This window comes from Pseudomonas sp. 1L-B-1-E-C1 (genome assembly GCF_057291835.1).
The window spans coordinates 223,926-278,176 of sequence record NZ_JBXAWN010000005.1 but is presented as its reverse complement, the minus strand read 5'-3'; the positions used below and the strand labels follow the sequence as shown (position 1 = coordinate 278,176).

The following is a 54,251-nucleotide window of genomic DNA, read 5'->3' as shown; positions in this document are numbered from 1 at the left end:
GCGCCGGTCCCCTTATCGATGTTCTCGACCAGCCAGCCGACGCTGGCAAATCGGATAAACCGGATGAACCGGATAAACCGAAGAAACCCGAAAAAGGCCGCAAGCAAGCTAACCGCAAGGCCCCGGTCAAGCGCTCATCTGTCGCGCCACGGACATCTGCGCAACCACCGCCGACATTGGGCAGCCGTTTCACAGACGCCAAAGCCTTGGCCAGGGGGTTCAGCAAAACCAACGCATTGCTGACCGTGGCCACCGCTGCTCCCGACGTGATCAAGGGGCTGCAGGAAGGTGATAACAAACTGGTCGGCGGTGCGTTGGGTTCAGCTGGGGGCAGCCTGGCAGGTGGTTATGCCGGTGCTTTGGCTGGCGCGATGATCGGCAGTGTCATCCCGGTCATCGGCACAGCCATCGGTGGTGTGGTCGGCGGTATCGTTGGCAGCACGATGGGCAGTATGGGCGGCTCGTGGCTCGGTGAAAAACTGGCTCCAGCGTCCGACAAGCTTGCCCCTCCAGCAGACATCGCCAAAGGATTGCCAAGTGCTCAGACGCAAAATCAACAAGTCACTTTTTCGCCGTTGATCCAAGTGACTTGTCCGGCACCGGACACGGCCGAACAAATTCGCACGATCATCGGCCAGCAACTGAACGGCCAGTTCCACGGGCAATTCCTGCCGCTATTGACCAACAACCCCCTCGCCACCCGCCGCGACGCAGCCCTGACCGATGGAGTCGCCTGATGAAACAACAAATGGCACTGGGCAGTTTCATCTTTGGCCTGTCGCGCAATTTTGCGTACCACTCGCTGCTGCGCAAATCCGATGGCGGCTGGACGGAAATACAGATCCTCACCAGCAAACCCAAGTCCAGCCAGACCGGCCAGAAGCCCGAAACCCTGACCATCAGCGGCAAGTCGATGTACGCCGTGGCCATGGATCGGCTCGATGAATTGCGCGCGCTCCAGGCACTGCGTACTCCGCTGCCGTTGATCGACGGCATCGGTCGCAACTGGGGTTTGTGGCGGATCAACTCAGTTCAGGAAACCCAAGGCCAGATCATCGATGACGGTACGGCGATGGTGGTCGATTGGGTCATCGAGTTAGCGGAGTTCAACAATGCGTAAAGCACGAAGCGTGGCCGGTGATTCGGTGAATCTGCTGCTCTACCGTGAAACCGGACGCAGTGATGACGCCGCCGAAGAAGCACTGTGGAAGCTCAACCCGAACCTGGCCGAACACGGGCCGGTTCTGCCTGCTGGCGTCTGGGTCGTGCTGCCCGAACTGGATGTGAAATCCGCCGTGATCAAGGCGGCGACGGCCTGGGATTAAGGAGGCGGCATGGCACTGGGATTCACGCCCGCAGTAAATATCTACGGGGCCAACGCGGCCCTGCTCAATCAGCGCCTGATCAGTTGGGAGCACATCGACGCCGCCGGTTTTGAATCCGATCAACTGACGTTGACCATCGATCTTGAGGGCCTTGAAGGGTTGCCGAGTCTGGGCGGAAAAATTGGGCTGGAAGTCGGTTATCGGGAAACCGCAATGGTCGATAAAGGCCTGTTCAAAGTGACGCGTCTGACGCCGACACTGTTTCCGTTTCGCCTGACCCTGGTGGCCACGGCGGCGCCGTTCAGCCCAGACGACGACACCGGTTTCAAACAGCGGCGCACGGCCAGTCACGGCCCGACTACTTTGGGTGGCCTGTTTCGTAAGCTGGTCTCGGCGCACGGTTTTTCGCCACGGGTCGCGCCTGAAATTTCGTTGATCCGGATCGAGCACATCGACCAGTCCAACGAGACTGACATGGGCTTCATCACGCGTCTGGCGAAAAATTACAACGTCGTCGCCAAGCCTTACGGCGATCTGTATGTGCTGGCGCGGCCTGGGCAGACCAAATCCTTGTCGGGGCAAATTCTGCCGGACGTGACACTGTCGGTCACCCACAACAACCGCCCCGGCGATCACGCCTTCATCAGCGCCACGCTGGAAGAATCTGCCCGCGAGCAGGCCAAGGGCTGCAAGACCTGTTTCTGGGATGCGGCGGCCGGGGTGTTGCGTTGGGTCGAAACGGGCGTAGCACCGTTCAAGACCTTGCGCCAGAAGCAGCCCAGCGAAGCCGATGCGATCGCAGTAGGCGAGGGCGAAGTGCGCAAGATGTTGCGGCAGAAGTACAAGGTGAAAATCACCTGCCCGGGTGATCCACGCCTGGCCGCCGAAGGTCTGGTGTTGCTCGATGAGAGCTGGCCGGACTTCATGCGCGGGCGCTGGTCGATCGACAAGGTCACCGCCAGTGGCAGTCGCGAGAACAGCTATCGCTGCCTGATTGATGCATCGGGCCTGGACCCGAAAGCTGAACAGTAATCCTGAACCGAGTGCATATTCCTGTGGGAGCGAGCCTGCTCGCGAAAGGGACGTCAGCTTCAGCATAGATGTGACTGATCGACCGCTTTCGCGAGCAGGCTCGCTCCCACAGGGACTGCGGCGTCCTCTGTAATTTCTCTTACTTCGGAAAACCCCCATGAAGATCACCCCGATCCTCACGCAACTGCGTGGGCAATGCCCTGGGCTTGCCAATCACATTTCGGTGGGCGTCGACCTGGCTCTGCTGCAAGGCAACCCGAGTCTGCCGACGCCCTCGGCCCACATGCTGCCTGTGGCCGATCTGGCCAACAGCAGCACCACTCAAAACCTCATCACCCAACCGATCCGCGAGCGCTTCGAAATCGTCCTCGCGCTTGACGCCACCGACGCTACAAAAGCGCTGGATCTGTTGCACGACCTGCGCGCCGAACTGTGGCGCGCGCTGGTGGGTTTCAAGCCTGACGCCGACTACAGCGCCATCGTTTACGACGGCGGCGAACTGGTGTCGATCAACAGCAGCCGCGTGTTTTATCGGCTGCGTTTTTATGCCGAGTTCCAGCTTGGCCGCAATCTGCCCGGTCAGCCTGCGGAGAGTTGGCACGAACGCGAACTGGACGGTTTGTCGTCCTTTACCGGGGCCACGGTGCGGGTCGATGCGATCGACCCGGCCGACCCCAACCTGCAACGCCCGGGCCCCGATGGCCGGGTGGAAATGACTTTCTCTGGAGACGTAACCCCATGAGCAACCGCATCACCGTACTGCCGGCCGCCGGCCGTGTCGTACCTGACCCGGAGGCGGGCGATCTGCTGCCGGCCGAAGGCCGTGAAGTGCTGGACAGCGCCTGGTGGCGCCGGCGTCTGGCCGACGGCGACATCACACTCAAAACCGCAAAAGCGGCTAAACCACAGGGAGCCAAATAATGGCGATCGGATTCAGCAACATCCCGGCGGACATTCGTGTGCCGCTGTTCTATGCCGAAATGGACAACTCGGCCGCCAACAGCGCGACCTCGGCCATGCGCCGTTTGATTGTCGCGCAGGTCAACGACAATATTGCCCCGACTGAAGTCGGCAAACTGGTGCTGGTCTCCAGCGTGGCGCTGGCGAAAAGCATCGGCGGCCAGGGCTCGATGCTCGCTTCGATGTACGAGACCTTCCGCAAGGCCGACCCGATCGGCGAAATCTGGTGCCTGCCGCTGCACAACACTGAAGGCGCCATCGCCAAAGGTGTTCTGACCCTGACTGGCACCGCAACTCAGGCGGGCATGCTCAACCTGTATGTCGGCGGCGTGCGTGTGCAGGCCACCGTGGTCAATGGCGCCACCGCCGCGCAAGCGGCCACCGCACTGGCGCAGAAAATCAACGCCACTGCCGACTTGCCGGTGAGCGCTGCCGCTGCCGAAGCTGTCGTCACCCTGACTGCCAAGTGGACGGGTGACAGCGGCAACGACATCAGCCTGCAATTCAATCGCCTGGGCAAGAGCAATGGCGAAGAAACCCCGGCTGGCCTGACCACCGCAATCACCACCATGACCGGTGGCGCCGGTGTGCCGGATCAGATCGCCGCCGTCGCGGCACTGGGCGATGAGCCGTTCGAATTCATCGCTTTGTCGTGGTCCGATCTGGCCACTCTGAACACCTGGCAAGCGGTCATGGATGACAGCACCGGGCGCTGGTCGTGGGCCAAGCAACTGTTCGGTCACGTCTACAGCGCCAAGCGCGGTACCGTCGGCACGCTGGTCGCTGCAGGCCAGGCGCGCAATGATCAGCACATGACCATTCAGGCGCTGGAACCGGGCGTACCGCAACCGTTCTGGGTACAAGCGGCGGCACTGGCTGCGCGCACGGCGGTGTTCATCTCTGCCGACGCCAGCCGTCCGACGCAAAGCGGCAGCCTGCCGGGCGTTGACCCGGCGCCGGCGAGCGAGCGTTTCACCCTGACCGAGCGTCAGTCGCTGCTCAACTACGGCATCGCCACCGCTTACTACGAAGGCGGTTATGTGCGCATCCAGCGCTCGATCACCACCTATCAGAAGAACGCCTACGGTCAGGCCGACAACTCCTATCTGGACAGCGAAACCATGCACCAGTCGGCGTTCATCGTGCGTCGTCTGCAAAGCGTGATCACCAGCAAATACGGCCGCCACAAACTGGCCTCTGACGGCACCCGTTTCGGCGCCGGCCAGCCGATCGTGACCCCGGCGACCATTCGCGGTGAGCTGATCGCGCAGTACGCCAAGCTGGAACTGGAAGGCCACGTCGAGAATGCCGAACTGTTCGCCGAACACCTGATCGTCGAGCGCGACGTGCAGGACCCGAGCCGCGTGAACGTGCTGTTCCCGCCGGATTACATCAACGGTCTGCGCGTGTTCGCACTGCTCAACCAGTTCCGTCTGCAGTACGACGACGCGGCCTGATTTGCGCAGTCGACGTCAGCATTCAGCCCACCTCGCGTGGGCTTTTTATTTGAAGGGAGAAACACCATGGGTCAACTGATTGCAGGCACCTGCTACGTCAAGGTCGACGGCGCACAACTGACCATCAATGGCGGCTGCGAAGCCCCGCTGATGGCCGTCAAACGTGAAACCGTCGTGCCCGGTTTCTACAAGGAAACCGACATCGCGCCGTCGTTCAAAGTGACCGCGCTGCACACCGCCGACTTCCCGCTGAAGAAGCTGATCGAAGGCACCGATATCACCGTCACCTGCGAATTCAGCAATGGCAAAGTCTACGTGCTGGCCGGCGCCTACCTGGTCGAAGAGCCAGTTTCCAAGGGCGACGACGCCACCATCGAACTGAAATTCGAAGGCATCAAGGGGACCTGGCAATGAGCGGCGCCGTGAAGCTTCAGGTTGCGATCGAAGCCCACGGCGAGCCCCTGACCGAACTCGTTCTGCGCCGTCCGACGGTGCAGGAAGTGCGAGCGATCAAGGCGCTGCCGTACAAGATCGACAAGAGCGAAGAAGTCAGCCTCGACATGGACGTGGCGGCCAAATACATCGCCGTGTGCGCCGGCATTCCGCCGTCGTCGGTCAACCAGTTGGATCTGGCTGACCTCAACGCACTGAGCTGGGCCGTTGCGAGTTTTTTCATGAGTGCGGCGTCGGCGCCATCACCGACCTGATCGCCGTCGCCTATGACCTGGCCTGGTTCTGGAAGGTTGACCCCGAACAGATGATGGCCAGGCCACTGGATGTGCTCCGCGAATCGCTGGAGCACGCGCAACGGATCAACGCGATGCAGCAGGTGCAGTGATGGCAGACGAAGAGAAGAAAACCCCGAAACCGGTGCTGATCACCGGCATCGATGAACTCTCGCCCAAACTGGGCGCCCTGCGCGTGAAGGTCGAGAGTTTCAAAAACAATCTTGAGCAGACCGGCCTCGGCAAACTGGACATCAGTGGTCTGTTCAAGGGCGGCAGTGTCATCACGCCGTTTGTGGAAGGGATCAAATCGGCAGCGGCGTTTCAGGGCAAACTGAGCGAGGTCAGTGACACGGCGAAAACCGTCGATCTGCCCGCCGCGCCGAAAATCGCGACGCAGAACATGAACGTGTTCAGTGCGTCGATGGAAAAGGTTTCGGCCTCGGTCGACGCCGCGCTGGTGCCAGCCGTCGGGGCGCTGGTGGTTGGCCTGGAGCCGGTGCTGACTCAGGTCGGCAGCCTGCTCGCCGACAATCCGCAACTGGTCGAAGGCCTGGCGGCGGGTGCCATTGCCTTCTCCGCCATGCAAACCGCCGTCACCGGTATGACCCAGGTGATGGACGTCATGAGCATGGTGCTCAAGACCAACCCGATCATGCTGATCGCCATGGGCATTGCCGTGGCCGCCGGTCTGATCGTAGCCAACTGGACACCGATCAGCGCGTTCTTCACAGGGATGTGGGAAAGCGTGAAAAACGCCGGGGCGAGTGCGATGGCGACGTTGCGCTCGATACTCGACTGGCGACCGCTGGCGGCCCTGGCGGCGTTGTGGGAACCGCTCGGCGGGTTCTTTTCGGGCGTCTGGGACAAAGTCAAAGCAGTCACCGCGCCGGTGACTGACTTTTTGCAATCGGTGTTTTCCTGGTCCCCGGCCGGAATGATCATGAACAACTGGGGGCCGCTGACCGGCCTGTTCTCGGCGATCTGGGAATTGCTCGAGGCCTTGAGTGTGCCGGTGATGGCGTTTCTCAGAAACCTGTTCGATTTCTCGCCGATGCAGATGATTACCGATGCGTGGGGTGGTGTCGTGACGTTCTTCGAACCGATGTTCACGACCCTGCGATCGGCCGTACAAAGCACCCGGGATATCCTGCGGACGCTGTTCGATTTTTTCCCGATGGAAATGCTCACCAGCGCCTGGGGTGGGATTGTCGGGTTCTTCGAACCGATCTGGATGACGCTGCAAACCTCTGTGCAGCGGGTCAGAGGCTTTTTCACCAGCCTGTTCGAATGGTCGCCGCTGGAGCAGATTGCCCAGTATTGGCAACCGATCGGGGAGGTCTTTTCGGCGATTTGGGGCGTTGTATTGGCACTGTCCGCGCCGGTCGTGGATTTTCTCCACAGCCTGTTCGAATGGAAGCCTCTGGATCAGATCATCGAGAGTTGGGGGCCGATCACCGAGTGGTTCGGCGAGTTGTGGCAAAAGCTGCAAACCGTCATCGCGCCGATCAAGGAATTGTTCGACGGCGGTTTTGCCGGATTGATAGCCAAGGTCACCGGCAAGGTCGAAACGCTGACCCAAGCGCAACGCCAGACCAATGCCGAAGGCAAGGGTGAGCTGGCGCCGGCGTTCTTCGGTGCCAGCCCGGCGCCTGCTGGCAACGGCACACTGCAAAGCGGTTCGTTGCCGCAAACCTCCAGCGCGCTGATTCAACAAAGCGCCGCCAACAACCGTACGCAACTCGAAGGCGGCCTGACCGTGCGCTTCGAAAATGCGCCGGCAGGCCTGCGCACCGAACAACCGCAAAGCAATCAACCGGGCCTCGCCGTGTCTTCGCGCATCGGCTATCGCTCACTGTCGATGGGAGGTTCCCAATGAACTGGCGTGACCGTTTGTTGCCGGCATCCTTTCGCGGTGTCGGCTTCTGGATCGACCAGGCGAAAACCCCGGTCGGTCGCAAAGGGCAGTTGCATGAATACCCGCAGCGCGACCTGCCGTTTTTCGAGGACCTCGGCCAGCAGGCCAAGACCCACGATCTGACCGCGTTCATCATCGGCCCCGATTGCCTGGAGCAGCGCGACAAGTTGCTCAAGGCGCTGGAGCAGGGCCGTGGCGAGCTGGTGCATCCGTGGCTCGGACGCCTGCAAGTCAAGGTCGGCGAATGCGACATGACCCACACCCGCCAGGACGGTGGGCTGGTGACGTTCGCATTGAAGTTCCATCCCGATCAGCCGCTGCCGTTTCCGACAGCCACGGTGAGCACGCAGAAAGTGCTGCTGGCCAAAGCCGACGGTCTACTGGGTTCGGCGGTGGCGCGTTTTGAACAGGCGATGACGTTGATCAAGGCTGCGCGGATCGGCATCACCAACCTGCGCAACAGCCTCACCGGCGTTTACGAGGTGATCAAGGAACAACTGAAACCGTTGATCGAGCAATACCGGCAGATCACCGAACTGGTCAAAGCCGTGAAGGAGCTGCCCAAGGAAGTGGCGGCAGAATTCAAGGGTTTGCTTGGCGATATCAAGGAGCTGAAAGCGTTCGCCAAGGAAGGCTACCGTGGCGTGATTGCCGACGTGTCGCAGCAACTCGAAGCGATTCGCAAGGCCGATGCGCCGAAGATCACCACCGGCAAGGACACCAACGCCGCAGCGCAAGCGATGGCCGATCTGGTGCAGGACACGATGCTGGTCAAAGTCGCGCAGTGGGTCGCGTCGATGCCGGTGGCGACCACGCCGGTGAAGCTGGCGTCGACACCGTCGGTGGCTCAACAGTCGACGTCGCCGGTCAGCCGTCAGGAAGTCCCCGTCAGCGATGACATGCAAGCCCTGCGCGCAGCGGTGACTGCCGCCATCGACCCGATGCTGGCGAAAGCCGGACCTGCGCACTTCCAGGCAATCAATGATGTCAAGGAAGCGCTGGTGGCTCATCTCAAAGCGGTGGCGTCCTCCGGCGTGCGGCAAGTCAGCAAATCGTTTCAGGAAAGCTTTCCGGCAGTGGTCGTGGCCTACAAGCAGTTCGGCGACGCCACGCGAGTCGAAGAAGTGACTCAGCGTAACGCGATTACCCATCCGGGTTTCTCGCCCAACGATGTGAAAGTCTCGCGGGAGTGACGCCATGAACGAGATGGACAATCACGTCACGCTGACGGTCAACGACATGGAATACGGCGGCTGGAAAAGCGTCGAAATCACTGCCGATCTGGAGCGTCAGTTCCGCACCTTCAAACTCGACATTACCTGGCAATGGCCGGGGCAGACCGTGGATCAAAGAATCAAACCGGGCGACCCCTGCGAAGTAAAAATCGGCAAAGATCTGGTGCTCACGGGCTACGTGTTCAAGGCGCCGATCCGTTATGACGGGCGGCAGATCAGTCTGACCATCGAAGGCAGTTCGAAAACCCAGGATCTGGTCGATTGCGCCGCGCGCAACCTGCCCAGCCAATGGCAGCAACAACCCTTGCTGAGCATCGTCCGCGATCTGGCGAGCGAATATGGACTGTGGGTCGTCAATGAAATCAGCGAAACCACTCGCCTGACCAAACACACGATCGTGCCGGGTGAAACGGTGTTTCAGTCGATCGACCGGCTGCTGTCGCTGCTGCGGGTGTTTTCTACCGACAACGAGCTGGGCCAGTTGGTGTTGGCCAAACCCGGTAGCGGCGGGCGCGCCAGCGATGCATTGGAGTTGGGAAAAAATATTCTGTCGGCCAATGCGCCGATGGATTTCAGCCAGGTGTTCTCCGAGTACCGGGTGATCGGCCAGCAGAAAGGCTCGGATGCGAAAAGCGGCGCGGCGGTCAGCGAAGTCGAATCGACGGCGGCGGATCTGAGCTTCAAACGCCGCCGCACCACGGTGATCAATGAAGGCACGCAACTGACCTTTGAGTTGGCGCAGCAGCGTGCCCAATGGGAAAGCGCCACCCGCATGGGCCGGGCGCAGACCACCACCTATCAGGTGCAGGGCTGGCGGCAGAGCAATGGTGATTTGTGGCGCCACAACACGCTGGTGAAGGTCAAGGATCCGGTGCTTGATTTCGATGGCGACATGCTGATCTCCAAAGTCACTTATTCGTTGTCGGCGCAGGGTTCGGTAACCACGTTGCAAGTGGCGCCGCCGCATAGCTTTGATGCCAATCCCACACCTCCAAAAACATCCTCATAGGCCCGGAAAAGATCGCAGCCTTCGGCAGCTCCTACAGGTGTACGCCGATCTTATGTAGGAGCTGCCGAAGGCTGCGATCTTTTGACCTCGGCCCGTTTCTTACGAGAACCAAGAATGAGCCTACTGACACGCCTGCTGGCGCGCGGCACTGTCGTGCTCGCCAATTCGGCTTCGAAACTGCAATCGCTGCAAATGCGCCTCACCGCCGGTGAAGTCAACGACGACCTCGAACACTTCGAACCCTACGGTTTTACCAGCCATCCGCTGGCTGGGGCCGAAGGGATCGTCACCTTCATCGGCGGTGACCGTTCCCACGCCATCGCTCTGGTCATTGCCGACCGCCGCTATCGCTTGCAAGCACTCGCTGCCGGTGAAGTGGCGATCTACACCGACGAGGGCGACAGGATTCATTTCAAGCGCGGGCGGATCATCGACATCGAAACCGCCACGCTGAATATCCGCGCCAGTAGCGCGGTGAACTTCGATACACCGGTCATCAACCAGACCGGCAAGATCGTTTCCACGGGTGATCAACTGGCCGGCGGTATCAGCCAGATCAAGCACGTCCATGTGGGCGTTCAGGCCGGTAATGGGCAGACCGGCGCGCCGGCAGGAGGCCAATGATGCTCATCAGCCAGAACCTACAAGCAGCACTGACCCGCGCCGTGCTCATCAGTCTGTTCACCTGGCGCCGCGCCGCCGATGACGACGCCCTCGATGACGAAGAGCGCTTCGGCTGGTGGGGCGACAGTTTTCCCACCGTGGCCGACGATCGCATCGGCTCGCGGCTGTGGCTTTTGCGCCGGGTCAAGCTGACCCGGCAGACGCAAATGGACGCCGAGTTCTATGCCCGAGAAGCCCTGCAGTGGCTGCTCGACGACGGCCACTGCAGCGCCATCGACATCATCAGCGAACGCCTCGACGCCCAGCGCCTGAACCTGCGCACGGTCCTGACCCTGGCCGACGGCGAACGTCTGGACATCAACCCCGATAACAGTTGGCAGGTGATCTATGCCGTTTGAAACCCCTTCGCTGCCGGTGCTGATCAAGCGCACCCAAAGCGACCTGGCCGGCGATTCGCTGCGCCAGTCCGATGCGCAAGTGCTCGCTCGTACTCTTGGCGGTGCTGCTTATGGCTTGTACGGTTATCTCGACTGGATCGCCGAGCAGATCCTGCCCGACAAGGCCGACGAGTCGACCCTTGAACGTATCGCCGCACTGCGCCTGAACCAGCCGCGCAAAGCCGCGCAAGTGGCTACCGGAAGCGTCAGTTTTACCGCCACTCCCGGCGCTGTGCTCGATATCGACACGCTGCTGCAAGCGAACGATGGCCGCACTTATAAAGTCACCACCGCGCGCACCACGGTCAATGGCAGCAACAGCACCACGATTGCGGCGCTGGAGGCCGGCAGCCTCGGCAACGCTGAGGGCGGTCTGACGCTGACCCCGGTACAACCGATTGCCGGGATTGTCGGCAATAGCTTCGTGGTGCTGGCGCCGGGCCTCAGCGGTGGCGTGGCCCGTGAAAGCCTCGAGTCACTGCGCTCGCGGGTCATCCGTTCCTACCGCGTGATTCCCCACGGCGGCGCGGCCAGCGATTACGAAACCTGGGCACTGGAAGTGCCGGGTGTGACGCGGGCGTGGTGTCGTGGCGGCTTGCTCGGTCCGGGCACGGTGACCGTGTTCATCATGCGCGACGACGATCCGCAACCGGTGCCCAACGATGAGCAACTGGCAGAGGTTCAGGATTACCTCGAACCGCTGCGCCCGGTCACCGCCCAGGTGCATGTGCAGCGACCGGTGCAAGTGCCGGTGGTGTATCGCTTCAAGAGCGTCAATCCGGACACCACCGCCGTGCGCGCCGCTGTCGAAGCGCAGTTGCGCGATCTGCACAACCGCGAGGCCGATCTGGGTGTGCCGTTGCTCATCAGCCATATCCGCGAAGCCATCAGCAGCGCTGGCGGTGAGTACGATCACACGCTGACCGCGCCAGCCGCTGACGTGCCGGCCGGGCAGAGCGAACTGCTCACCTTCGGAGGCTGCATATGGGGGGCATAAGAACCGCCGCGCAATACCAGGCGCAATTGCGCGCCTTGCTGCCCAGCGGCCCGGCGTGGGACCCGGAACGGGTACCGGAGCTCGAAGAAGTGCTCGAAGGTGTCGCCGTCGAACTGGCGCGCCTTGATGCCCGCGCCGCCGACCTGCTCAACGAAATGGACCCGGCCGGCGTCAGCGAACTGGTGCCCGACTGGGAACGCGTCATGCAACTACCCGACCCGTGTCTGGGCGCCACACCGCTGTTCGACGACCGCCGCCTGGCCGTACGCCGCCGTCTGCTCGCAGTCGGCAGCCAGGCCGTCGGCTACTACCTCGACATCGCCAAAAGCCAGGGTTACCCCAACGCCAGCATCACCGAACACGAAGCGCCGCGCATGGGCCGCGCCCGTTTCGGCTCAGCCCATTGGGGCACCTGGGAAGCGCAATTCATGTGGACGCTCAATACCGGCGGCCGCCTGCTGCTCGGCCGGCGTTACGGCGCAAGCTACTGGGGCGAGCGCTTCGGCGTCAACCCCGGCTCAGCACTGGAATGCCTGATCCACCGCAGTGCGCCAGCGCATACCAAGGTGCATATCAACTATGACTAGGGAGGAATGAGGGATGGATTATCCGAATAGTGTGCCCAGTGCCGGGTTGGTGAACGGCAAGTTTGTTGATGAGAACCCGATGACCGGAACGCCGGGATCGTTGATTCCGGCGGACTGGGGTAACGGTGTCACGTTGGAGATTCTCAACGTGATCAATGCGGCCGGGCTGACCCCGGACGAGAAGAAATACGATCAGTTGTTGCAGGCGATTCAATCGGTAACCGCCAAGGGCTGGAACCAGGATCTGGCGCTGCCGCTGGCGGCGCTGCCACTGCCTACAGTTGCCACCGCCGATGCACGTCTGCCGGTCAGTCCGGCTGCGGCCTCAACCAGTGGCGGCCGGGTTTCGATCGCAGCGGGAACCTTTATCAGTCTCGGTCAGGAAGTAGTGGCCGGCCAACTCGGACGTTCGCGCACCTTTGTGACGGCGGCGTGGAGCAGCGCGGACCTGCTGCCCAGCAGCCATTACTTTCTGCGAGCGCAAGTTGTCGCAGGCGTACTGACGCCCTACACGCAACGCGGTGGCATTCATGACGTGGTGCCTGACTCGCTGAAAGGTACGGTCAACGGCGCTGCCGGCGGCGGTTTTCAGTCCACGCCTCTGGACATGTGCCTTGCGTGGGTAATAACCGGAGCACCCGGTTCGGTGCCGGTTGTGCGGACCATATACAACCGCGCACGTTTGACCTGGACGCAAACGGTAAACGGTACCGGCGCAATATTTTTACCGCTCGACCCCCATGCACGTGCGGCACGACTGGTCGCCGGTAACCCGACGCCATCGTCGACGGCGGTCACCTCAGTCGCCTTTCCATCCACCGGTTGGGCAGGAGGCAACTACTGCTTCCTGTCGCCGATCCTGACGGGCAGTTCGAACAACCCGGGAGGATGGAACCCGGCAACGGTTTCACCGTGCGTATTGTTCACCAACAACATCGTCAATGACGTCACGGTTTCAACTCTGGCAGCCAGTTTCGACCATGCCAACTTGCGCTCGCTGTGGCAGTGCTATCAGGCCGAACACAACCTGGGCCAATCGAATGCCGACAGCGATGAGCTATTGCTGAGCATGGGTATCAAAACCCATCCACTCACTGATTACAGCGTGGGCATTGCCATCAACTTTTCCGACGCGGTGAACGTACAGTTTTCGTGGGAGCTTATTCGATGATCGTTATTCAGGAACTCCATCAGTGCGACGGTGAGTTGCGCCTGCCGCAACCGTCGGCTGCGCACGAGTGGGATGGGCAGAGCTGGATTTTCGATGCAGACAAGCAGATTGCGCTGGATCTGCAGGAAGCCGAACGCCTCTGCACCAAGGTTGACGCCACTGCCGACAGCGCTCGCAACGCACTGGCAGGCGACCCGCTCAAAGCCATGGAGTACGCACAGGCAGCCGCAGACGCTCAGGCTTTTCAGGACGCCGGTTACCCGAAAAAAGAAGTCCCTCTCGCAGTTGCCGCGTGGGTCGTCAAAGGTCGCACGGCCAAACAGGCGGCGGAGCAGATTCTCGCCAAGGCCGAACAGCTGACTGACCATTTGCTCACTCTGCGCACTTTGCGCCTGAAGGCCAAAGCGCAGATCCGCGCGCAGGCGGGCAAGGGCAAGATCGATCTGGCGCGCAGCGCGGCCGATGAAGCCTTGATTGCCATTGGCGAACTTGCCAGCGATCTTTCCAGCTAACTGATATCTCGTCCCGCTTCACCCAAGCCCACTTCGATGTGGGCTTTTTATTTTCCGAACCAGACCTGTGTTTGCCGGTGCGCAGGCACGGCTCATTTGTCATTTCACAGGAACGAACAACATATGGACTATCCAAAAAGCGTCCCCAGCGTCGGCCTGGTCGACGGCCGTTTCGTCGATGAAAACCCGGTGGCGGGGACGCCGGGTTCGTTGATTCCCGCTGCATGGGGCAACAGCGTCACCCAGGAAATTCTCAACGCGATCAAGGCTGCGGGGCTGACGCCTGATGAAGCCAAAACCGACCAGTTGGCAACGGCCATCGGAGCCTTGGTCGACTTCACCAAACTGAAAAACACCCCGACGACATTGGCTGGCTACGGCATCACTGATGCGGTGGGGCGGCTGCTGGCGGTCAGGCAGTTCGAGAAAGTCGGGATTACGCTTTACAAGCCAAACCCCAAAGCCAGACGGATCCACGTGCGGCTGGTCGGTGCGGGGGGGAGCGGGGGCGGGTGCTTGCCCGTTGCCGCCGGCTACCATGGTATTGGCGGCGGCGGAGGCTCTGGAGCCTTCGTACAAAGCCTGTATGACGTAACTGCGGAAATACTTGCAGGCGTGCCCGTGACGCTGGGCGGCGGCGGTGCCGCGAGTAACGTGATGGGGCTGCCCGGCGGAGGTGCTTCGTTCGGCACCTACATGAGCGCTGCGGGCGGTGGAGGCGGGCAGGTTCTCACCATCGCGGTAACTGCCACAGCCGTTGGTTTCGTTCAGGGCGGTGCCGGAGGACAAGCCGTCACAGGCGGCAATCTTGCCAATGCTCGGGGCGTATCCGGTGAATACGCGATGTACAACGCCAATTGGGGCGTCCTCTCGGGGGCGGGCGGTGCCAGCCCGTATGACGGTGGCGGTACGCGAGTGGGGGTTAACGGGATTGGCATCGCCGGCGGGCGCGGTTCCGGCGGCAGCGGCTCCTGTTCAACCAACGCTTCGGCTGCCGTTCTCAGCGGCGCCGGCGGCAACGCCTTCTGTGAAATCTGGGAGTACGAATAATGGCCATTTATGCACGGGTCGAGAACGGCGTGGTCATCGAACGGATAGACACGGGTGAGTACGCCATCAGCCAGCTGTTTGCCCCGACCTTCGTAGAGACGATGGTTCAGGTGCCGGAGGGTCAAGAGGTCGAGATCGGCGCGCCGATCGGCGAGTTTCCGACGGTCGCCGAACCACTGCCTGCACAGCAGAGCCGGGTGGTGACTCAGGCGCCCATTGTCGCAAAAGAGGAACCCGTGATCGCCGCCCGTGCCTGGCGTGAAGCGTCTCTCAACGCGAGCGAATGGCTGGTCACGCGACATCGCGATGAACAGGAACTGGGGCGCGGCACATCGCTCAAGCCCACGCAATACCTGGAACTGCTCGAGTATCGACAGGCATTGCGGGACTGGCCTGATTCGCTGCTTTTCCCGGCGGCAGACTCTCGGCCGGCAACACCGTTATGGCTGACCACTGCCATTGGTTGAGGCCAAGCCAACACAACATTTCGTTCAAGGAGAGAAACATTGGACTACCCGAAAAGTGTGCCCAGTGTCGGTCTGGTCAATGGCCAGTTTGTCGATGAAGACCCCATTGCCGGAAAACCCGGTTCGCTGATTCCGGCGACTTGGGGCAACAGCGTCACGCAAGAAATTCTCAACGTCGTTCAGGCGGCCGGGATGGCGCCGAACGAGGCATCGAACAATCAATTGTTGGCTGCGCTCCGCAGTCCGGCGTTGTTCATGACCGCTGCGCAGTTCGATGGCGGACGCTCGGCGGCAACAGCCGAGTTTGTGCAGCGGGCGCTGGGCAGTTACGCCAGTGCTCGGGGGATAACCGCTGCCACACAGTTGACCCAGGCCGATGTCGGCTGCTCGATCGGTCTGGGTGGTAATGCGACTTATACAGTGACGCTTCCGGATGCGGGTGCTCCCACGGTGCCGAGCGGCGCCACGATCAGTCTGCATTGCCGTAATAACGCACCCGTCACCGTGGCCAGTAAAACCGGCGCGCAGATCAGCCCCCAAGGGGGCTATCTGACGTCGATCGTGATGAACAATGGCGAGAGTGCCAACTTCGTCAAAGAGTCTGGAATATGGGTGGTTTATGGCACTGCTGCGCTGAAGTACTCGGCTAACGCTGCGGCGCAATTCGGCACGACAGGCTATCAACGGTTTCCCAGCGGTTTGATCGTGCAGTGGGTGATCGGCGGAAGTGATGCGAACGGCTACATGTCGGTGTCGTTGCCCATCATGTTTCCCAATGCTGTCCTTGGCGGTATCGCCAATGAAGGCAATCCGGGAGGTTGGAGTGGCTCAAACGTAACCGTTTGGGCCTTCGACGGGGGAAGCTCGACGAGAACGACAGCCGCCGCTCGGGTGCGCAATGTCCTCGCTTCAAGTGTAAAGGCAGATGCCGGTATTTCCGGTCGCATACTGGTTTGGGGGTACTGACCATGGTTATTCACTTTTACGCACAGACACTCGGATTCGATCGGGTCGAAAACCCCGGTCCGGCGTTACCCGAAGGTGCGGTGGAAATCACCCAGGCGCAATACGCCGAGCTGTTTGCCGGACAGGCGAGCGGCAAAGTCATCAGCGCCAGTGCCAGTGGTCAACCCGTTTTGACCGACCCCGTCGTTTCTCCTGCCGCGCTGGCCAGCCACGAGCGCGCATGGCGCAATCACGTCCTGCAAAACACCCAGTGGCTGGTGTTTCGTGATGCCGAAGAGCTGGAAGTGGGTGAGGGCACAACATTGCAGACCGAGGAGTTCAAAGCACTCTTGGCCTATCGGCAGGCGCTGCGCGATTGGCCCAATCATCCGGACTTCCCGGATGCCCGTTCACGCCCGGTCGAACCTGACTGGCTTGAAGGTTTGCTAGGCGCCAGTGCTTGAGCGGTTCGCCCTCCAACCAAGGATAGATATAGATGGATTACCCAAAAAGCGTTCCAGGCTCTGGCCTGGTCAACGGCAAGTTCGTTGACGAGGACGCCATCGCTGGTACGCCCGGTTCGTTGATCCCGGCGAGCTGGGGCAACAGCGTTACGCAGGAAATACTCAGCGCCATTACCGCAGCGGGGTTGAGCCCGGACGAACAGCAGACTGATCAATTGGCTCAAGCGATCCGGCAGTTGTCCAGACCCGATCCGATGCAGCAGTTTCCGGTGCAGGTTTATCGCAGGAATCTGCTGATCAATGGCGGATTCGATATCTGGCAACGCGGGACGACTAATCAGGCGCCGAATGTCGGCGGCTATGTGGCTGATCGTTTCCGTTGCGACTGGAACGGAAATGCGGCTGTAGCTATCAGCCAGCAAAGCTTCGTCCCGGGGCAAACCGAGGTAGCCGATGAACCGACCTATTTTCTGCGCTGGCAGCAAACCGTTGCGGGGGTTGGTGCAACGCAGCACAAAATTTCCCAGGCCATTGAATCGGTGCGAACACTTGCAGGGAAACCGGCCACGGTTACTTTCTGGGCGCGTTCCGATGCGCCGCGCATCTTGAGAGTCGCTATTGCGCAATTTTTTGGCGAAGGCGGTTCGGAACCTCTGACAAAAGCGGTGGGTGCTTTTCAGTTGAATACTGCCTGGACAAAATACACCACGACATTTCAAGTACCGTCCATTGCAGGAAAAATGCTTGGTACTAACGATCGCCTGAGACTGGAATTCGACCTGCCACTCAACCTTGTGCAGACAGTCGATCTAGCTCAGGTACAGTTGGAAGAAGGACCTGTTTCCACACCTTTTGAATACCGTCCGGCCGCTGAGGAGCTGCTGCTTTGTCAGCGCTACTTCGAGAAGTCTTTCGCTAACCGTCTGCCGGTTCAGGCAAATAACGGCGCCACTACTTCCATTCTTTCCTTCACCCAGTCGGCGGGGGCCAATGCTAGTCAATATGGTCTGGCTATAAACATGCAGATACAGAAAAGGGTGCAGCCTACTGTTGTGCTTTATTGCCCCGGAAATGCAAGCAACCAAGTCTGGAATTTCACGGTACAAACTGCGTGTACGGCAACTGTTGTAAACGGTGTAACACAGCGGTCGTTTGCGATTGGCACCATCACGCCCCCTAACAGCGCGCCCGGTAACGGGCTGCAGATTGAATGGACAGCAGACGCTGAGCTCTAGGAGTGTCCCCATGACTTATCAACTGACGGCTTGCGGCGTATTGCGCTTGCAGGATTCAGCCTTCATTCCACAGGACCCTACCAATCGCGACTGGGCCGAGTATCAGGCGTGGTTGTCATCGGGCGGGCAGGCGCTGTCATTGGACGAAACACCTGAGGCGGCTGCGGGCACCCTGAAAACTCTGGCAAATAAATGGCTGGCAAGCATCAGCCGTCAGCCGTGATTCAATCGGGCAACATCCAGGGAGGATCAAGCAGCATGCAAATAACTGAAAAACACCTTATCGACATCATGCCTAACGCCCGCTCCCAAGCGGGCGTTTTTGTTTCGCCACTCAACGCCGCCATGGCCAGGCAACGCATCGACACGCCAAAGCGCATCGCTGCGTTTCTGGCACAGGTCGGCCACGAGTCGGGCCAATTGCGTTACGTGCGCGAACTGGGCAATAACCAATACCTGAGCAAATACGACACCGGCACCCTGGCGCTGCGTCTGGGCAATACGCCCGAGGCGGACGGCGACGGGCAAAAATACCGGGGGCGAGGGCTCATACAAATCACCGGTCGCGCCAACTATCGCCAATGCAGCCTCGGGTTGTTTGGCGATGAGCGCCTGTTGGCGTTGCCCGAGTTGCTCGAGCAACCGCAATGGGCTGTCGAATCGGCGGCATGGTTCTGGGCGCAGAAGGGCCTGAATGAACTGGCCGACGCGGACCAGTTCAACACCATCACCCGGCGAATCAACGGCGGGTTGAATGGCTTGCAGGATCGTCTGGAAATCTGGGCGCGGGCGAGGGCGGTGCTATGTCCGGCTCCTGGCGGGTGATTGGCCTGTTGCTGCTGGTTGCCGGCGCTTTCGCGGCGGCATGGCAGTTTCAGGACTGGCGCTACGGGCGGCAATTGGCCGAGCAGGCGCGGTTAAACGCCGAAACGCAAAATCAACTGACACAAGCTGCTGCGAACGCGCAACAGGCCGAGCAGGATAAGCGCCTGGCGCTGGAGCAACGACTCGCGGCCAGTGAACAAACCCATTATCGAGCGCTGAGCGATGCCCAACGTGATCAGGATCGCCTGCGCGATCGCCTTGCTACTGCTGATGTGCGCCTGTCAGTCCTTCTCGACGCCGGCGACATTGCCCCAGGCTGCAACGTGCCAGCCACCGCCGGCGCCAGCGGCGTGGATTCTGCAACCGTACGCGCCCGACTTGACCCGGCGCATGCTCAACGAATTATCGCCATCACCGACACCGGCGACCGTGGACTGATTGCGTTGCAGGCCTGTCAGGCCTATGTCAGAGCGCTGGCGCCCGAACATTTTGAATGATTCTGTGTATTGAAAGCGCGTCCGGCTCGTGTACGGTGAAGGCATTCCACACGATCCGGAGCTCGCCGTGAAAGAGACCACCCAACTGGCCGCCGAACTGGGCCGACGTCTGCAAGTGCTCAATGCCCACGTCACCACCGCCGAGTCTTGCACCGGCGGCGGGATTGCCGAAGCGATCACGCGGATTCCGGGCAGTTCGGCCTGGTTTGAAGCCGGTTACGTGACGTACTCCAACCGGCAGAAAACCCGCCAGCTGAATGTGCCGGCTGATTTGTTCGAGACAGTAGGGGCGGTCAGTCGCGAAGTGGTCGAGGCCATGGTGCGCGGTGCACAGCAGCACAGCCTCGCGCATTTTGCCGTGGCGGTCAGCGGTGTTGCCGGTCCCGACGGCGGCACGCCGAACAAGCCGGTGGGGACGGTGTGGCTGGCCTGGGGGGTTGGCGACGAGGTTTACAGTGAGGTTCAGCACTTCCCCGGCAACCGTGATGAAGTCCGCCGACAAACGGTGAAGGCCGCGCTAGAGGGGCTTGTGCGACTAGCGGCACGAGAAATCGAAAATCAGGGGTAGGCGATCTTCGAACGCTGTGGAATAATACTGGCTACTTATACAGGTGTTGGCCGTCAGGCCTTATTGATTACGTGAGGACTTTAATGGACGACAACAAGAAGAAAGCCTTGGCTGCGGCCCTGGGTCAGATCGAACGTCAATTCGGCAAGGGTGCCGTAATGCGTATGGGCGATCAGGACCGTCAGGCGATCCCATCCATCTCCACTGGCTCTCTGGGTCTGGACATTGCACTCGGCATTGGCGGTCTGCCAAAAGGCCGTATCGTTGAAATCTACGGTCCTGAATCTTCCGGTAAAACCACACTGACCTTGTCCGTGATCGCTCAGGCACAGAAAGCCGGCGCGACCTGCGCATTCGTCGACGCCGAACACGCCCTCGATCCAGAGTACGCCGGCAAGCTGGGCGTTAACGTTGATGACCTGCTGGTTTCCCAACCGGATACCGGCGAACAGGCTCTGGAAATCACCGACATGCTGGTGCGCTCCAACGCCGTTGACGTGATCATCGTCGACTCCGTGGCGGCACTGGTACCGAAGGCTGAAATCGAAGGTGAAATGGGCGACATGCACGTCGGCCTGCAAGCACGTCTGATGTCTCAGGCGCTGCGTAAGATCACCGGCAACATCAAGAACGCCAACTGCCTGGTCATCTTCATCAACCAGATCCGTATGAAGATTGGCGTGATGTTCGGCAGCCCGGAAACCACCACCGGTGGTAACGCGCTGAAGTTCTACGCTTCGGTTCGTCTCGACATCCGCCGTACCGGCGCGGTGAAGGAAGGCGACGAAGTGGTCGGCAGCGAAACCCGCGTCAAGGTTGTGAAGAACAAGGTGGCTTCGCCGTTCCGTCAGGCCGAATTCCAGATTCTTTATGGCAAGGGCATCTACCTCAATGGCGAGATGATCGACCTGGGTGTGTTGCACGGTTTCGTCGAGAAGTCCGGCGCCTGGTACGCCTACGAAGGCACCAAGATCGGTCAGGGCAAGGCCAACTCGGCCAAGTTCCTGGCGGACAACCCGGAAATCGCCGCGAAGCTCGAGAAGCAGCTGCGTGACAAGCTGCTGGCCCCGGCAGCCGACGTCAAGGCTTCGTTGGCCAAGGACAAAGTCGATGATATGGCTGAGGCCGATGTCGACGTTTGAAGTCTTTGAATGACACTTGTACTGGATACCCTCGTCGCGGTGCGGCGAACCGCCATGGACCTGCTCGCACGTCGCGAGCATGGTCGAGTCGAGTTGACGCGCAAGCTGCGTCAGCGCGGCGCAGAGGCGGAGCTGATCGAAACAGCCCTCGACCGTCTGACGGAAGAAGGGCTGCTTTCCGAAGCCCGCTACCTTGAAAGCTTTGTTTCCTACCGAGCCCGTTCCGGCTATGGCCCGCTGCGAATTCGTGAGGAGCTCAGCCAGCGGGGCTTGCAACGTCCCGATATCGAAATCGCCCTGCGCGAAAGTGGTATCAATTGGCAGGCGCAGCTTCAGGATACGTGGCAACGCAAGTTCTCCGGGCATCTACCGATTGATGCGAAAGAGCGAGCCAAGCAAGGCCGATTTTTGGCGTATCGGGGTTTCTCGATGGAGATGATCAACCGCTTGTTCAGCGGTCGAGAGATGGACGATTAAACCGATTCAATAAAAACGGCTCGCTATTTAAAAATAGCGGGCCGTTTTTTTTTGCTTTCAAATCGCGTTTGAAGGCTCGAGCGAGCGTTGTGCTGTCGGCGGTTTCGAATTGACCCAGTTTTCCGGGAGGTTGATGTAATCCACCAACTCTCTCAGCCGGCCATGAGTGCGACCATTGAACGCAAAGGCCAGCCGCGCCAGATGGCTGTACTGCGCATCGTCGTGTTCTTCACCGTTGTAGGCATGTTGATGAAACTGGTCGCTCAGGCATAGATCAGCGAACTCTTCCTGCATCTGCGCCAGCGCCTGGTCAGTGAGTTTGTGGTTCATGCGAATCACGAATTGGCGCTTGAGCCAGCGGCTGGAGTGGAAGTTGCTGTAGAACTGATTGATCTCTTCCACCGCTTCTTCAACGCTGTAGACCAGCCGCATCAGCTTCATATCCGTCGGCAAAATATAGCGGTTTTCTTCCAGCTGATTGCGGATGAAATCCAGCGCGCCTTGCCAGAACGTCCCGCCCGGGACATCCAGCAACACCACCGGCACCAATGGGCTTTTGCCGGTCTGGATCAGCGTCAACACTTCCAGCGCTTCATCAAGGGTGCCAAACCCGCCCGGGCACAGCACCAGCGCATCAGCCTCTTTAACGAAGAACAGTTTGCGGGTGAAGAAAAAGTGGAACGGCAACAGATTGTCAGTGCCATCGACGGTGGGGTTGGCATGTTGTTCGAAAGGCAGGGTGATGTTGAATCCCAGGCTGTGATCCCGCCCGGCTCCTTCGTGGGCGGCGGCCATGATGCCGCCGCCGGCGCCGGTGATGACCATCATGTCCGCACGCGTCAGCGCTGCGCCGAGTTCGCGGGCCATCGCGTATAGCGGATGTTCCACCGGCGTGCGTGCCGAGCCGAACACAGTGACTTTGCGCCGGCCCTTGAATTGTTCGAGCACACGAAACGCCTGCTCCAGTTCACGCAGGGCTTGCAGAGTGATCTTGGCGTTCCAGCGGTTGTGGTCTTCCTGGGCCATGCGCAGCACGGTGAGGATCATGTCGCGGTAGATAGGGATGTTCGGGCTGTTGGGGGAAACATGGTTGAGTTGTGCTTCGACCTGGCTGATAAGGTCGCCGCTTTCCTGAAAATGACGGCTCAAGAGGTCATTCGGTTGATAAGGCATTCAACGTCTCCTTCTGTACAGAGCGGGTAGCCCTGACAACCAGCGTCCGGGCCGCACTGCAAAAACACACAGGGCCGGCAGTTCCATTTCTGCCGTTAACGAATGATCGGGAATACTCTCAATCTAGACCCTCGCACGTATTCGCGCTGACTTGAACAGTGCGCTGTAACGTTTTGCCTGGCAACCGCTTACTGTTTTGCGCCGAAGCCTCGCCGCTCGTCTGAACGTGTCGCGAAGGGCCATCACTCTGATTTACTCAAATACAGACGTCGCAAGACAACCTTGCGGTTGCACGAGGCAAGGCAATTCAAGGATTCGTGGGTGGCAAGGAGGCGGGATGCATGGCCAGAGTGGTTCTGGAGATCGATACGCAGCTGTATCGAATGTTGCAAGAGTCGGCCAAGACCAATCAATTGAGTCTCGAGGAAGAGTGCTGCCGACGATTGGCCGGCGGCGAGCGTCGCTCGCGCTATCTGCAGGCTCTGGTGGCGGAATTGCGCGCCGAGGATGAACAGCGGCGCGCTAACGCTTCGCGCTGATTACTTTTTCTTCGCAGGTGCAGCTTTCGGACAATCGGACTCCTGATAGCTGGCCGAGCCGATCGCTTTGTTGGTTTTCACTTCGGTGAAGTCGTAACGCATGATCGCGCCCTTGGCCATCAGCTTGCGGTACGACGGGTTATTGCAGACCGACGCGCCCAACTGGAAGTACACAGCCTTGGGATCGGCGCGCATCTTGTCGGCGTGGCTCTTCTGCACGCTCAGATGGTTGATCAGCTGCGTACCCTCGACGGTGTAGCCTTGATCAAGAATGTCTTCATTGATTGCCCGTGGCGTGCCGACGCTGCTTTGGGCGGCGACGTTGCGCAGCTCTCTGTTCAGATTCTGCTCACTCAGGGACGCAGCCTGAGCGGTAAAGGACGACGCCAGCAGAATGGCAGCGGTGGGAACGATAAGGCGCAGCATGAAACTCTCCTGATTCGGTGACTGGTGGTTCGACCCGTCACGGGGCGGTGCGTTCAGTGGCGGCGAATTATAGGTGAGCCGGTCTGGACGGTACAGGCTTGTAGCCCTCGCTCTGGTAAACTGCCGGCCTTTATTGCCCTGCCGAGTGTCGTTCGTGTCGAGTTTCCCTGTCTGCCGGTGTCGCCTGCGATGACCCATGCCCCCAACGCCGTGGCCCGCCTGCGCGATCAGCGTGAGGACGAAGGCATCAAGCCGATTCAGGCGCGCGGCTTTCGCTCCGAGCGCTGCCGTGATTGCCGAGTGATCATCAGCCATTGCCTGTGCGCGTGGCGGCCGAGCGTCGACACCCGTTCGGGCGTGTGCCTGATCATGACCGGCAAGGAAGTGTTCAAACCCAGCAACACCGGCTGGTTGATTGCCGACGTGGTGCGCGACAACCACGCGTTCATCTGGTCACGCACAGAGCCCGATCCGCAAATGCTGGCGCTGCTCAATGATCCGCAATGGCAGCCGTATCTGGTGTTTCCGGGCGAATATGTCGAACCGTCGCGGGTAACCAACACGGTAACCGTCGATAGCAGCAAGCGTCCGCTGTTCATTCTGCTCGATGCGACCTGGACCGAGGCGCGGAAGATCTTCCGCAAGAGTCCGTATTTCGACCGCTTGCCGATCCTCAGCCTGCTGCCCGACAAACTTTCGCGTTATCGCCTGCGCCGTTCGACTCGCAGCGAGCATTTATGCACCGCTGAAGTCGCTGCGTTGTGTCTGGAACTGGCCGGTGACAGCGATGCGGCATCGGCACTGGACGCCTATTTCGATGTGTTCAGCCAGCATTACCTGGGCGCCAAACAGCAGTTGGACATGAATGAGTCGACGCCAGCCCACGCCGAGTTGTTGCCCTATATACGAAAGCCGCAGCCGGCGTTGGCCCAATAGTGGCCCATACTGTCGACAGCGCTGGCCGTGTTGCTTGACCACCCCGGCTTCGCTGGGCATGCTTGGCGCCGTTCAGGGTGCGGCCAAGGTTTGCAACGCCGTGTTTGCTGTTGATTGGCGTTGAACGTGCCCCTGTGGATATCGCCGCGAAGCGGTATCTCGAGTTGCTTTGGCCAGACCGGAATGCACCGCGTCTGCCATCAAAAAAACAGGATCATTTGAAAAATGGCCACATACGACATCCTGATTGCCGATGATCACCCTTTGTTTCGCAGTGCTCTGCATCAAGCAGTGACGCTGGGCCTTGGCCCGGATGTGCGGCTGGTGGAGGTGGCAAGCATCGCTGAACTGGAAACACGTCTGACTGAAAAGGCTGACTGGGATCTGGTTCTGCTGGACCTGAACATGCCCGGCGCCTACGGATTTTCCGGTCTGGTGCTGTTGCGTGGCCAATATCCGCAGATTCCGGTGGTGATGGTTTCGGCGCAGGAAGAAGCTTCGGTGATGGTCAAGTCCCGTGAGTTCGGCGCCAGTGGCTTTATTCCCAAATCCAGTGATCTGAGCGTGATTCAGGAAGCGGTGCGCAAAGTGCTCGATGGCGATGTGTTCTGGCCACCGCAAGCGTTCGAAGCGGTCAGTGTCTCCGATGAAGCCAAGGCTGCCAGCGATGGCCTCGCCAGCCTGACGCCGCAGCAGTTCCGGGTGTTGACCATGGTCTGCGAAGGCCTGCTGAACAAGCAGATTGCCTATGAGCTGAGCGTGTCGGAAGCGACCATCAAGGCGCATGTCACGGCGATCTTTCGCAAGCTGAATGTGCGTACCCGCACCCAGGCGGCTCTATTGCTGCAACAACTTGAGTCAATTCCAAGCCAATAAAGGCTGGCGTCTTCACGCTTTTTTGACTTTTGTTGATCTAGCTTCCCCACTCCTTTTTGGTTGGTTCTTACTTTATGTCACCTTTCAAGGGCCAGACCGGCCTGAAACGCATCCTCAATGCCTCCGGTTATTCGCTGGACGGCCTGCGCGCAGCCTTCACCGGCGAAGCGGCCTTCCGTCAACTGGTGCTGCTCAATGTGGTGCTGGTTCCGCTGACGTTCTTCCTCAATGTCAGCCGAGTCGAGCAGGCGGTGTTGATTGCTGTTTGCTTGCTGGCGCTGATCGTCGAGTTGTTGAATTCGGCGGTGGAAGCGGCCATCGACCGCATCTCGCTGGAACTGCACCCGCTGTCGAAGAATGCCAAGGACATGGGCAGCGCCGCGCAGTTCGTGGCGTTGAGCATGATCGCGCTGGTGTGGGCAGTGATTCTGCTTTAAGCGATGGTCGGCAAGACGATCTCGTCGCTGCGCTGCACCCCGGCGGTGAATGCGCGGCACAGATCGAGAAACTCGCGCATGGCAGAAGTCTGATACTTCTGTTTGTGCCAGATGAAATAGAACTGCCGCGCCAGATCAAGATCCGGCGTTTCCACCGGCACCAGACTGCCGCGGCGGAAGGCATCGCGCAGCGCCAGCCGCGAAATGCAGCCGATCCCCAGACCTGATTCCACCGCACGTTTGATCGCTTCGGTGTGCTCCAGCTCGAGGCGAATGTTCAGCGCGCTGCGATGGTGGCGCATGGCTTGATCGAAGGTCAGCCGCGTGCCGGAACCCTGTTCGCGGAGAATCCACGCCTCGTGGGTCAATTCTTCCATCGTCGCGCTGCCGCGCTTGGCCAACGGATGCTGCGGCGCGCAGAACACCACCAGCTCATCCTCGACCCAACTCTGCACTTCGATGTCGGGATGGCTGCAATCGCCTTCAATCAGACCCAGATCAATTTCGTAATGCGCGACTTGTTGCACGATATTGGCAGTGTTCTGTACATGCAGCTTGACCTGACTTTCGGGGTGGCGCTGCATGAAGCTGCCGATCAGCAGGGTCGCCAGATAGTTGCCAATGGTCAGCGTCGCCCCCACTGATAAAGAGCCGAAACCGGATTTGCCGTTGAGCAGGTCTTCGATTTCCTTGGCCTGATCGAGCAGGGCCACCGCTTGCGGCAACAGTTGTTTGCCGAGGGCGTTGAGGCTCAGGCGTTTGCCGGCGCGGTCGAACAGCTGGCAGCTGGACTGGCGCTCGAGCTCGGTGATCGAAGTGCTGGCCGCCGATTGCGAGAGGTTGAGCAGACCCGCAGCACGGGATACGCTTTCCTGCTGGGCGACGGCGACGAAGACTTGCAGTTGACGGAGAGTAAATCGCATATCGATATAACCGATAACCCTTATCTTAATAATCCAGTTAACAGATATTGTCGTCGCTATTAGAATGCGATGCAATTGCGCACGTTAAGCCTCATCGAGCCGCGCAGACCAATCTCCAGGAGTCAAACGTACATGAGCAACATGAACCACGAGCGTGTCCTCAGTGTTCATCACTGGAACGACACTCTGTTCAGCTTCAAGTGCACCCGCGATCCGGGTCTGCGCTTCGAGAACGGTCAGTTCGTGATGATCGGCCTGCAACAACCCAACGGCCGCCCGCTTATGCGCGCTTACTCGATCGCCAGCCCGAACTGGGAAGAGCATCTCGAGTTCTTCAGCATCAAGGTACAGGACGGTCCGCTGACCTCCCAACTGCAGCACTTGAAGGAAGGCGACGAGATCATCATCTCGAAGAAGCCAACCGGCACTCTGGTACTCGATGACCTCAACCCGGGCAAGCATTTGTACCTGCTGAGCACCGGCACCGGTCTGGCGCCGTTCATGAGCGTTATTCAGGACCCGGAAACCTACGAGCGCTTCGAGAAAGTGATCCTGGTTCACGGTGTGCGTTACGTCAACGAAGTCGCCTACCGCGAGTTCATCACCGAGCACCTGCCGCAGAACGAGTTTTTCGGTGAGGCGCTGCGTGACAAGCTGATCTACTACCCGACCGTGACTCGCGAGCCGTTCGAGAATCAGGGCCGCCTGACCGACCTGATGCGCAGCGGCAAGCTGTTCAGCGACATCGGCCTGCCACCGATCAACCCGCAGGACGACCGCGCGATGATCTGCGGCAGCCCGAGCATGCTCGACGAAACCAGCGAAGTGCTCGACAGCTTCGGCCTGAAGATCTCGGCGCGGATGCGCGAGCCGGGTGATTACCTGATCGAGCGTGCGTTCGTCGAGAAGTAAGCACCACAGAGAGCCCCCATTGCCTTACAGGCAATGGGGGCTTTTTTATGCCCGATACATTTCCTTCATGCCTGCCACGATCCATGTAGGAGCAGCCGAAGGCTGCGATCTTTTGATCTTGCTTTTTAAGATCAAGATCAAAAGATCGCAGCCTTCGGCAGCTCCTACACTGGGCGCGGTTTCAGGCGGTGGCAGGAATGACTTCCAGCACGCAAATCTGCGCAGGCGTCGGGTAATGCCAGCGCACGTCGAGATCCCAGAACTGCGCGCCATACTCACGTTCCGGCGCCGGTGTCTGATACGCCGGACGTGGATCCTGCGCCAGACACTGCTCAATCAGTTCTACCAGCGGCTCGTCGAGGCGCTGTGCGTGTATGTGCGCCTGTTGCAGTGCCGAATCCGCCCACTGCACGTCGATCAACTGCGGCGCCGCGCTGGCGATGTGGTTGGTCGCGCCCGGGATGATATCGGCGTACGGTACATACGGTTTGATATCCAGCACTGGTGTGCCGTCGAGCAGATCGATGCCGGAAATGAACAGGCGATTGGCTTCCACCCTGTCCAGCTTCACTACCGATTGGCCGATGCCGTTTGGTCGGTGCGTGGCGCGGGTGGCGAATACGCCCATCGACTTGTTGCCGCCCAGCCGGGGCGGACGCACCTTCAGGCGCGGCTTTTCTTCCAGGGCTTGATGGAACAGAAACAACAGCCAGACATGGCTGACCTGCTCCAGGCCCTGCACGGCGTCACCCTGATCGAATGGCGCGACCAGTTCCAGCACGCCCCGGGCAGCCGGGGCCAATTGCGGTTGGCGGGGGATGGCGAATTTCTCCTTGAAGCAGGAGCGCACGAAGCCGATGGGGGAGACGCTGTAAGTCATGGTTTGCATTCGAAGCGGGGCAGGGCGGGCATGATAACCCGGCGGGCTTCAAGTCTGGTGCTGACAGGGCTGGCCTCTTCGCGAGCAGGCTCGCTCCCACAGGGGTTGTATGCATGACACAGATCCAATGTGGGAGCGAGCCTGCTCGCGAAGGCCGCACCACCAATTTTAGAGGCTGAACCCACCATCCAGCGGAATAATATTCCCGGTCATATAAGCCCCCGCCGTACTCGCCAGGCTGATCGCCAGCGCCGCCATCTCTTCCTCGCGTCCCCAGCGCTTCATCGGAATCAGCGCAGTATCCTCAGCCAACGCCTGCTCATCGTTACCAATGTGCTGGGTCATCTTGCTCGGAAAGCGCCCCGGCGCAATCACGTTGACGTTGATGTGCTGGCTCACCAGTTCCCGAGCAAGAATTCGCGACAACTGATGCAGGGCGGCCTTGCTCGGCCCATAGGCGTAAGCCTGCTCGCCAAACGAAGAAATCCCCGCCACCGAACCGATGTTGATAATCCGCGCCGGATTCGCCGCCGAACCAGCCTTGCGTAGCAACGGCAGAAACTGCTGGATGCAACTGAACACCGAGGTCACGTTGAGCTGCATGACCTTTTCCCAGCCTTTGACCGGATAGCTCTCCAGCGGCGCGCCCCACGTGGTGCCGGCGTTGTTCACCAGTATGTCCAGATGAGTGATCTGCTCCCCCAGGCGCGCAGCCAGCTCCTGTACACCTTCTTCCGTCGCCAGGTTCGCCGCCACGCCGTGGCACTGGCCCAAGGCGCTGAGTTCTTCAGCCGTTTGATGGCAGGCTTCAGCGTCGCGAGAGCAGACGTAGACACGGGCGCCGGCCTCGACAAAGGCCCTGGCGATCATTTTGCCGATACCACGGGTACCGCCGGTCACCAGAGCGGTGCGGCCTTGCAGGGAAAAGTAGGGATGCATGGCGAGTCCTGAAGATTAGGGATCAGTACACCCTAGTCGTCAGCCGCGAAAAGCGGAGCCACTATTTTTGCAGGGAATGAACGGTCATGCGTTGCGGCGGCGACTATCGGTCGCCACCGCACAAGGGCATCAGGCAGGGCGGACGCGCAGGGTCAGGCCCTTGAGGAAATTACGCAGCAACTGGTCGCCACACGGACGATAGTTGGTGTGGCCGACCTTGCGGAACAGCGCGCTCAGTTCAGGCTTGGACACTGGAAATTCGGCGGCCTTGAGGATCGCGTGCATGTCGTCTTCTTTCAGTTCGAAGGCCACGCGCAGTTTTTTCAGAATGATGTTGTTGGTCACCGGCACTTCGATCGGCTGCAGCGGACGACTTTCGTCCTTGCCGCGTTTGAAGATCACCAGGCCATCGAGGAAGTGTGCGATGACTTCGTCCGGGCAGCGCACGAAACCTTCTTCGTCTTCTTCTTTCTTGTCCAGCCAGGTGATTACATCGGCAAGCGTGACGTCGAGGCCGCCGAGCTTGATGATCTCGACCACTTTCTTGTCGCTGATGTCGAGCATGTAGCGCACGCTGCGCAGTACGTCGTTATGAACCATGTCGGTATTCCTGATGCGTTGTGGGCAGCGCTCGCGAGCGCTGCCGGAATGTGTGGCGGCAGGGAAGTCTCAGAACTTCTCTTTGCCGGACAGGTAGCGCCACTGGCCGAGCGGGACCTTGCCGATCGAGACGCCGCCGATACGGATGCGGCGGATGCCGATGACCTTCAGGCCGACCGCTTCGCAGAACTGCGCGATGATTCCCGGCTGCGGGTTTTTCATGGCGAAGCGCAGACGGTTTTCGTTCTGCCAACTGGCCTTGACCGGCGGCAGCTCCTTGCCCTTGTGGGTCAGGCCATGCTGCAAGCGATTGAGGCCGTGGGCAACCATGTCTCCTTCGACTTCAACCACGTATTCCTGCTCGATCTTCGAAGCATCGGCGGTGAGCTTGCGCAGAATTTTCCAGTCCTGAGTGAACACCAGCAGACCGCTGGCCTTGGGCTGCAGGTCGGCGCTGGCGGTCAGGCGCAGGAAATGCCCGCGCAACGGGCGCTTGCCGTAGCGGTGCTCTTCGCTGAGGGTTTCGGCGCTGAGCGACTGCATGGCGCTGTCGATATCCATGCCGGCGGGGGCGTTGAGCAGAATGGTCACCGGCTCCGGCGCGGTGGCCTTGGCGTCCTTGTCGAGCTCGACCTTCTGGTCGCCGACCTTGAATTGCGGCTCATCGATGACTTCGCCGTCCACGGTGACCCAGCCGCCCTCAATGAACAGCTCGGCCTCCCGGCGGGAGCAACCGACCAGTTCGATGAGGCGTTTGGAGAGGCGAATCGGGTCAGTCATGACAGGGCCGTAACAAAAAAGGGGTGGGCATTGTACCTGTGTGGAAGCGGTTAAGCCCGGTTCCATTTCGGTATCGTTATTTGTAGGAGTGAGCCTGCTCGCGATTGCTTTCTGACATTCAGTATTGATGTCGGCTGGTCTGGCGCTATCGCGAGCAGGCTCACTCCTACAGGGTGTTGTGGTATGTCAGCCGTTGCTGGAGCGCTGTTGGGACTGTCGCAAGCGCATGTGCAGCAACGGATACGGCTGGCCCATGCCATCGACCTCGGAACGGCCGATCACCTCGAAACCCTGTTTCTCATAAAACCCCAGCGCCTGCGGGTTCTGTTCGTTGACGTCGAGTTCATCGGCGTTCAGCCGTTCGATCGCATAGCGGAGCAATTGCTTGCCGAGCCCCTGACCGCGATGATCGGGATCGATGAACAGCATCTCAATCTTGCCCGCCGCCACTCCGGCAAACCCGGTGATGCGCTGTTGCGCGTCTTTGGTACAGATCAGCATCACCGCATCGAGATAACGGGTGAGCACCAGATTGCGCAGCAGCTCGATGTAGCTGTCCGGCAAGAACTGATGAGTTGCACGGACCGAGGCCTCCCAGACCCGGGTCAGTTCTTCGTAATCGCTGATTTTCGGTGTGTGAATGACCCGCTGCTGACGCATGTGCGTGTGCCTCTTGTGCAGTTCAAGGGAGTCCGTCCCCCGCTAAACGATAGCCGCAAAAAAGCCCCGCATCGAGCGAGGCTTTCAATACAGCGATCCCTGTAGGAGCTGACGAGTGAAACGAGGCTGCGATCTTTTGACTTTCAAGATCAAGAGATCGTCCGATCGCGGCCCGAGCCTTCGGCAGCTCCTGCAGGGTGCTCGGCTTTAGATCTGCTCAGCCCACAAATCATATTCGTCGGCATCAGTCACCTTGCACCAGACCTTGTCCCCCGGCTTCAGGTTGCTGCCATTGTCGATAAACACGTTGCCATCGATTTCCGGTGCATCGAAGAAGCAGCGGCCGACCGCGCCTTGCTCGTCGACTTCGTCCACCAGCACTTCGATCTCACGACCGATGCGCATTTGCAGACGTGCCGAGCTGATCGCTTGCTGGTGCGCCATGAAGCGCTCCCAACGATCCTGCTTGACCTCGTCCGGAACAATCTCCAGATCCAGATCATTGGCCGGCGCGCCGTCTACCGGCGAGTACTGGAAGCAGCCGACGCGGTCGAGCTGGGCTTCGGTCAGCCAGTTGAGCAGGTACTGGAAATCTTCTTCGGTTTCGCCCGGGAAGCCGACGATGAAGGTCGAACGGATGATCAGGTCCGGGCAGATTTCGCGCCAGTTCTTGATCCGCGCCAGGGTCTTGTCTTCGAACGCCGGGCGTTTCATCGACTTCAACACTTTCGGGCTGGCGTGCTGGAACGGGATGTCCAGGTACGGCAGGATTTTGCCGGCGGCCATCAGCGGGATCAGCTCGTCGACGTGCGGATACGGGTAAACGTAGTGCAGACGGACCCAGACGCCCAGCGTGCTCAGCGCTTCGCAGAGTTCGGTCATGCGGGTTTTCACCGGCGCGCCGTTCCAGAAACCGGTGCGGTATTTCACATCAACGCCGTAGGCGCTGGTGTCTTGCGAGATCACCAGCAGCTCTTTGACGCCGGATTTGACCAGGCGCTGGGCTTCGTCGAGCACATCACCGACCGGGCGGCTGACCAGTTTGCCGCGCATCGACGGGATGATGCAGAACGAGCAGCTGTGGTTGCAGCCTTCGGAAATTTTCAGGTACGCGTAGTGACGCGGGGTCAGCTTGATGCCTTGTGGCGGCACCAGGTCGATCAGCGGGTTGTGATCCTGACGCGGCGGCACCACTTCGTGCACGGCGTTGACCACTTGCTCGTACTGCTGCGGACCGGTCACGGCGAGCACGCTCGGGTGCACATCGCGGATGTTGCCTTCTTCTACGCCCATGCAACCGGTGACGATGACCTTGCCGTTTTCCTTGATCGCTTCGCCGATCACTTCCAGCGACTCAGCCTTGGCCGAATCGATGAAACCGCAGGTGTTGACCACCACGACGTCGGCGTCCTGATAGGTGGACACCACGTCATAGCCTTCCATGCGCAGCTGGGTCAGGATGCGCTCGGAGTCGACCAGTGCTTTCGGGCAACCCAGAGATACAAAGCCAACCTTCGGATTGGCCGGCGCAGGAGTGGTGGACATGTCTAACCTCGGTGTTTTGTGACGTCGCTTGCTTGATGCGCAAACCGACGGATGGGCGCTTAGGGCGCGCCTCTGATCAAAAAGTGCGCAATTCTAGCGGCGGGCAACGCACTTGACCAGCTTTATACGGGGAAATACGACGAGTGCTGCGCTATGCTTCGCGCCGTTGAGCTTTACCGATTTCTTGCAGTCAATCATTGGTCTGTAACAACAGGTAAAACAGCGCATGCTGCAATACAAAGCATAGTGCTTCCTTCAAAGAAGCCGGTATCGAGATCAGGAGTGTTGGATGGGTCAGGCAAGTAGTCATGCGGCGGGCGCCGAGGGTTCGGCGAGCAGACCGCTGAGCATGCTGGTCGCGGCGGTCGGGGTGGTTTATGGCGACATCGGCACGAGCCCGTTGTACACCCTCAAGGAAGTGTTTTCCGGTGGATACGGTGTGCCGGTCAATCACGACGGCGTACTCGGCATTCTGTCGTTGATCTTCTGGTCGCTGATCTGGGTGGTCTCGATCAAATACATGATGTTCGTGCTGCGCGCCGACAACCAGGGCGAGGGCGGGATCATGGCGCTCACCGCACTGGCACGGCGGGCAGCGGCGGGGCGCAAGCGCCTGCGCACGCTGCTGGTGGTCTGCGGACTGATTGGCGCGGCGCTGTTTTACGGCGACAGCATGATCACCCCGGCCATTTCGGTGCTGTCGGCGATTGAAGGCCTCGGCCTGGCGTTCGACGGCATCGATCACTGGGTGGTGCCGCTGTCTTTGGTCGTGCTGGTCGCGCTGTTTCTGATCCAGCGCCACGGTACCGCGCGGATCGGCATCCTGTTCGGGCCGATCATGGTCACCTGGTTCCTAGTCCTTGGCGCCCTCGGTGTGTACGGCATCAGCCATACCCCGGAAGTGCTGCACGCGATCAATCCGATGTGGGCGGTGAATTTTTTCATTGTGCATCCGGGCATGGGCGTGGCGATTCTCGGCGCCGTGGTGCTGGCGCTGACCGGCGCTGAAGCGCTGTACGCCGACATGGGCCACTTCGGCCGCAAGCCGATCGCCCGCGCCTGGTTCCTGCTGGTGCTGCCGGCGCTGGTGCTCAACTACTTTGGTCAGGGCGCGTTGCTGCTGGAAAGTCCTGACGCGGCGCGTAACCCGTTTTATCTGCTGGCACCGAGCTGGGCGCTGATCCCGCTGGTCGCTCTGTCGACGATGGCCACGGTCATCGCCTCGCAAGCGGTGATTTCCGGCGCGTTCTCCCTGACCCGTCAGGCGATCCAGCTCGGCTACATTCCGCGCATGTACATCCAGCACACCTCCAGCGACGAGCAGGGCCAGATCTACATCGGCGCGGTGAACTGGGCGCTGATGGTCGGCGTGGTGCTGCTGGTGATCGGCTTCGAATCCTCCGGCGCTTTGGCCTCGGCCTACGGCGTGGCGGTGACCGGCACCATGCTCATGACCACCATTCTGGTGTCGGCGGTCATGCTGCTGCTGTGGAAATGGCCACCGATTCTTGCGGTACCGGTGCTGCTTGGCTTCCTGCTGGTGGACGGTCTGTACTTCGCCGCCAACGTGCCGAAGATCGTGCAGGGCGGTGCGTTCCCGGTGATCGCCGGTATCGCCCTGTTCGTGCTGATGACCACCTGGAAGCGCGGCAAGCAACTGCTGGTCGAACGCCTCGACGAAGGCGCGCTGCCGTTGCCGATCTTCATCAGCAGTATCCGCGTGCAACCACCGCATCGCGTGCAGGGCACCGCAGTCTTCCTCACTGCCCGCTCCGACGCCGTGCCGCATGCGCTGTTACACAACCTGCTGCACAATCAGGTGCTGCATGAGCAAGTGGTGCTGCTGACGGTGGTCTACGAAGACATCCCGCGTGTGCCGCCATCGCGGCGCTTCGAAGTCGAAGCGCACGGCGAAGGCTTCTTCCGGGTGATCCTGCACTTCGGCTTCACCGACGAGCCGGACGTGCCGCAGGCGTTGAAACTGTGCCATCTGGAGGATCTGGACTTCAGCCCGATGCGCACCACCTACTTCCTCAGCCGGGAAACGGTGATCGCCTCGAAACTCGAGGGCATGGCGCGTTGGCGTGAGGCGTTGTTTGCGTTCATGTTGAAGAATGCCAATGGCAATTTGCGCTTCTTTAATCTGCCGTTGAATCGGGTGATTGAGTTGGGGACGCAGGTGGAGATGTAAGCTTCTCCTCAACTGAAAAGCCCTCGTCAGCCTTTTGGCTGGCGGGGGCTTTTTTGTGCCCGCAGATAAACTTCAAATCCACTGCAAATCCCCCTGTGGGAGCGAGCTTGCTCGCGAAGGCGTAGTGTCAGTCGACAATCTGTTACCTGACCCTCCGCATTCGCGAGCAAGCTCGCTCCCACAGGGTGTTGGATTGAATCAAGAGGTGCGTTCAGACAGATCAGCTTCAGACTCGGCCTTCGTCCGCGCAGGTCGTGGCATCAACGCCTGAATTACATCATCAATCAAGGCTTTGCCCATCACCGTCAGGTAATGCGCGGCCCAGGCATGGCGGTCGGTGTCTCTGTTGAAGGCTGCGTCTTCTGCGAAGGATTTTGCGAGGGACAGCAGGTCGGAGGATTGGGACAAGGCATTGATGATCGGGATTCCGGAGCGGACATTGAAGAACGCTTGATCCGCGTTGTAGAGGAAAGGGGTGAAGCCGATGGTTTTAACGCTTGCGAGTCCGTGCAGATCAGTTTCGGTCATCGTGTTACTCCTTGGTTCGAAGTGCTGCGACTTTCGTTACCACACGAAAGGGAGGCAGCTGTACGCAGGGTGGTAAACCGGGAACCAAGGAAACCGGCACGCCCGAAAGCGTCCCACGCACAGCCGCCATAACTCGATGAGCGCGCTGTTGCGCTGGTTTCTCCGGGTTACCACACCCGATCGCTGAATGGGTCAGCGACGTCCGGAGAGTATCCCGTTGGAAAACAGCGCAATAGAGCGGCAAAGCGCCCAGATACGAGTTTCGGAGTTTGCCTACAAGGTCCGTGGGCGTCATCTGATATTGCGAGACTGGAAGTAAACGATATTAAACGTCACGCACGAACCGACGTGTGCAAACCACTCAGGTACGTATGACAGCATCAGCGCAACAAGAAGCACAGGATGAATCGAGGGGTCCTCGGATCGAAAAGAAGGCCAGTGAACGATTGCTTATCTTTGATCTAGCCCAAGCAATCAGCCATGACGGTATGCGGGCAAGGTATGCAGCGATTAGTGATCCACCCAAGGGCTTGACTACCCGCCTTAGGTAGTGAGACAAGTGTCCACGTTTTATGGAATGTGGACACTTGAGGTTTTGGGCTAAATGAAGAGTCAAGACATTTTACTTTTGTTCAAAATGGCCAGTCTCCACGCTCAGGAAGAGAACCTCTTGGGGGAGATGGAGGCCGAAGCGAATTCGGACAGGGTCGAAGAGCTGCTCGAGCCTTATGTCGTCAGCCGAATGACCGCAGGGGCGAGCGTGGGGAAGCCATTGGTCACCTATTCCACTGATGGGGAAGACACAATCTTCCAGCGCCGCGAATTCGATTCGCCTTTCTCTGATGGGCCAGGCTGGGAGGGATGGGCGGAACCAGCATCTGATCCACCGCTGACAAGTTGGAGCGATCGGTACTCTCTGCGTGCACTGTCTGCCTCTCTCGGACTGAGCAAAAGCGAAGTCTCGAATGCTCTCGCTCGATGCCGGGAATCGGGGTTGCTCATCCACGACTACGACACCGGGCTTGCCAAAGTGCACCGCCGAGAACTGCTGAAAATTACCGAGCACGCGCTGAAGTACTTCTTCCCGGTCAAGCCTGGCGCGATGGTTCGTGGCATACCCACGGGCTTTGCGGCGCCTGCGCTGTCCAAAAGTATCAAGAGTGCGGGTGGTTTGATTCCGGTCTGGCCGGATGCGCAGGGAACCGAGCGAGGTCAAGCGATAGAGCCGCTTTACAAAACAGTGCCGGAAGCGGTGAAAAAAGACCGGATCCTTTACCACTATCTGGCGCTCGCTGATGCAATCCGTCTGGGTGGTCCGCGTGAGTGTGGTGTGGCAATCAGTATTCTGAAGGCAGGGATGGGGCTGAAATAACATGTCGTCAAACGCGGATCACAACTACGAACTCATTGAGTTCGTGGCTGAAGGCTTGGGCGAGGCGTTTCTCGCTGAAGTTGCTTTTGTTGGCGGTTGCACAACCGCCATGCTGGTTACAGATACAGCCGTGCTGGACGACATTCGTTTCACTGATGACGTTGATCTTGTGATCGAGTTGGCCGGTATCAGCGCCTGGAACCATCTCACCGAACGGCTGGCGGCCAAGGGATTCAAGATCACCGGTGAGGACGAGGTCAATTGTCGTTTTCGCTTCAATGACGTTGTTGTGGATGTCATGCCTTCCGACCCTGCAGTGCTCGGCTATGCCAACCGCTGGTTCGTCGAGGGGCTGGCGAGGGCGGATAAATTCACCCCTGCCCAGCGGCACTGTCATCCAGATATTCCAGCCCACGTATTTTCTCGCGACGAAACTGGAAGCTTTCGCCGGTCGGGGAAATGGTGATCCTTATCACAAGGATGTCGAGGACATGATCATCTTGATCGATGGTCGGCCTGAGCTGTTGGAGGAGGTGCGCCAGGCTGACACGGACCTCACGGCGTTCATCACAGAGGGAGTCCAGAAGCTGATGGCGCTCGATGGGGTTGGCTACGTGATCGAAAGTTCAGGCTCGGTGCAGGCGAATCCAGGCAGAGGGCAGATTATTCACAGGCGTATGAAAGCGCTGGCCAGCGCATGAGATACCTCTCCCGATCAATCACTGGGCAAGCCAGCAGAGCAAATAATGACTATGCCGGAGCGACCTGTGATGGTGACAGTGGGTTATTTGTTGTCGCGGATGGCACTTCCAGGCGCGGCAGTGGACAGCTGGCTGAATGCTTTGTAACCGGGACATTAGCGGCTTACTCCAACCGGATGGAACAGGGTGGTTATCCAGCAGACCCCGAAGCAGTTCGGCGCTTGTTGGATTCACTACTTGCGGATTTTCATGTCTCGTTGCCCGCTGATCAGGCGGGAGCCATCTGCTACCTGATTGGCTTGGTCGCTCATGGCCGGCTCACGATTGCATACGAGGGAGATTGTTCATGTGGGATTGTTACTCCATCGGGTGCCATCGAGTGGATCACGCCTCCTCACTGCAAGGCCAACTGGCGCCGCGACCGTTCGCACTGTGAGTTGGCGCAAGACCCCGCGCGAAATTCGGTAACACGATGCTTGAAGATCAATCGGGTTCCGAATCCTGAATTTGTTTGTTGTGCACTGGAGGCTGTTGAGCGCTTGGTATTTGTCACTGATGGCTTTTGGGCGGACTTGACGCAAGCCCAGCAAAGCAGTTTGTTGGCGGCGCCGGATAGCGACTTCAGCGTTGGCGACGATGATGTCACGTGGATAGATGTTCAGCTTGTCCAGCGGGACTGACGAGTTGTCTGAATCCAGCGCCATCCCTTGTAGGAGTGAGCCTGCTCGCGATAGCGGTGTGTCAGTTGGCAAATAGGTGGCTGACACTCCGCTATCGCGAGCAGGCTCACTCCTACAGGGGATTGGGGTGATCCACGCAAATGTAAAAAGCCCCCGCTATTGTGAGATGGCGGGGGCTTTTGTAGTCGGCGCTTCAGATCACTCTTCGGCCACCGAATCCTTGCTCTGGCGCTTCTGAATCAGCTCCACCAGACGCTTGGCCAGCGCCGGGTAGTTCTCGTCGAAGTGGTGACCGCCGGGCAGTTTCACCGGTTCACCGACTGCAGTCTTGTCGGTGCAGCCACTCTCATCCGTCTCTTCTTCACCATAGATGCACACAACCTTCGCCGCTGGCAGCTTGGCCATTTCCGGGCCGGTGGCGGCTTCTTTGCCGGCGTTGCCGAGCCAGCCTTCGACTTCGATTTCGAAGCTGCCGGTGCGGGCGAAGGCGAGCAGGATGATCGCGTCGACGCGCTGCTGTTCGTTCTCTGGCAGGCGGTTGTAGATCGCTGGCAGGACGTCGGCGCCGAACGAGTAGCCGGTGAGGATGAAGCGCTTGGTGCCCCATTTCTGCCGGTAGTGCTGCATCAGTTCGGTGAGGTCCAGGGCGCTTTGTTCCGGGCTTTTGTGCTGCCAGTAGTAGCGCAGGGTGTCGATGCCGACCACCGGGTAGCCGATCTTGGCCATTTCCCCGGCGACGTCGCGGTCGAGGTCGCGCCAGCCGCCGTCACCGGAGAGGAACAGGGTCACGGTGTCGTTGGCCTGACCGGCCGGGACTTCCACTACCGGTATTGCCAGCCCGCCGTTGGCCTTGTCGCCGCCGACGAGGATTTTGCGCAGTTCGTTGTTCAGCACTTGCGGCAGGTTGATGTCGTAGTCGCTGATGCTGGTTTCGGCGTTCGGCTGATCGCGCACGAACCCTGCGCTGGCGTCGTCCGGGTTGTCGTTCCACGCCACCAGCCAGTGGCCATGGGCGGCGGATTTTGGCAGCAGGTGGGTGCAGCCGGGCTTTTCCAGGGCCAGATCGACGGAGATGGCCTGGGCCTTGTCCTCTTTCTGTTCCGCCAGCCAGCGCCACGCCAGCACGGCGCCCGGGCCGATACCGCTGACCAGAGTGGCCGGGCCGTTGAGTTCGCGCAGGCCAGATTGCAGTGCACGGCTTTGCAGCAGGCAGTCCTTGGGCAGAATCACCTGGACAATCTGCGCCGAAGCGCTGCGGCTGAGGGTGGTCAGTTGTTTCTCGGAGAGCTTCTGTTCGTCGGTGACAGCCACCAACACCTGAGCCTTGGGCTTGCTGCCCGGAATCACCCGGGTCATGGCCGCGCCATCGGCGGGTTTCAACTGTTCGACGGTCGGTTCCGGTGCGGGGCGTTTGAGGTACCAGTAACCGCCGCCGGCAATCACGGCCAGCACCAGCAGTGCGGCCAGGATGTACTTCAGGGAGCGTTGAATCATCAGCGTTTCACCAATCCAGTCAAGCCGCCCGCGATCAGGGCGGCAGTGTCGGCCAGCGCCACGAGCGGATCGAGTCCGGCGGGCACGGCCATATAACGGGGTTCCCAGTCAGGCTGGAACTTGTCTTTGAAGCGGCGCAAGCCTTGGAAGTTGTACAACTGCTCACCACGGCGGAAAACCATCGAGCCCAGACGCTGGGTCAGTGGCGCACCACGGCGGGGTTGCAACCCCGACAACGGCACCATGCCCAGGCTGAAGCGCGCGTATCCGTGACTCTTATAGTGTTGAATCAGGCCGACCATCATGAATTCCATGGTCAGCTTCGGCGCTTCCGGGTGCGCGCGCATCAGGTCGAGACTGGCCAGATCGTGGCTGTAAGTCTCAAGCAGATTGGCGAACGCCACCGGACGGCCTTCAAAGCGAATCACCGCAATGCGGAAATGCTTCAGGTAATCGTCGCTGAAACGGCCGAGGGAGAAACCTTTCTCACGCACGTTCTTGCCGGTCAGCCAGGCATCGGAAATCACTTTCAGCTCATCCATCGGCGCCTGGCCCGGATCAAAGATTTCCAGCGACAGACCATCGCGGGTGCCACGGTTCCAGGTGTAGCGCAGGTCCTTCATCTCCTTGCCCTTGGCTTCCAGATCGAAGCGCAGCAGATCGACCCGGGCTTCTTCGCCGAGCTTGATCGCGGTCAGGCCGATGTCCATGTAGTACGGCAGATTCTCCGCACGTACCTGATAGAACACCGGGCGGGTGTGATGGATGTCGCAGAGGTCGCGGAACTGCCAGATCATTTCCGCGCGCTGCTGGCTCGGCCCGATCGGGTCGTACAGCGCCACCAGACTGCGGCCACGGCGGGCGTACATCAGGAACGCCTCGTCGTTGGGGTGAAACAGCAACGCCTTGTCACCGGTCAACGCGAGACCGCCGTCGGGTTGCGACGAGGCCATGAGGATTGTCGCCGCGCGATCCAGTTCGTCTGGCGTCGGCAAATGAATCACCGGGCGTGCGGTGCGCAGCAGCCAGGTCAGCGAGATGATCACCAGCAACACCGCCGCGCCGAGCAGCGAGCGCAGACCGCGCGGCGCGTCGGCGTCGAGGGTGAACTGCCACCACAGTTGATGGCTGTAGGGCACATCCTGATAGGCGAACAGCAGCAACCAGGCCGAAGCGCCCAGCACACACAGGCTGGCCACCAGATACAGCGGCGAGAACGGCAGTTCGGTCAAACGGCTCGGGCGGTAGAAGGAGCGGCGGAACAGTCCCAGTAGTGCTGCCGTCAGCGTCATCAGCGTGGCTTCTTCCCAGTCGAAGCCTTTGAGCAGCGAGAGCAGGGCGCCGACCAGCAGCAGAATGGTGGTCAGCATCCACGCCGCCGACAGGCGTCGGCGCAGGCCTTGGGCGAGCAGCAGACAGAGCACGCCGACCAGGCTGGCGCCGAAGTGCGAGGCGTCGACCAGACGATGCGGGATCAGAAAACCGATGTGCTCCAGGCGCGTGTCGATCTCGGGAGTGGCGCCGGAGAACAGCAGCACCACGCCAGACAGAAACACCAGCACCGCCAGAATCGGCGCGGCCAGACCGGACGCGGCGCGCATGGTCTGGGTCTGAAACAGGCGCTGGCCTTCGTTGATCAGCAACAGCACACAGGCGACCAGCAGCGGCAACACCACATAGATCAGTCGATACAGCAGCAGGGCAGCGGCCAGCGGTGCGGCGCCGAGCTTGTCGGCAAACGCCGCGAGCAGAATTGCTTCGAACACACCGACGCCGCCCGGCACATGACTGAGCACACCCGCGGCCAGGGCCAACAGGTAGACCAGCAGGAACGGCGCAAACGGCGGCGCTTCCGGCAGCAACAAATAGAGAACGGTGGCGGCAGCCGCGACGTCGAGGGCGGTGATCACCAGTTGCAGGAAGGTCAGGCGTCGACCTGGCAGGCGCAACGTGCGCCGACCGGCGCGAACCAGCAGATTGTCGGGGTAGGGTTGTTCCGGCAGACGACGGCGATAGATGCCGATCGCCAGCACTGCACCGAGGATGAGTACAGCGGCGGCGACCGAACCGAGCAAGACTTCGGACAATCCCAGTGCTTGCGAGGCGGCGGGCAGGTTGCTCAAGGTCGCCAGCGCGGCCAGCGGCGGCAAGGCGCAGCCCAGCGAGAGGCTGGCGAACAGCGTCATGTGCGCAACTTCTGACGCACCGACACCCAACCGCGCATATAAACGATAACGAACCGAGCCACCGGAAAGCAGCGACAGGCCAATCGCATTGCCGATCGCAAACGCGGTGAAACCGCCGAGGGCGAGCGTGCGCGGCGGCAGTTTCACACCGGCGTAGCGGCTGGCCGACCATTCATAGCCGAGCAGAATGATGAAACCGACCACGGTCGCGCCGATGGCGCCGAGCAGGGCCGGTTTCGGCACGTCGAGAATCGAGTCATGCAACGCATAGAGATCGAGCTCGGCGAGCAGATGGCGGCAGGCAATCAGGGCAATGGCAAACAGCAGCAACGTCACCGCCAGACCGATCGGCTGACGGTATTTGCTTAACCGATCCAGCCAGCGCAAACGCTTTGGCTTGATCGGTTGTTCTGCTGTAACGGTGTCTTGTGGATCAGACGAGTTGGCGCGCATCAATCACCTCTTGGATTGTGCGCGACAGGATGGAGGTATCCAGCCAAGTTACCAATCCCTGTAGAAAAAAATAATCACAAAATACTACGCCTCTCGTCGGGCATCGGCGAGGGCAGTTCCTGGATTGCAGAAACCCTGTCTGCGACTCAAGCATAGCCGCAACACAGCACTTCCGATGATCCCCAGCGGTTCACTGCACAGTGACAGATCATTGTTGCGAAAGGACTTTTTCGACAGATACAAAAAAGGCCACTCTTTCGAGTAGCCTTTTTTGATGTTTGGTTGCGGGAGCCGGATTTGAACCGACGACCTTCGGGTTATGAGCCCGACGAGCTACCAGACTGCTCCATCCCGCGTCTGTGTGGCGGCATTCTACAGGCGAACGACGAGGTGTCAACCGCTAATCCTGGAAAGGATCAAATAACTGCTAAATCGCGGCAAACGGTCGCAGGCGCGCGTTAAGTTTCGGAAATGCAAAGAAATCCTGTTTCTCCTCAACCCGCGTCGCACGACGCTGGCTGGACAAAACAGGCGCGCACAAAAAAGGCCACTCTTTCGAGTAGCCTTTTCTGATGTTTGGTTGCGGGAGCCGGATTTGAACCGACGACCTTCGGGTTATGAGCCCGACGAGCTACCAGACTGCTCCATCCCGCGTCTGTGTGGCGGCATTCTACAGAGGTTCACGAGTGTGTCAACCTTGAATCCGGATAAATCTGTTGAGGTTCAAGCGCTTAGCGTTTTTTTCGGGCGATTGATCGGCGTGCAGGGCAGGCGGCGCAAGGCTTTCAGCTCTATTGACCGCTGATCTCTGATTGAAAAAATGAATTCATCGGAAATCTCCTACGGTCGGAAAAGAACATTCAACCACTGGTGCTATATACAGGTGCCAATGAGATACTGCTGCTCCGGCTTGCCACGTTGTCTTTTTCCGACATGACCCAGCGAAAAATCATCCACATCGACTGTGACTGTTTCTACGCCGCCATCGAAATGCGCGATGACCCGCGTCTGGCCGGCAAGCCACTGGCGGTGGGTGGTTCGGCGGATCGGCGCGGGGTGATCGCCACCTGCAACTATGAAGCGCGGGCCTATGGTGTGCGCTCGGCGATGGCCTCCGGGCACGCGCTGAAGCTGTGCCCGGACCTGACCATCGTCAAGCCGCGCATGGATGCTTATCGGGAAGCGTCGAAAGAAATTCATACGATCTTTGCCGACTACACCGATCTGATCGAGCCGCTGTCGCTGGATGAGGCCTACCTGGATGTGTCCGACAGCGCACATTTCGGCGGCAGCGCCACGCGGATTGCCCAGGACATTCGCCGCCGGGTCTCCAATCAACTGCACATCACCGTTTCCGCTGGCGTCGCGCCGAACAAGTTTCTGGCGAAGATCGCCAGCGACTGGAAGAAACCCAACGGTCTGTTCGTGATCACTCCGGATCAGGTCGAGGATTTCGTCAGCGGTCTGCCGGTGAGCAAGCTGCACGGCGTCGGCAAAGTCACCGCCGACAAGCTCGGCAAGCTCGGCATCGTCGACTGCCAGCACCTGCGCGAATGGGGCAGGCTGGCGCTGGTGCGCGAATTTGGCAGTTTCGGCGAGCGCTTGTGGAATCTGGCGCGAGGCATCGATGACCGACTGGTGCATAACGACAGTCGTCGTCAGTCGATCAGCGTGGAAAACACCTACGACGTTGATCTTCCGGATTTGCGCGCCTGCCTCGACAAATTGCCCGAGCTGCTCGAGACCCTGAAAACCCGCATGGCGCGGATCGACAGCAGTTATCGACCCGGCAAGCCGTTCGTCAAAGTCAAATTTCATGACTTCACCCAGACCACGCTGGAACAGGCCGGGGCAGGGCGCGACCTGGGCAGCTATCAGTTGCTGCTGACGCAGGCGTTCAATCGCGGTGGCAAACCGGTGCGATTGTTGGGGGTGGGAGTAAGGCTGGAGGATTTGCGCGGCGGGTTTGAGCAGATGGAGTTGTTTGAGCGGTAGATCGTCAAAGCAAAAGATCGCAGCCTTCGGCAGCTCCTACACCGGGATGGTGCACACCCTGTAGGAGCTGCCGAAGGCTGCGATCTTTCAAGGCTTAATTCGGCCCCGGATCCGCAACCAGACGCCCGGCATCCTTGGCCAAAGACTTGAGAAACTCAGTCTGCAACTCGGGATCATTGCGGGTCAGTTCGATCAGGCTTTGTTCTAGTTCGCTGGCTTCCTCTTCCAGACCCAGTTCCGACAGGCGCTTGACCCGGTGCACCCACTGGCTCACCTCGTCATCTTCCAGATCGTCATAAATCAGCCCGTGCGCTTCCAGCAACTTGCCGCGCAGGTGACCGCTGAGCATCAGCGTCGAGTCGGAGTGCACGTCGTCCTTGGCGTCCTCGACACTGATCTGCAAGCGGCCGATATGATTGAGGTCATGTTCGGCGAACGGACTGTCGAGCAGATTCAAGCGCAGCACGCCGTTGCGGTCGGTAGTCATGTCGAACGTCTGCTTGCCGGCCTTCACCTGCACCGGCCGCTCGCTCCATGGCAGGCTCGAATACTCCGTGCGCTTGTCGCGCTGGACTTCGTCGATGCCCGCGAGGTTCTGCTGCGCGCGACCATTGGACTGCGCGTTCATGAACGGGTTAAGCCCGGCAAAACCGTAGCTCAGCCAATCCTTGGTGACGCTGTCCGGCAGGTTGCCGAGGGCGAACACGTTGACCACGTTCGCACCGACACCACCGACCACCGCCACCGCGCCCAGCGGAATCTCATAGACTTCGCGCCAGGGTTGGTAAGGCGTGTAGCGGTCGTAACGGCGGGTGACTTCGAACTCGGTGACTTCAAAAGTCTTCTGCTCGTTGATCTTCACGCGTCGCTGCGGCAGTTCGAGCACCTTGGGCTCGCCGACATCGATCTGCAGGCTGTGATCGAGCAACTTTCGCTCGACCCGCTCTTCGTGCTCGCTGCGTTGCGACATGTGATTGGCGCAGCCGCTGACCAGCAGGGCGCCACACAGGGCGGCGCCACCGAGGCCTAAGGTGTTTCGCTTGAACATGACGTCTCTATCTGGTTTCAGCGGCGGATACGGGCCTGAAGGAAGGACACAACATCGGCCACCGGCAGCGCTTGCGCCTCGCCTTCGGTGCGACTCTTGTATTCCAGGTTGCCTTCGGCGAGGCCGCGGTCGCTGACCACGATCCGGTGTGGAATGCCGATCAGCTCCATGTCCGCGAACTTGATGCCCGGGCTGGTTTTCTTGTCGCGATCGTCCAGCAGCACTTCGAAGCCGGCCGCCGTCAGTTCGGCATACAGCTTGTCGGTGGCTTCGCGCACCTGCTCGGTTTCATAGCGCAGCGGTACCAGAGCGATCTGGAATGGCGCCAGCGTGTCGCTCCAGATGATGCCGTTGGCGTCGTTGTTCTGCTCGATCGCTGCAGCCACCACGCGGGATACGCCAATGCCGTAGCAGCCCATTTCCAGGGTCACCGGCTTGCCGTTTTCGCCCAGCACTTCGCACTTCATCGCCTTGCTGTACTTGTTGCCCAGCTGGAAGATGTGCCCGACTTCGATGCCGCGCTTGATTTCCAGCGTGCCTTTGCCATCCGGGCTTGGGTCGCCAGCGACAACGTTGCGCAGGTCGGCAACGGTCGGAACCGGCAGATCACGCTCCCAGTTCACGCCGAAGTAATGCTTGTCATCGATGTTCGCGCCGATGCCAAAGTCGCTCATCATCGCGACCGAGCGATCGATGATGATCGGCAGCGGCAGGTTCAGCGGGCCGAGCGAACCGGCGCCGGCGCCGATCGCGTCGCGCAGTTCGGCATCGGAGGCCATGACCAGCGGGCTTGCAACGCCTGGCTGGTTGGCAGCCTTGATTTCGTTCAGTTCGTGGTCGCCACGGATCACCAGCGCGATCAGCTTGCCTTCTTCTTCGGCGTGGACGATCAGGGTCTTGATGGTCTTTTCAATCGGCAGATTGAATTTTTCCACCAGCGCCGCGATGGTTTTGGTGTCCGGTGTGTCGACCAGGCGCAGCTCTTCGGTCGGCGCAGGGCGCGAGGTTTCCCGTGGCACCGCTTCGGCTTTTTCGATGTTCGCCGCGTAGTCGGAACCGTTGCTGAAGACGATATCGTCTTCGCCGGATTCGGCCAGCACGTGGAATTCATGGGAGCCGGCGCCGCCGATCGAGCCGTTGTCGGCTTCAACCGGACGGAATTTCAGACCCAGGCGAGTGAACACGTTGCAGTACGCCTCGTGCATGCGGTCGTAGGTGACCTGCAGCGACGCCTGATCGGCGTGGAACGAGTAGGCATCCTTCATGATGAATTCGCGGCCGCGCATCAAACCGAAGCGTGGGCGGATTTCGTCACGGAATTTGGTCTGGATCTGGTACAGGTTGATTGGCAGCTGCTTGTAGCTGCTCAACTCGTTGCGCATCAGATCGGTGATCACTTCTTCGTGGGTCGGGCCCGCGCAGAAGTCGCGACCGTGGCGGTCTTTGATGCGCAGCAGCTCAGGGCCGTATTCTTCCCAGCGCCCCGATTCCTGCCACAGCTCGGCCGGTTGGGTGCTCGGCATCAACACTTCCAGAGAACCGGCGGCGTTCATCTCTTCGCGAACGATGGCTTCGACCTTGCGCATGACTCGCAGGCCCATCGGCAGCCAGGTGTACAGGCCCGAGGCAAGCTTGCGGATCATGCCGGCGCGCAGCATCAGCTGGTGGCTGATCACAACCGCGTCGGAAGGCGTTTCTTTTTGTGTGGCGAGCAAAAATTGACTGGTGCGCATGGTTGGCCGTTGTCGGTTGCTATGACTGGAAATGACGGAGCAGTGTACCGGCGAGTTTTGCTGACGTACAGAAGTGTGGCCGGCGGAGGACGCCAGCGGCGGGATTCCTCCTGCCACTGGCGACGCGTCCTACGATTCTTCGGTGACGGGCGTCGGTGCAGGCTCAGGCGTAGGTGTCGGGCCTTCGCGGCGGCGCTCCTGAAACCAGTGCAGCGCAATCAGCAGCAGCGTCGGCACGCCGAGCAGGGCGGTGATGAGGAAGAAGCTGTGATAACCGAATTTCTCGACCAGCACGCCGGAATAGCCGCCCATCAAGCGCGGCAGCAGCAACATGATCGAGCTGAGCAAAGCATATTGTGTGGCGGAGAACTTCAGGTTGGTCAGGCTCGACAGATAAGCGACGAACGCCGAAGTCGCCAGGCCCGAGCTGAAGTTGTCGAGGGAAATGGTCACCACCAGCATTTGCAGGTTCGGGCCCATGTCCGCGAGCATCACGAACAGCAGGTTGGTCGCCGCCGAAGCCACGCCGCCGATAAACAGGATCGGCAGAATACCGAAGCGCACGATCAACAGGCCGCCCATGCCGGCGCCGACGAGGGTCATGATCAGGCCGAAGATCTTGCTGACGCTGGCGATCTGATCCTTGGTGAAGCCCTGGTCGATGTAGAACACGTTGGCCATCACGCCCATCACCGTGTCGGACATGCGATAGGTGGCGATCAGGCCCAGCAGCAACAGCGCCTGCCAGCGGTAACGCAGAATGAAGTCATTGACCGGCGTCAGCACCGGCGCCAGTCCACGCCGGCCCATGGCCGACAGGCACATTCCCGTCAGCAGCGTATAGAGAATGGCGCGAAGGAACGCGCGATCTTCGAGCAGCAGGTCGAGCGGGCTCATGTCGCCGAACAGCACGCCAGCGAAATCAGTGTTGTACAGCTGGGTGAACATCGCCGGTACGGAAACCAGCAAAACGATCAGCACGAACACCGACATCAGTTGATGCATGAACGTGTAGCGCCCGGCCTGCAACTGCGTGCGCAGCGGCACCGGCGGCTCACGCATGAACAGCGTGGTCAGCAGCGCGGGCACCATCAATGCGCCGAACAGCACATAGGTGCCGGTCCACGCCGCGTGCTTATAGTTGAAACCGGTCGAGCCAAAACCTTCGGCGAAGAACAGCGCGCCAGCGGTGGCGAGCAGGGCGGCGACGCGGTAACCGGACATGTAGCTGGCGGCGAGGGCGGCCTGGCGGCTGTCATCGGCGATTTCCAGACGATAGGCGTCGACCGCGATGTCTTGCGTGGCTGAGGCAAAAGCGACGACCACGGCAATCGCGATCAGCCAGGACAAATGCTTCTGCGGATCACAGAACCCCATGCCGATCAGGCCGAGAATCACCAGTGCCTGGGACAGCACCAGCCAGGAACGGCGACGGCCGAGTTTGCCCAGCAACGGCAGGCGCCATTGGTCGAGCAGCGGTGACCAGACCCATTTGAACGCATAGGCCAGGCCGATCAGGCTGGCATAGCCGATGGTTTCACGGGCTACGCCCGCTTCACGCAGCCATACGGAGAGCGTCGAGAACACCAGCATGTACGGCAGGCCGGCGGCAAAACCGAGCAACAACAGCACGAGCGTCGAAGGACTGGCATAGGCGGCGAGCGCGGCGCGCCAGGTTTTACGGGGCATGGGCTGAAGTCTGCCTCAAAATTGCGAAAACAAAGCGCGCACTCTAACCGCTGTGCTCTACCGGACGCCAGCCATGGCGCCGAATATCCACACGATTGTTCTGGACGGTGATGCCTTCCATGCGCAATCGCGCACGTTGTTCGTCACCGGAAGGGCTGCCGACCGGCAGGCTGATGCGCCCACCGGCGCCGAGCACGCGGTGCCAGGGCAGCCTGGTGTCGCCGGGCAACTGGCTCAGGGTGCGCCCGACCCAGCGCGCGGCGCGGCCCAGTCCCGCCAGTTCGGCCAGCTGTCCATAACTGACGACTTTGCCTTCGGGCACTTGCGCGAGTGTCGAGTAGAGCGCCGTGCGTCGGATTTGCGCATCGTTTTCGACGCTGTCGAGCGGGTCTTTCACGTAAGCGGCTCCTGAGCATTGGCGTGACGATGGCGACAAGCGTAATCGCTCGGGGCGCAGTTGAGAAATGAACTCAATTGAAATAGTCCGGTCAGTCCTTGTCATGGGCAAAATCCTACGGATAATGCCGACCCTTTTCGCCAACTCTGAGCCCCCGGTCTGCTTATGTTCCCCAGAACCTTGTTGTGCCTTGCTGTTTTCAGCACGTCCACGCCCCTGCTTGCCGACACCGTCTGGTTGAAAAACGGCGACAAGCTGAGTGGCACTATCACGGTCTTCGACGGCGGCAAGCTGTTGATCCAGACCAAATACGCCGGTGCGGTGGCAATTGACTGGAAAGAGGTCAAGACCCTCGACAGCGATCAGCACTTGCTGGTGAAGCAGGACGCCTATGCCGGCGAAGTGTCGAAATCGCTCACGGCGGCCGACGACGGCAAAGTCACCCTGGCCAATGGCGAGGCGCCCAAGACAGTCGAGCTGGCGAGCATTCAGCAGATACTCAAACCCAAGCCGATCGTCACCGACCTGGTGTGGAAGGGCAACGTCGACCTGGCACTGGACTATCAGCGCGCCGAAAAGGACACCGACGACTACGATGTTGGCTTCAAGACTTCCGCTCGCCATGGTCGCTGGCGGCATATAGCCGAGGGCGAGTACAACCGCGAAGTGCAGGATGCGGAAACCACCACCAACAACTGGCGCGCCGAATATTCCCTCGACCGCTTCCTCACCGATCAGTGGTTCTGGCAGGGGCGCATCAACTACAAGCGTGATCACATCGAAGAGCTGGCGCGTCAGCGTGTGGTCGGTACTGGTCCGGGCTACCAGTTCTGGGACGACGAACTGGGCGCGTTCTCGCTGGGTTCGTTGCTCAACCGCACCGATTACGAGTACCGCGATGGCAGCAAGGACAACTTCTATTCCGTCGCGATGAAGTGGGACTACAACCGCTACCTGATCGGCAAGAAGGTCGAGTTCTTCACCAATGGCGAAGTCGGCAAGCCGTTGTCCGGCGTTGCCGATTACGCCCTGGATGCCGAAATGGGCCTGCGCTACAAGGTCACCGACTGGGCTTCGCTCAACCTCAAAGCCGAGCGCGACATCATCAGCGGCACCAACGATGCCGATTTGAACAAGACCCGTTATACCGCAGGGTTTGGCGTGGCCTGGTAACGAAGCAAAAGATCGCAGCCTTCGGCAGCCCCTACAGGGCGAGTATCAAATCCTGTATGAGCTGCCGAAGGCTGCGATCTTTTTTGCGCCAGGAAAAAACAGACGCCCACAAAAAAGCCCCGCTTTTAAGGGCGGGGCTCTTTTCTAAAGAAGCTACAAGTTAGATAACTTGTACTTCTTCAGCTTGCATGCCTTTCTGACCGCGGGTAGCGATGAAAGAAACCTGTTGGCCTTCTTTCAGGCTTTTGAAGCCGTCGGATTGGATAGCTTTGAAGTGAACGAACAGGTCGTCACCGGATTGTGGAGTGATGAAGCCGAAGCCTTTTTCATCGTTGAACCACTTAACGGTACCGGTTTGGCGATTAGACATGGTGTAACTCCTTGAACAAAGATAACTGCGACTCAGGAAGAACCCTGGCCGAGACTGAGTGCAAAGAGCAGGAAAAATTCTTGTAGATGGTTGGATCGAAATTCAACATATCGTGTAGAGATTCTCAGTGACACAAGCAACACAGTGACGCCACCTTAACCCTTTTTCCGGAACGTGCCAATGTTTCTTGCAAAGGATTCTGTGTTTTAGGGATCGGCGGTGCGACTGTTCGTCGCCACATCGCGTAAATACGGGGTGTTCGCCGAGAATTGCGTTGCGCACTTTGATCGCGGCGACGCGCCCGGTAAGATGCCGGACAGAATTTTTCCACCTCGCTATTCAGGACAAACCCGCCATGAGCATCAAATCGGACAAGTGGATTCGCCGCATGGCGCAGGAACACGGCATGATCGAACCGTTCGTCGAGCGCCAGATGCGCGGCAGCGACGACAGCCGGGTGATTTCCTACGGCGTGTCGAGCTACGGCTACGATGTGCGTTGCACCAACCACTTCAAGGTGTTCACCAACATCAACTCGGCGATCGTCGATCCGAAGAATTTCGACGCAGGCAGCTTTGTCGACATCCACAGCGATGTCTGCATCATCCCGCCGAACTCCTTCGCCCTGGCCAGCACCGTCGAGTATTTCCGTATTCCGCGCAACGTGCTGACCATCTGCCTCGGTAAAAGCACCTACGCGCGCTGCGGCATCATCGTCAACGTCACTCCGCTCGAACCTGAGTGGGAAGGTCACGTGACCCTGGAATTCTCCAACACCACCAACCTGCCGGCGAAAATCTACGCCAACGAAGGCGTGGCGCAGATGCTCTTCCTTGAATCCGACGAGGAATGTGAAGTTTCCTACAAGGATCGTGGCGGCAAGTACCAGGGCCAGCGTGGCGTGACCTTGCCGCGTACCTGATCGACCATCCGACGGATGTCGGGAATTCTTTGGCGGGCAGACACTCTATGGGGTGTACTGCCCGTTTTTGTTACACACAAATCCGGGCCTTCACTGAGGAGTGCCCTATGAAGATCGACCCGCGAATCAGCGCTGAACTGGCAAGGCTTGAGCCCAATCAGATAGGCGTCCTGGCCTGGTCGCTATTGGCGAATCCGTCGTTGAGCCTGAGCGGTGGCGTGCCTGGCCAGCCTGATCCCGATACTCCCAACGAACAACCAACCGAACCAGGTGAACCAACGCTGCCGGACGAACCGCCTCCGGCGCCTGTCGCCTGATCCACTGTCATGAGTATGGCCCGTCAGTCCGATCGATTTGCGATCTAACTGACGGGCCATATTTCGTTGTCGCCGATCACGAAGACTTTGCAACTGTCGTCGCGCTCGACCTGATAGCCGCCGGTAAACGCACCGAACGCCGGCATCAGGCTGATGCGCTCGCCCAACCTGAAACAGGCCAGGCGCAGGCTCTGCCGACCTTTGCCGTGCAATCGATAAACCGGATGCACGTGGCCCGCGAGCACGTGCCGCTCGGGATGCGGATCGGGCTCATGCTGCAGGGCGAACGGCCCGAGTAGCAGCGGCTCTGGCACTACGCGAATATTCAGCGAGGCCGGAGGGTCACCGGCGCGTTTGTCGTGGTTGCCGCGAATCAGTGTCATCGGCAGGTCGGCGTGCCGCGCGCGCCATTCTGCCAGCGCATTCAGTGTGGTGGGGACATGGGAGCCAGGCCCATGCAGGAAGTCCCCAAGGAAAATCAACTGGCGACACGGCAACCGCGCCAGCAACGCGTCGATTACCTCGATGTTGCTCGCCGTCGTGCCATGCGGCACTGGCTGGCCGAGGCTGCGATAGGCCGCCGCTTTGCCGAAATGCACATCGGCGATCAGCAACGCCTCCTGCGCGGGCCAGTACAGCGCTTTCTCCGGCAGCAACCACAACTCTTCGCCCGCCAGGCGCACCGGGTATGCGCTCACGATGATTTCCCGTTATCAGCGGTTTTTTCCAGGTCACCGACCATTCTTCTGATCCTGTCAGCCAGTTTTTCCGAACTCATGCTTTCGCGCATCCGCTCCACCAACAGCGGGAACCCCAATGGTGTAGGACGTTTAACCTGATGCACGTCCAGTTTCATCTGATTGATGCGCTCCAACGTCTGTTCCAGACGACGAATATCCAGTTCTTCACGTAAGACTTCTTCCCCGGCCTGGGCCAGCAGCAGGTTGTCGGCGTCGTATTGTTTGAACACCTGGAAAAACAAGCCGCTCGACGCCTGTACCTGGCGGGTGCTTTTTGGTGCGCCCGGATAGCCGGCGAACACTAGCCCGGCGATCCGCGCGATTTCACGGAAGCGGCGCAATGCCAGTTCGCCGGCATTGAGACTGGCCAGCACGTCGAGCAACAGGTCATCGGCATTGAACAGGTGTGCGTCGAGATGGGTGGCCCAGTCCACCGGCGTGGCGCTGAGCAATTCCAGGCCGTAGTCATTCACTGCGATCGAGAAGGTCACCGGTTGCCGCTGACTGACGCGCCACGCCAGCAAGCTTGCCAGTCCCAGATGCACCTGGCGCCCGGCGAATGGATAGAGGAAAAGGTGCCAGCCTTCGCGGGATTTCAGCACTTCGGCCAGGAGATTTTCCGTGGTGGGCAACCCAGACCAGCGTATCTGCGTTTCCAGCAACGGCCGCAGCGCGTGCATCTCCGGGCCGTTGAAATGACCTTGAGCGGCGGCGCTGAAACGCGCCACCACCGCTTCGGCCAGTTCGTTGGATAACGGCATGCGCCCGCCATTCCAGCGTGGCACGGCGGCTTTTTTCGCGGTGCTGCGTTTGACGTACGCGGTCATGTTTTCTACCCGCACCAGCTCCAGCAAGCGGCCGGCGAAGAGGAAACCATCGCCGGGTTTCAGTCGCGCGATAAAGCCTTCCTCGACGCTGCCCAGCTGTTTGCCGCCGCCGCCCTTGCTCCAGAATTTCAGGTTGATGCTCGCGTCGCT

60 protein-coding genes, 2 tRNA genes and 1 pseudogene (2 of these 63 cut by a window edge) are annotated in these 54,251 nt (G+C 59.9%); 42 read left to right on the top strand and 21 right to left on the bottom strand.

Annotated features, from left to right (window positions below):
* From AC0Z4S_RS11420 to recX, 29 genes are all read left to right on the top strand, one after another.
* A protein-coding gene (locus tag AC0Z4S_RS11420) for a phage tail tape measure protein (protein ID WP_485623056.1) crosses the window boundary here: on the top strand, nt 1–737 show its end. Its footprint begins 1,444 nt before the window's first position; 737 of the gene's 2,181 nt are visible here — the last part of the coding sequence; the start codon falls outside the window, past its left edge; its stop codon occupies nt 735–737.
* Nucleotides 737–1,120 carry a phage tail protein gene (locus AC0Z4S_RS11415; protein WP_471877316.1) on the top strand — a complete coding sequence of 128 codons (384 nt, stop codon included), beginning with the start codon at nt 737–739 and terminating at the stop codon, nt 1,118–1,120. The genes AC0Z4S_RS11420 and AC0Z4S_RS11415 overlap by 1 nt, the downstream gene beginning before the upstream one ends.
* Entirely contained in the window at nt 1,113–1,325 is a 213-nt protein-coding gene (locus tag AC0Z4S_RS11410; protein WP_485623055.1) for a tail protein X, read from the top strand. Before AC0Z4S_RS11415 ends, AC0Z4S_RS11410 begins: the two co-directional genes overlap by 8 nt.
* A gap of 9 nt (nt 1,326–1,334) precedes the next feature.
* On the top strand, nt 1,335–2,357 hold the full coding sequence (locus tag AC0Z4S_RS11405) for a phage late control D family protein (protein ID WP_485623053.1): 1,023 nt from the start codon (nt 1,335–1,337) through the stop codon (nt 2,355–2,357).
* 157 nt (nt 2,358–2,514) lie between these two features.
* Nucleotides 2,515–3,099, top strand: a complete 585-nt coding sequence (locus tag AC0Z4S_RS11400; RefSeq protein ID WP_485623051.1) for a phage tail terminator protein — start codon at nt 2,515–2,517, stop codon at nt 3,097–3,099.
* A complete protein-coding gene (locus AC0Z4S_RS11395) occupies nt 3,096–3,278 on the top strand; it encodes a DUF2635 domain-containing protein (protein WP_253499664.1) in 183 nt (60 codons plus the stop codon). The genes AC0Z4S_RS11400 and AC0Z4S_RS11395 overlap by 4 nt, the downstream gene beginning before the upstream one ends.
* On the top strand, nt 3,278–4,774 hold the full coding sequence (locus tag AC0Z4S_RS11390; protein ID WP_485623050.1) for a phage tail sheath subtilisin-like domain-containing protein: 1,497 nt from the start codon (nt 3,278–3,280) through the stop codon (nt 4,772–4,774). Before AC0Z4S_RS11395 ends, AC0Z4S_RS11390 begins: the two co-directional genes overlap by 1 nt.
* Nucleotides 4,775–4,840: 66 nt before the next feature.
* Complete coding sequence (locus AC0Z4S_RS11385; RefSeq protein ID WP_007908779.1) at nt 4,841–5,188, top strand: phage tail tube protein; 348 nt, start codon at nt 4,841–4,843, stop codon at nt 5,186–5,188.
* Nucleotides 5,185–5,481 carry a phage tail assembly protein gene (locus AC0Z4S_RS11380; protein ID WP_007908778.1) on the top strand — a complete coding sequence of 99 codons (297 nt, stop codon included), beginning with the start codon at nt 5,185–5,187 and terminating at the stop codon, nt 5,479–5,481. Before AC0Z4S_RS11385 ends, AC0Z4S_RS11380 begins: the two co-directional genes overlap by 4 nt.
* 130 nt (nt 5,482–5,611) lie before the next feature.
* A complete protein-coding gene (locus tag AC0Z4S_RS11375; protein WP_485623048.1) occupies nt 5,612–7,378 on the top strand; it encodes a phage tail protein in 1,767 nt (588 codons plus the stop codon).
* Nucleotides 7,375–8,610, top strand: coding sequence for a DNA circularization protein (locus AC0Z4S_RS11370; protein ID WP_485623047.1), 1,236 nt, complete (start codon nt 7,375–7,377; stop codon nt 8,608–8,610). Before AC0Z4S_RS11375 ends, AC0Z4S_RS11370 begins: the two co-directional genes overlap by 4 nt.
* Nucleotides 8,611–8,614: 4 nt before the next feature.
* Nucleotides 8,615–9,661: a phage baseplate assembly protein gene (locus AC0Z4S_RS11365; protein WP_485623046.1), complete on the top strand. Its 1,047-nt coding sequence runs from the start codon at nt 8,615–8,617 to the stop codon at nt 9,659–9,661.
* Between the two features lie 114 nt (nt 9,662–9,775).
* On the top strand, nt 9,776–10,285 hold the full coding sequence (locus AC0Z4S_RS11360) for a phage baseplate assembly protein V (RefSeq protein ID WP_116658366.1): 510 nt from the start codon (nt 9,776–9,778) through the stop codon (nt 10,283–10,285).
* Nucleotides 10,285–10,683, top strand: a complete 399-nt coding sequence (locus AC0Z4S_RS11355) for a phage GP46 family protein (RefSeq protein ID WP_485623044.1) — start codon at nt 10,285–10,287, stop codon at nt 10,681–10,683. Before AC0Z4S_RS11360 ends, AC0Z4S_RS11355 begins: the two co-directional genes overlap by 1 nt.
* Complete coding sequence (locus AC0Z4S_RS11350) at nt 10,673–11,719, top strand: baseplate J/gp47 family protein (RefSeq protein WP_485623043.1); 1,047 nt, start codon at nt 10,673–10,675, stop codon at nt 11,717–11,719. The genes AC0Z4S_RS11355 and AC0Z4S_RS11350 overlap by 11 nt, the downstream gene beginning before the upstream one ends.
* Entirely contained in the window at nt 11,707–12,306 is a 600-nt protein-coding gene (locus AC0Z4S_RS11345) for a YmfQ family protein (protein WP_253499682.1), read from the top strand. Before AC0Z4S_RS11350 ends, AC0Z4S_RS11345 begins: the two co-directional genes overlap by 13 nt.
* A gap of 13 nt (nt 12,307–12,319) precedes the next feature.
* Nucleotides 12,320–13,477: a phage tail protein gene (locus AC0Z4S_RS11340; protein ID WP_485623041.1), complete on the top strand. Its 1,158-nt coding sequence runs from the start codon at nt 12,320–12,322 to the stop codon at nt 13,475–13,477.
* The gene (locus AC0Z4S_RS11335; RefSeq protein ID WP_485623040.1) at nt 13,474–13,989 is read left to right on the top strand and encodes a phage tail protein; all 516 of its coding nucleotides are present in this window, start codon (nt 13,474–13,476) and stop codon (nt 13,987–13,989) included. The genes AC0Z4S_RS11340 and AC0Z4S_RS11335 overlap by 4 nt, the downstream gene beginning before the upstream one ends.
* Nucleotides 13,990–14,112: 123 nt before the next feature.
* Nucleotides 14,113–15,039: a glycine-rich domain-containing protein gene (locus AC0Z4S_RS11330; RefSeq protein WP_485623039.1), complete on the top strand. Its 927-nt coding sequence runs from the start codon at nt 14,113–14,115 to the stop codon at nt 15,037–15,039.
* Nucleotides 15,039–15,506, top strand: coding sequence for a phage tail assembly chaperone (locus tag AC0Z4S_RS11325; protein ID WP_485623037.1), 468 nt, complete (start codon nt 15,039–15,041; stop codon nt 15,504–15,506). The genes AC0Z4S_RS11330 and AC0Z4S_RS11325 overlap by 1 nt, the downstream gene beginning before the upstream one ends.
* 39 nt (nt 15,507–15,545) lie before the next feature.
* A complete protein-coding gene (locus AC0Z4S_RS11320; RefSeq protein WP_485623036.1) occupies nt 15,546–16,472 on the top strand; it encodes a gp53-like domain-containing protein in 927 nt (308 codons plus the stop codon).
* 2 nt (nt 16,473–16,474) lie between these two features.
* Nucleotides 16,475–16,915 (top strand): phage tail assembly chaperone, encoded by a 441-nt coding sequence (locus tag AC0Z4S_RS11315; protein ID WP_485623035.1) that lies wholly within the window; start codon nt 16,475–16,477, stop codon nt 16,913–16,915.
* 32 nt (nt 16,916–16,947) lie between these two features.
* Entirely contained in the window at nt 16,948–18,150 is a 1,203-nt protein-coding gene (locus tag AC0Z4S_RS11310; protein WP_485623034.1) for a carbohydrate binding domain-containing protein, read from the top strand.
* A 10-nt stretch (nt 18,151–18,160) separates the two neighbouring features.
* Entirely contained in the window at nt 18,161–18,373 is a 213-nt protein-coding gene (locus AC0Z4S_RS11305; RefSeq protein WP_485623033.1) for a hypothetical protein, read from the top strand.
* Between the two features lie 35 nt (nt 18,374–18,408).
* The gene (locus AC0Z4S_RS11300; protein WP_485623032.1) at nt 18,409–18,975 is read left to right on the top strand and encodes a glycoside hydrolase family 19 protein; all 567 of its coding nucleotides are present in this window, start codon (nt 18,409–18,411) and stop codon (nt 18,973–18,975) included.
* Nucleotides 18,954–19,472, top strand: a complete 519-nt coding sequence (locus AC0Z4S_RS11295; protein ID WP_485623030.1) for a lysis system i-spanin subunit Rz — start codon at nt 18,954–18,956, stop codon at nt 19,470–19,472. Before AC0Z4S_RS11300 ends, AC0Z4S_RS11295 begins: the two co-directional genes overlap by 22 nt.
* 67 nt (nt 19,473–19,539) lie before the next feature.
* Nucleotides 19,540–20,040 (top strand): CinA family protein, encoded by a 501-nt coding sequence (locus tag AC0Z4S_RS11290; RefSeq protein ID WP_485623029.1) that lies wholly within the window; start codon nt 19,540–19,542, stop codon nt 20,038–20,040.
* Nucleotides 20,041–20,123: 83 nt separating this feature from the next.
* Nucleotides 20,124–21,182, top strand: coding sequence for a recombinase RecA (gene recA, locus AC0Z4S_RS11285; protein WP_253499704.1), 1,059 nt, complete (start codon nt 20,124–20,126; stop codon nt 21,180–21,182).
* A gap of 9 nt (nt 21,183–21,191) precedes the next feature.
* Entirely contained in the window at nt 21,192–21,659 is a 468-nt protein-coding gene (recX, locus tag AC0Z4S_RS11280) for a recombination regulator RecX (RefSeq protein ID WP_485623028.1), read from the top strand.
* A gap of 57 nt (nt 21,660–21,716) precedes the next feature.
* Here recX and AC0Z4S_RS11275 read toward each other — a convergent pair whose 3' ends face one another.
* On the bottom strand, nt 21,717–22,832 hold the full coding sequence (locus AC0Z4S_RS11275; RefSeq protein WP_485623026.1) for an LOG family protein: 1,116 nt from the start codon (nt 22,830–22,832) through the stop codon (nt 21,717–21,719).
* Between the two features lie 341 nt (nt 22,833–23,173).
* Here AC0Z4S_RS11275 and AC0Z4S_RS11270 point away from each other — a divergent pair, with 341 nt between their 5' ends.
* A complete protein-coding gene (locus AC0Z4S_RS11270) occupies nt 23,174–23,371 on the top strand; it encodes a hypothetical protein (RefSeq protein ID WP_039762578.1) in 198 nt (65 codons plus the stop codon).
* On the opposite strand, the gene AC0Z4S_RS11265 is transcribed toward AC0Z4S_RS11270, so the two are convergent.
* Nucleotides 23,372–23,797 carry a PA3611 family quorum-sensing-regulated virulence factor gene (locus AC0Z4S_RS11265; protein WP_007908738.1) on the bottom strand — a complete coding sequence of 142 codons (426 nt, stop codon included), beginning with the start codon at nt 23,795–23,797 and terminating at the stop codon, nt 23,372–23,374.
* Between the two features lie 189 nt (nt 23,798–23,986).
* Between AC0Z4S_RS11265 and AC0Z4S_RS11260 the strand changes: the two genes are divergently transcribed.
* The 3 genes from AC0Z4S_RS11260 to AC0Z4S_RS11250 all read left to right on the top strand — a co-directional run bounded on the left by AC0Z4S_RS11260 (nt 23,987) and on the right by AC0Z4S_RS11250 (nt 26,046).
* Nucleotides 23,987–24,733, top strand: a complete 747-nt coding sequence (locus AC0Z4S_RS11260) for a tRNA-uridine aminocarboxypropyltransferase (protein ID WP_253499719.1) — start codon at nt 23,987–23,989, stop codon at nt 24,731–24,733.
* 225 nt (nt 24,734–24,958) lie between these two features.
* Nucleotides 24,959–25,609 (top strand): response regulator transcription factor ErdR, encoded by a 651-nt coding sequence (gene erdR, locus AC0Z4S_RS11255; protein ID WP_329517419.1) that lies wholly within the window; start codon nt 24,959–24,961, stop codon nt 25,607–25,609.
* Nucleotides 25,610–25,683: 74 nt separating this feature from the next.
* Nucleotides 25,684–26,046 (top strand): diacylglycerol kinase, encoded by a 363-nt coding sequence (locus tag AC0Z4S_RS11250; RefSeq protein ID WP_090282071.1) that lies wholly within the window; start codon nt 25,684–25,686, stop codon nt 26,044–26,046.
* Here the strand turns inward: AC0Z4S_RS11250 and AC0Z4S_RS11245 are convergent.
* Nucleotides 26,043–26,969 (bottom strand): LysR family transcriptional regulator, encoded by a 927-nt coding sequence (locus AC0Z4S_RS11245; protein ID WP_042607042.1) that lies wholly within the window; start codon nt 26,967–26,969, stop codon nt 26,043–26,045. The genes AC0Z4S_RS11250 and AC0Z4S_RS11245 overlap by 4 nt on opposite strands.
* A gap of 132 nt (nt 26,970–27,101) precedes the next feature.
* On the opposite strand from AC0Z4S_RS11245, the gene fpr reads away from it, so the two are divergent.
* On the top strand, nt 27,102–27,881 hold the full coding sequence (fpr, locus tag AC0Z4S_RS11240; protein WP_007908723.1) for a ferredoxin-NADP reductase: 780 nt from the start codon (nt 27,102–27,104) through the stop codon (nt 27,879–27,881).
* Between the two features lie 181 nt (nt 27,882–28,062).
* Here the strand turns inward: fpr and tsaA are convergent, their stop codons facing one another.
* The 6 genes from tsaA to rimO form a co-directional block, all read right to left on the bottom strand.
* Nucleotides 28,063–28,761, bottom strand: a complete 699-nt coding sequence (tsaA, locus tag AC0Z4S_RS11235; protein WP_485623024.1) for a tRNA (N6-threonylcarbamoyladenosine(37)-N6)-methyltransferase TrmO — start codon at nt 28,759–28,761, stop codon at nt 28,063–28,065.
* Nucleotides 28,762–28,929: 168 nt separating this feature from the next.
* The gene (locus AC0Z4S_RS11230; RefSeq protein WP_485623023.1) at nt 28,930–29,700 is read right to left on the bottom strand and encodes an SDR family oxidoreductase; all 771 of its coding nucleotides are present in this window, start codon (nt 29,698–29,700) and stop codon (nt 28,930–28,932) included.
* 129 nt (nt 29,701–29,829) lie between these two features.
* Nucleotides 29,830–30,300, bottom strand: a complete 471-nt coding sequence (locus AC0Z4S_RS11225) for a YehS family protein (protein WP_485623022.1) — start codon at nt 30,298–30,300, stop codon at nt 29,830–29,832.
* Between the two features lie 69 nt (nt 30,301–30,369).
* Complete coding sequence (locus AC0Z4S_RS11220) at nt 30,370–31,080, bottom strand: rRNA pseudouridine synthase (RefSeq protein WP_485623021.1); 711 nt, start codon at nt 31,078–31,080, stop codon at nt 30,370–30,372.
* 186 nt (nt 31,081–31,266) lie between these two features.
* Nucleotides 31,267–31,740, bottom strand: a complete 474-nt coding sequence (locus AC0Z4S_RS11215; protein ID WP_485623020.1) for a GNAT family N-acetyltransferase — start codon at nt 31,738–31,740, stop codon at nt 31,267–31,269.
* Between the two features lie 207 nt (nt 31,741–31,947).
* Nucleotides 31,948–33,285: a 30S ribosomal protein S12 methylthiotransferase RimO gene (gene rimO / locus AC0Z4S_RS11210; RefSeq protein ID WP_042607049.1), complete on the bottom strand. Its 1,338-nt coding sequence runs from the start codon at nt 33,283–33,285 to the stop codon at nt 31,948–31,950.
* A gap of 349 nt (nt 33,286–33,634) precedes the next feature.
* Here rimO and AC0Z4S_RS11205 point away from each other — a divergent pair, with 349 nt between their 5' ends.
* Nucleotides 33,635–35,476: a potassium transporter Kup gene (locus tag AC0Z4S_RS11205; RefSeq protein WP_485623128.1), complete on the top strand. Its 1,842-nt coding sequence runs from the start codon at nt 33,635–33,637 to the stop codon at nt 35,474–35,476.
* A gap of 198 nt (nt 35,477–35,674) precedes the next feature.
* On the opposite strand, the gene AC0Z4S_RS11200 is transcribed toward AC0Z4S_RS11205, so the two are convergent.
* Entirely contained in the window at nt 35,675–36,004 is a 330-nt protein-coding gene (locus AC0Z4S_RS11200; protein WP_485623019.1) for a DUF3077 domain-containing protein, read from the bottom strand.
* 604 nt (nt 36,005–36,608) lie between these two features.
* Here AC0Z4S_RS11200 and AC0Z4S_RS11195 point away from each other — a divergent pair.
* From AC0Z4S_RS11195 to AC0Z4S_RS11185, 3 genes and pseudogenes are all read left to right on the top strand, one after another.
* Nucleotides 36,609–37,376 carry a MarR family transcriptional regulator gene (locus AC0Z4S_RS11195; RefSeq protein WP_485623018.1) on the top strand — a complete coding sequence of 256 codons (768 nt, stop codon included), beginning with the start codon at nt 36,609–36,611 and terminating at the stop codon, nt 37,374–37,376.
* Between the two features lies 1 nt (nt 37,377).
* Nucleotides 37,378–38,077 (top strand): annotated as a pseudogene (locus AC0Z4S_RS11190) (nucleotidyl transferase AbiEii/AbiGii toxin family protein).
* Nucleotides 38,074–38,757, top strand: coding sequence for a serine/threonine protein phosphatase (locus AC0Z4S_RS11185; RefSeq protein WP_485623017.1), 684 nt, complete (start codon nt 38,074–38,076; stop codon nt 38,755–38,757). The pseudogene AC0Z4S_RS11190 and the gene AC0Z4S_RS11185 overlap by 4 nt, the downstream one beginning before the upstream one ends.
* 198 nt (nt 38,758–38,955) lie before the next feature.
* On the opposite strand, the gene AC0Z4S_RS11180 is transcribed toward AC0Z4S_RS11185, so the two are convergent.
* From AC0Z4S_RS11180 to AC0Z4S_RS11165, 4 genes are all read right to left on the bottom strand, one after another.
* On the bottom strand, nt 38,956–40,251 hold the full coding sequence (locus AC0Z4S_RS11180; RefSeq protein ID WP_485623015.1) for a virulence factor family protein: 1,296 nt from the start codon (nt 40,249–40,251) through the stop codon (nt 38,956–38,958).
* Complete coding sequence (mprF, locus tag AC0Z4S_RS11175; RefSeq protein WP_485623014.1) at nt 40,251–42,890, bottom strand: bifunctional lysylphosphatidylglycerol flippase/synthetase MprF; 2,640 nt, start codon at nt 42,888–42,890, stop codon at nt 40,251–40,253. The genes AC0Z4S_RS11180 and mprF overlap by 1 nt, the downstream gene beginning before the upstream one ends.
* A gap of 279 nt (nt 42,891–43,169) precedes the next feature.
* Nucleotides 43,170–43,246 (bottom strand) — tRNA-Met (locus AC0Z4S_RS11170).
* A gap of 221 nt (nt 43,247–43,467) precedes the next feature.
* Nucleotides 43,468–43,544: transfer RNA gene (locus AC0Z4S_RS11165), tRNA-Met, on the bottom strand.
* A 279-nt stretch (nt 43,545–43,823) separates the two neighbouring features.
* Here AC0Z4S_RS11165 and dinB point away from each other — a divergent pair.
* A complete protein-coding gene (gene dinB, locus AC0Z4S_RS11160; RefSeq protein WP_253499754.1) occupies nt 43,824–44,885 on the top strand; it encodes a DNA polymerase IV in 1,062 nt (353 codons plus the stop codon).
* Between the two features lie 94 nt (nt 44,886–44,979).
* Here dinB and AC0Z4S_RS11155 read toward each other — a convergent pair whose 3' ends face one another.
* The 4 genes from AC0Z4S_RS11155 to AC0Z4S_RS11140 all read right to left on the bottom strand — a co-directional run bounded on the left by AC0Z4S_RS11155 (nt 44,980) and on the right by AC0Z4S_RS11140 (nt 49,752).
* Nucleotides 44,980–45,933, bottom strand: a complete 954-nt coding sequence (locus AC0Z4S_RS11155; protein WP_042608242.1) for a hypothetical protein — start codon at nt 45,931–45,933, stop codon at nt 44,980–44,982.
* Between the two features lie 17 nt (nt 45,934–45,950).
* The gene (locus AC0Z4S_RS11150; RefSeq protein ID WP_400500105.1) at nt 45,951–47,666 is read right to left on the bottom strand and encodes a proline--tRNA ligase; all 1,716 of its coding nucleotides are present in this window, start codon (nt 47,664–47,666) and stop codon (nt 45,951–45,953) included.
* Nucleotides 47,667–47,795: 129 nt separating this feature from the next.
* Entirely contained in the window at nt 47,796–49,355 is a 1,560-nt protein-coding gene (locus AC0Z4S_RS11145) for an AmpG family muropeptide MFS transporter (RefSeq protein ID WP_065615256.1), read from the bottom strand.
* Nucleotides 49,356–49,398: 43 nt separating this feature from the next.
* Complete coding sequence (locus AC0Z4S_RS11140) at nt 49,399–49,752, bottom strand: MGMT family protein (protein ID WP_071174585.1); 354 nt, start codon at nt 49,750–49,752, stop codon at nt 49,399–49,401.
* Nucleotides 49,753–49,917: 165 nt separating this feature from the next.
* Here AC0Z4S_RS11140 and AC0Z4S_RS11135 point away from each other — a divergent pair, with 165 nt between their 5' ends.
* Nucleotides 49,918–50,925, top strand: a complete 1,008-nt coding sequence (locus tag AC0Z4S_RS11135) for a DUF481 domain-containing protein (protein WP_485623012.1) — start codon at nt 49,918–49,920, stop codon at nt 50,923–50,925.
* Nucleotides 50,926–51,085: 160 nt separating this feature from the next.
* On the opposite strand, the gene AC0Z4S_RS11130 is transcribed toward AC0Z4S_RS11135, so the two are convergent.
* Complete coding sequence (locus AC0Z4S_RS11130) at nt 51,086–51,295, bottom strand: cold-shock protein (RefSeq protein WP_002554837.1); 210 nt, start codon at nt 51,293–51,295, stop codon at nt 51,086–51,088.
* Nucleotides 51,296–51,650: 355 nt separating this feature from the next.
* On the opposite strand from AC0Z4S_RS11130, the gene dcd reads away from it, so the two are divergent.
* On the top strand, nt 51,651–52,217 hold the full coding sequence (gene dcd, locus AC0Z4S_RS11125) for a dCTP deaminase (RefSeq protein ID WP_007940589.1): 567 nt from the start codon (nt 51,651–51,653) through the stop codon (nt 52,215–52,217).
* Nucleotides 52,218–52,324: 107 nt separating this feature from the next.
* Complete coding sequence (locus tag AC0Z4S_RS11120) at nt 52,325–52,534, top strand: hypothetical protein (protein ID WP_016771389.1); 210 nt, start codon at nt 52,325–52,327, stop codon at nt 52,532–52,534.
* 44 nt (nt 52,535–52,578) lie between these two features.
* On the opposite strand, the gene pdeM is transcribed toward AC0Z4S_RS11120, so the two are convergent.
* Both pdeM and AC0Z4S_RS11110 read right to left on the bottom strand, forming a co-directional pair.
* Entirely contained in the window at nt 52,579–53,235 is a 657-nt protein-coding gene (pdeM, locus tag AC0Z4S_RS11115; RefSeq protein ID WP_485623126.1) for a ligase-associated DNA damage response endonuclease PdeM, read from the bottom strand.
* A protein-coding gene (locus AC0Z4S_RS11110; protein WP_485623011.1) for a ligase-associated DNA damage response DEXH box helicase crosses the window boundary here: on the bottom strand, nt 53,229–54,251 show its 3' portion. It continues 1,467 nt past the right edge of the window; only the last 1,023 of its 2,490 coding nucleotides appear in the window; its start codon lies off the right edge, out of view; the stop codon is at nt 53,229–53,231. Before AC0Z4S_RS11110 ends, pdeM begins: the two co-directional genes overlap by 7 nt.

What these genes read in the sequence shown, in the direction of transcription:
- AC0Z4S_RS11415 (WP_471877316.1), top strand. Translation starts at nt 737, where the DNA reads ATGAAACAACAAATGGCACTGGGCAGTTTCATCTTTGGCCTGTCGCGC.
- AC0Z4S_RS11410 (WP_485623055.1), top strand. Translation starts at nt 1,113, where the DNA reads ATGCGTAAAGCACGAAGCGTGGCCGGTGATTCGGTGAATCTGCTGCTC.
- AC0Z4S_RS11405 (WP_485623053.1), top strand. Translation starts at nt 1,335, where the DNA reads ATGGCACTGGGATTCACGCCCGCAGTAAATATCTACGGGGCCAACGCG.
- AC0Z4S_RS11400 (WP_485623051.1), top strand. Translation starts at nt 2,515, where the DNA reads ATGAAGATCACCCCGATCCTCACGCAACTGCGTGGGCAATGCCCTGGG.
- AC0Z4S_RS11395 (WP_253499664.1), top strand. Translation starts at nt 3,096, where the DNA reads ATGAGCAACCGCATCACCGTACTGCCGGCCGCCGGCCGTGTCGTACCT.
- AC0Z4S_RS11390 (WP_485623050.1), top strand. Translation starts at nt 3,278, where the DNA reads ATGGCGATCGGATTCAGCAACATCCCGGCGGACATTCGTGTGCCGCTG.
- AC0Z4S_RS11385 (WP_007908779.1), top strand. Translation starts at nt 4,841, where the DNA reads ATGGGTCAACTGATTGCAGGCACCTGCTACGTCAAGGTCGACGGCGCA.
- AC0Z4S_RS11380 (WP_007908778.1), top strand. Translation starts at nt 5,185, where the DNA reads ATGAGCGGCGCCGTGAAGCTTCAGGTTGCGATCGAAGCCCACGGCGAG.
- AC0Z4S_RS11375 (WP_485623048.1), top strand. Translation starts at nt 5,612, where the DNA reads ATGGCAGACGAAGAGAAGAAAACCCCGAAACCGGTGCTGATCACCGGC.
- AC0Z4S_RS11370 (WP_485623047.1), top strand. Translation starts at nt 7,375, where the DNA reads ATGAACTGGCGTGACCGTTTGTTGCCGGCATCCTTTCGCGGTGTCGGC.
- AC0Z4S_RS11365 (WP_485623046.1), top strand. Translation starts at nt 8,615, where the DNA reads ATGAACGAGATGGACAATCACGTCACGCTGACGGTCAACGACATGGAA.
- AC0Z4S_RS11360 (WP_116658366.1), top strand. Translation starts at nt 9,776, where the DNA reads ATGAGCCTACTGACACGCCTGCTGGCGCGCGGCACTGTCGTGCTCGCC.
- AC0Z4S_RS11355 (WP_485623044.1), top strand. Translation starts at nt 10,285, where the DNA reads ATGCTCATCAGCCAGAACCTACAAGCAGCACTGACCCGCGCCGTGCTC.
- AC0Z4S_RS11350 (WP_485623043.1), top strand. Translation starts at nt 10,673, where the DNA reads ATGCCGTTTGAAACCCCTTCGCTGCCGGTGCTGATCAAGCGCACCCAA.
- AC0Z4S_RS11345 (WP_253499682.1), top strand. Translation starts at nt 11,707, where the DNA reads ATGGGGGGCATAAGAACCGCCGCGCAATACCAGGCGCAATTGCGCGCC.
- AC0Z4S_RS11340 (WP_485623041.1), top strand. Translation starts at nt 12,320, where the DNA reads ATGGATTATCCGAATAGTGTGCCCAGTGCCGGGTTGGTGAACGGCAAG.
- AC0Z4S_RS11335 (WP_485623040.1), top strand. Translation starts at nt 13,474, where the DNA reads ATGATCGTTATTCAGGAACTCCATCAGTGCGACGGTGAGTTGCGCCTG.
- AC0Z4S_RS11330 (WP_485623039.1), top strand. Translation starts at nt 14,113, where the DNA reads ATGGACTATCCAAAAAGCGTCCCCAGCGTCGGCCTGGTCGACGGCCGT.
- AC0Z4S_RS11325 (WP_485623037.1), top strand. Translation starts at nt 15,039, where the DNA reads ATGGCCATTTATGCACGGGTCGAGAACGGCGTGGTCATCGAACGGATA.
- AC0Z4S_RS11315 (WP_485623035.1), top strand. Translation starts at nt 16,475, where the DNA reads ATGGTTATTCACTTTTACGCACAGACACTCGGATTCGATCGGGTCGAA.
- AC0Z4S_RS11310 (WP_485623034.1), top strand. Translation starts at nt 16,948, where the DNA reads ATGGATTACCCAAAAAGCGTTCCAGGCTCTGGCCTGGTCAACGGCAAG.
- AC0Z4S_RS11305 (WP_485623033.1), top strand. Translation starts at nt 18,161, where the DNA reads ATGACTTATCAACTGACGGCTTGCGGCGTATTGCGCTTGCAGGATTCA.
- AC0Z4S_RS11300 (WP_485623032.1), top strand. Translation starts at nt 18,409, where the DNA reads ATGCAAATAACTGAAAAACACCTTATCGACATCATGCCTAACGCCCGC.
- AC0Z4S_RS11295 (WP_485623030.1), top strand. Translation starts at nt 18,954, where the DNA reads ATGTCCGGCTCCTGGCGGGTGATTGGCCTGTTGCTGCTGGTTGCCGGC.
- recA (WP_253499704.1), top strand. Translation starts at nt 20,124, where the DNA reads ATGGACGACAACAAGAAGAAAGCCTTGGCTGCGGCCCTGGGTCAGATC.
- recX (WP_485623028.1), top strand. Translation starts at nt 21,192, where the DNA reads ATGACACTTGTACTGGATACCCTCGTCGCGGTGCGGCGAACCGCCATG.
- AC0Z4S_RS11275 (WP_485623026.1), bottom strand. Translation starts at nt 22,832, where the DNA reads ATGCCTTATCAACCGAATGACCTCTTGAGCCGTCATTTTCAGGAAAGC.
- AC0Z4S_RS11270 (WP_039762578.1), top strand. Translation starts at nt 23,174, where the DNA reads ATGGCCAGAGTGGTTCTGGAGATCGATACGCAGCTGTATCGAATGTTG.
- AC0Z4S_RS11265 (WP_007908738.1), bottom strand. Translation starts at nt 23,797, where the DNA reads ATGCTGCGCCTTATCGTTCCCACCGCTGCCATTCTGCTGGCGTCGTCC.
- AC0Z4S_RS11260 (WP_253499719.1), top strand. Translation starts at nt 23,987, where the DNA reads ATGACCCATGCCCCCAACGCCGTGGCCCGCCTGCGCGATCAGCGTGAG.
- erdR (WP_329517419.1), top strand. Translation starts at nt 24,959, where the DNA reads ATGGCCACATACGACATCCTGATTGCCGATGATCACCCTTTGTTTCGC.
- AC0Z4S_RS11250 (WP_090282071.1), top strand. Translation starts at nt 25,684, where the DNA reads ATGTCACCTTTCAAGGGCCAGACCGGCCTGAAACGCATCCTCAATGCC.
- AC0Z4S_RS11245 (WP_042607042.1), bottom strand. Translation starts at nt 26,969, where the DNA reads ATGCGATTTACTCTCCGTCAACTGCAAGTCTTCGTCGCCGTCGCCCAG.
- fpr (WP_007908723.1), top strand. Translation starts at nt 27,102, where the DNA reads ATGAGCAACATGAACCACGAGCGTGTCCTCAGTGTTCATCACTGGAAC.
- tsaA (WP_485623024.1), bottom strand. Translation starts at nt 28,761, where the DNA reads ATGACTTACAGCGTCTCCCCCATCGGCTTCGTGCGCTCCTGCTTCAAG.
- AC0Z4S_RS11230 (WP_485623023.1), bottom strand. Translation starts at nt 29,700, where the DNA reads ATGCATCCCTACTTTTCCCTGCAAGGCCGCACCGCTCTGGTGACCGGC.
- AC0Z4S_RS11225 (WP_485623022.1), bottom strand. Translation starts at nt 30,300, where the DNA reads ATGGTTCATAACGACGTACTGCGCAGCGTGCGCTACATGCTCGACATC.
- AC0Z4S_RS11220 (WP_485623021.1), bottom strand. Translation starts at nt 31,080, where the DNA reads ATGACTGACCCGATTCGCCTCTCCAAACGCCTCATCGAACTGGTCGGT.
- AC0Z4S_RS11215 (WP_485623020.1), bottom strand. Translation starts at nt 31,740, where the DNA reads ATGCGTCAGCAGCGGGTCATTCACACACCGAAAATCAGCGATTACGAA.
- rimO (WP_042607049.1), bottom strand. Translation starts at nt 33,285, where the DNA reads ATGTCCACCACTCCTGCGCCGGCCAATCCGAAGGTTGGCTTTGTATCT.
- AC0Z4S_RS11205 (WP_485623128.1), top strand. Translation starts at nt 33,635, where the DNA reads ATGCTGGTCGCGGCGGTCGGGGTGGTTTATGGCGACATCGGCACGAGC.
- AC0Z4S_RS11200 (WP_485623019.1), bottom strand. Translation starts at nt 36,004, where the DNA reads ATGACCGAAACTGATCTGCACGGACTCGCAAGCGTTAAAACCATCGGC.
- AC0Z4S_RS11195 (WP_485623018.1), top strand. Translation starts at nt 36,609, where the DNA reads ATGAAGAGTCAAGACATTTTACTTTTGTTCAAAATGGCCAGTCTCCAC.
- AC0Z4S_RS11185 (WP_485623017.1), top strand. Translation starts at nt 38,074, where the DNA reads ATGAGATACCTCTCCCGATCAATCACTGGGCAAGCCAGCAGAGCAAAT.
- AC0Z4S_RS11180 (WP_485623015.1), bottom strand. Translation starts at nt 40,251, where the DNA reads ATGATTCAACGCTCCCTGAAGTACATCCTGGCCGCACTGCTGGTGCTG.
- mprF (WP_485623014.1), bottom strand. Translation starts at nt 42,890, where the DNA reads ATGCGCGCCAACTCGTCTGATCCACAAGACACCGTTACAGCAGAACAA.
- dinB (WP_253499754.1), top strand. Translation starts at nt 43,824, where the DNA reads ATGACCCAGCGAAAAATCATCCACATCGACTGTGACTGTTTCTACGCC.
- AC0Z4S_RS11155 (WP_042608242.1), bottom strand. Translation starts at nt 45,933, where the DNA reads ATGTTCAAGCGAAACACCTTAGGCCTCGGTGGCGCCGCCCTGTGTGGC.
- AC0Z4S_RS11150 (WP_400500105.1), bottom strand. Translation starts at nt 47,666, where the DNA reads ATGCGCACCAGTCAATTTTTGCTCGCCACACAAAAAGAAACGCCTTCC.
- AC0Z4S_RS11145 (WP_065615256.1), bottom strand. Translation starts at nt 49,355, where the DNA reads ATGCCCCGTAAAACCTGGCGCGCCGCGCTCGCCGCCTATGCCAGTCCT.
- AC0Z4S_RS11135 (WP_485623012.1), top strand. Translation starts at nt 49,918, where the DNA reads ATGTTCCCCAGAACCTTGTTGTGCCTTGCTGTTTTCAGCACGTCCACG.
- AC0Z4S_RS11130 (WP_002554837.1), bottom strand. Translation starts at nt 51,295, where the DNA reads ATGTCTAATCGCCAAACCGGTACCGTTAAGTGGTTCAACGATGAAAAA.
- dcd (WP_007940589.1), top strand. Translation starts at nt 51,651, where the DNA reads ATGAGCATCAAATCGGACAAGTGGATTCGCCGCATGGCGCAGGAACAC.
- AC0Z4S_RS11120 (WP_016771389.1), top strand. Translation starts at nt 52,325, where the DNA reads ATGAAGATCGACCCGCGAATCAGCGCTGAACTGGCAAGGCTTGAGCCC.